This window comes from Methylobacterium sp. XJLW (assembly GCF_003254375.1).
GTDB classification, from domain to species: Bacteria; Pseudomonadota; Alphaproteobacteria; order Rhizobiales; family Beijerinckiaceae; genus Methylobacterium; species Methylobacterium fujisawaense.
Genome location: NZ_CP016429.1, coordinates 6322317 through 6378299, shown reverse-complemented (window position 1 = coordinate 6378299; position 55983 = coordinate 6322317). Strand labels below are relative to the sequence as shown.

53 protein-coding genes, 5 pseudogenes and 1 other annotated feature (2 of these 59 running past the window's edge) are annotated in these 55983 nt (G+C 67.6%); of the genes and pseudogenes, 27 read left to right on the top strand and 31 right to left on the bottom strand.

All coding sequences use genetic code 11. The features are described 5' to 3' along the window. Window positions 1-718, bottom strand: partial view of a LysR family transcriptional regulator gene (locus A3862_RS29610; RefSeq protein ID WP_043755446.1) — the 5' portion only. The gene continues 188 nt to the left of window position 1, outside the view; only the first 718 of its 906 coding nucleotides appear in the window; its start codon is at window positions 716-718; its stop codon lies off the left edge, out of view. Window positions 719-840: 122 nt separating this feature from the next. Here A3862_RS29610 and A3862_RS29605 point away from each other — a divergent pair, with 122 nt between their 5' ends. The 3 genes from A3862_RS29605 to A3862_RS29595 all read left to right on the top strand — a co-directional run bounded on the left by A3862_RS29605 (window position 841) and on the right by A3862_RS29595 (window position 2991). Next, window positions 841-1476: a glutathione S-transferase family protein gene (locus tag A3862_RS29605; protein WP_111474260.1), complete on the top strand. Its 636-nt coding sequence runs from the start codon at window positions 841-843 to the stop codon at window positions 1474-1476. Between the two features lie 96 nt (window positions 1477-1572). Beyond that, complete coding sequence (locus A3862_RS29600; RefSeq protein WP_043755450.1) at window positions 1573-2247, top strand: peroxiredoxin-like family protein; 675 nt, start codon at window positions 1573-1575, stop codon at window positions 2245-2247. A 27-nt stretch (window positions 2248-2274) separates the two neighbouring features. Next, a complete protein-coding gene (locus tag A3862_RS29595) occupies window positions 2275-2991 on the top strand; it encodes an SDR family oxidoreductase (RefSeq protein ID WP_043755452.1) in 717 nt (238 codons plus the stop codon). Window positions 2992-3004: 13 nt separating this feature from the next. Here A3862_RS29595 and A3862_RS29590 read toward each other — a convergent pair whose 3' ends face one another. Continuing rightward, window positions 3005-3937: a LysR family transcriptional regulator gene (locus A3862_RS29590; RefSeq protein ID WP_043755454.1), complete on the bottom strand. Its 933-nt coding sequence runs from the start codon at window positions 3935-3937 to the stop codon at window positions 3005-3007. A gap of 100 nt (window positions 3938-4037) precedes the next feature. Here A3862_RS29590 and A3862_RS29585 point away from each other — a divergent pair, with 100 nt between their 5' ends. The 3 genes from A3862_RS29585 to A3862_RS29580 all read left to right on the top strand — a co-directional run bounded on the left by A3862_RS29585 (window position 4038) and on the right by A3862_RS29580 (window position 5736). Continuing rightward, window positions 4038-4727 carry an SDR family NAD(P)-dependent oxidoreductase gene (locus A3862_RS29585; protein WP_043755456.1) on the top strand — a complete coding sequence of 230 codons (690 nt, stop codon included), beginning with the start codon at window positions 4038-4040 and terminating at the stop codon, window positions 4725-4727. A gap of 77 nt (window positions 4728-4804) precedes the next feature. After that, window positions 4805-4963 (top strand): hypothetical protein, encoded by a 159-nt coding sequence (locus tag A3862_RS31745; RefSeq protein ID WP_158498435.1) that lies wholly within the window; start codon window positions 4805-4807, stop codon window positions 4961-4963. A 2-nt stretch (window positions 4964-4965) separates the two neighbouring features. Continuing rightward, window positions 4966-5736 (top strand): SDR family NAD(P)-dependent oxidoreductase, encoded by a 771-nt coding sequence (locus A3862_RS29580; RefSeq protein WP_111474259.1) that lies wholly within the window; start codon window positions 4966-4968, stop codon window positions 5734-5736. 60 nt (window positions 5737-5796) lie between these two features. Here the strand turns inward: A3862_RS29580 and A3862_RS29575 are convergent, their stop codons facing one another. After that, a complete protein-coding gene (locus A3862_RS29575; RefSeq protein WP_043755460.1) occupies window positions 5797-6687 on the bottom strand; it encodes an alpha/beta fold hydrolase in 891 nt (296 codons plus the stop codon). 586 nt (window positions 6688-7273) lie between these two features. After that, entirely contained in the window at window positions 7274-8260 is a 987-nt protein-coding gene (locus tag A3862_RS29570) for an AraC family transcriptional regulator (protein ID WP_043755461.1), read from the bottom strand. A 230-nt stretch (window positions 8261-8490) separates the two neighbouring features. Here A3862_RS29570 and A3862_RS29565 point away from each other — a divergent pair, with 230 nt between their 5' ends. From A3862_RS29565 to A3862_RS29530, 8 genes are all read left to right on the top strand, one after another. After that, window positions 8491-9093, top strand: coding sequence for a cytochrome b/b6 domain-containing protein (locus tag A3862_RS29565; protein ID WP_236961602.1), 603 nt, complete (start codon window positions 8491-8493; stop codon window positions 9091-9093). Further along, window positions 9090-9863 carry a molybdopterin-dependent oxidoreductase gene (locus A3862_RS29560; RefSeq protein WP_043755463.1) on the top strand — a complete coding sequence of 258 codons (774 nt, stop codon included), beginning with the start codon at window positions 9090-9092 and terminating at the stop codon, window positions 9861-9863. The genes A3862_RS29565 and A3862_RS29560 overlap by 4 nt, the downstream gene beginning before the upstream one ends. Beyond that, a complete protein-coding gene (locus A3862_RS32265; protein ID WP_236961600.1) occupies window positions 9860-10204 on the top strand; it encodes a hypothetical protein in 345 nt (114 codons plus the stop codon). Before A3862_RS29560 ends, A3862_RS32265 begins: the two co-directional genes overlap by 4 nt. Window positions 10205-10225: 21 nt before the next feature. Next, on the top strand, window positions 10226-10390 hold the full coding sequence (locus A3862_RS32260; protein WP_236961598.1) for a hypothetical protein: 165 nt from the start codon (window positions 10226-10228) through the stop codon (window positions 10388-10390). Window positions 10391-10409: 19 nt separating this feature from the next. Next, window positions 10410-11153: a TIGR04282 family arsenosugar biosynthesis glycosyltransferase gene (locus A3862_RS29550; RefSeq protein ID WP_043755465.1), complete on the top strand. Its 744-nt coding sequence runs from the start codon at window positions 10410-10412 to the stop codon at window positions 11151-11153. A gap of 601 nt (window positions 11154-11754) precedes the next feature. After that, on the top strand, window positions 11755-11970 hold the full coding sequence (locus A3862_RS29540) for a ferredoxin (RefSeq protein WP_100794072.1): 216 nt from the start codon (window positions 11755-11757) through the stop codon (window positions 11968-11970). A 325-nt stretch (window positions 11971-12295) separates the two neighbouring features. Beyond that, window positions 12296-13156, top strand: coding sequence for an FAD-dependent oxidoreductase (locus tag A3862_RS29535; RefSeq protein ID WP_420845342.1), 861 nt, complete (start codon window positions 12296-12298; stop codon window positions 13154-13156). Next, entirely contained in the window at window positions 13149-14390 is a 1242-nt protein-coding gene (locus A3862_RS29530) for a cytochrome P450 (protein ID WP_043755467.1), read from the top strand. The genes A3862_RS29535 and A3862_RS29530 overlap by 8 nt, the downstream gene beginning before the upstream one ends. A 353-nt stretch (window positions 14391-14743) precedes the next feature. Here the strand turns inward: A3862_RS29530 and A3862_RS29525 are convergent, their stop codons facing one another. Then, window positions 14744-15487 carry an SDR family oxidoreductase gene (locus A3862_RS29525; protein WP_043755469.1) on the bottom strand — a complete coding sequence of 248 codons (744 nt, stop codon included), beginning with the start codon at window positions 15485-15487 and terminating at the stop codon, window positions 14744-14746. Window positions 15488-15581: 94 nt separating this feature from the next. Here A3862_RS29525 and A3862_RS29520 point away from each other — a divergent pair, with 94 nt between their 5' ends. Further along, the gene (locus A3862_RS29520) at window positions 15582-16511 is read left to right on the top strand and encodes an AraC family transcriptional regulator (protein WP_043755471.1); all 930 of its coding nucleotides are present in this window, start codon (window positions 15582-15584) and stop codon (window positions 16509-16511) included. 176 nt (window positions 16512-16687) lie between these two features. Here A3862_RS29520 and A3862_RS29515 read toward each other — a convergent pair whose 3' ends face one another. Beyond that, complete coding sequence (locus tag A3862_RS29515; protein WP_111474258.1) at window positions 16688-17626, bottom strand: NAD(P)H-binding protein; 939 nt, start codon at window positions 17624-17626, stop codon at window positions 16688-16690. Window positions 17627-17717: 91 nt separating this feature from the next. Between A3862_RS29515 and A3862_RS29510 the strand changes: the two genes are divergently transcribed. Further along, on the top strand, window positions 17718-18608 hold the full coding sequence (locus A3862_RS29510) for a LysR family transcriptional regulator (protein ID WP_111474257.1): 891 nt from the start codon (window positions 17718-17720) through the stop codon (window positions 18606-18608). 9 nt (window positions 18609-18617) lie between these two features. Here A3862_RS29510 and A3862_RS31740 read toward each other — a convergent pair whose 3' ends face one another. The 11 genes and pseudogenes from A3862_RS31740 to A3862_RS29460 form a co-directional block, all read right to left on the bottom strand. Then, window positions 18618-18761: a hypothetical protein gene (locus A3862_RS31740; RefSeq protein WP_164706410.1), complete on the bottom strand. Its 144-nt coding sequence runs from the start codon at window positions 18759-18761 to the stop codon at window positions 18618-18620. A gap of 167 nt (window positions 18762-18928) precedes the next feature. Then, the gene (istB, locus tag A3862_RS29505) at window positions 18929-19771 is read right to left on the bottom strand and encodes an IS21-like element ISMdi7 family helper ATPase IstB (RefSeq protein WP_003596510.1); all 843 of its coding nucleotides are present in this window, start codon (window positions 19769-19771) and stop codon (window positions 18929-18931) included. Beyond that, window positions 19768-21267: an IS21-like element ISMdi7 family transposase gene (gene istA / locus A3862_RS29500; protein ID WP_012778770.1), complete on the bottom strand. Its 1500-nt coding sequence runs from the start codon at window positions 21265-21267 to the stop codon at window positions 19768-19770. The genes istB and istA overlap by 4 nt, the downstream gene beginning before the upstream one ends. 105 nt (window positions 21268-21372) lie before the next feature. Beyond that, window positions 21373-22485: pseudogene (locus A3862_RS29495) on the bottom strand (SulP family inorganic anion transporter); the annotation flags it as partial. Window positions 22486-22599: 114 nt separating this feature from the next. Next, window positions 22600-22655: a sequence feature (sul1 is cis-regulatory element that is thought to sense ions involved in sulfur or methionine metabolism; They are found in Alphaproteobacteria), on the bottom strand. 316 nt (window positions 22656-22971) lie between these two features. Continuing rightward, window positions 22972-23394, bottom strand: coding sequence for a response regulator (locus tag A3862_RS29490; protein WP_043755483.1), 423 nt, complete (start codon window positions 23392-23394; stop codon window positions 22972-22974). Window positions 23395-23531: 137 nt separating this feature from the next. Next, window positions 23532-24206: a class I SAM-dependent methyltransferase gene (locus A3862_RS29485; RefSeq protein ID WP_043352913.1), complete on the bottom strand. Its 675-nt coding sequence runs from the start codon at window positions 24204-24206 to the stop codon at window positions 23532-23534. Window positions 24207-24270: 64 nt separating this feature from the next. Next, window positions 24271-25329 (bottom strand): glycosyltransferase, encoded by a 1059-nt coding sequence (locus A3862_RS29480; RefSeq protein WP_111474256.1) that lies wholly within the window; start codon window positions 25327-25329, stop codon window positions 24271-24273. Continuing rightward, the gene (locus A3862_RS29475; RefSeq protein WP_111474255.1) at window positions 25326-26267 is read right to left on the bottom strand and encodes a glycosyltransferase family 2 protein; all 942 of its coding nucleotides are present in this window, start codon (window positions 26265-26267) and stop codon (window positions 25326-25328) included. The genes A3862_RS29480 and A3862_RS29475 overlap by 4 nt, the downstream gene beginning before the upstream one ends. A gap of 41 nt (window positions 26268-26308) precedes the next feature. Continuing rightward, window positions 26309-27454 carry a glycosyltransferase gene (locus A3862_RS29470; RefSeq protein WP_053608604.1) on the bottom strand — a complete coding sequence of 382 codons (1146 nt, stop codon included), beginning with the start codon at window positions 27452-27454 and terminating at the stop codon, window positions 26309-26311. Window positions 27455-27476: 22 nt separating this feature from the next. Next, the gene (locus tag A3862_RS29465; protein WP_111474254.1) at window positions 27477-28361 is read right to left on the bottom strand and encodes a glycosyltransferase family 2 protein; all 885 of its coding nucleotides are present in this window, start codon (window positions 28359-28361) and stop codon (window positions 27477-27479) included. Beyond that, on the bottom strand, window positions 28351-30402 hold the full coding sequence (locus A3862_RS29460) for an HAD-IIB family hydrolase (RefSeq protein ID WP_043352927.1): 2052 nt from the start codon (window positions 30400-30402) through the stop codon (window positions 28351-28353). The genes A3862_RS29465 and A3862_RS29460 overlap by 11 nt, the downstream gene beginning before the upstream one ends. Window positions 30403-30495: 93 nt before the next feature. Here A3862_RS29460 and A3862_RS29455 point away from each other — a divergent pair, with 93 nt between their 5' ends. Both A3862_RS29455 and A3862_RS29450 read left to right on the top strand, forming a co-directional pair. Continuing rightward, on the top strand, window positions 30496-31536 hold the full coding sequence (locus tag A3862_RS29455; protein ID WP_111474253.1) for a glycosyltransferase family 4 protein: 1041 nt from the start codon (window positions 30496-30498) through the stop codon (window positions 31534-31536). Further along, the gene (locus A3862_RS29450; RefSeq protein WP_111474252.1) at window positions 31536-32720 is read left to right on the top strand and encodes a glycosyltransferase family 4 protein; all 1185 of its coding nucleotides are present in this window, start codon (window positions 31536-31538) and stop codon (window positions 32718-32720) included. Before A3862_RS29455 ends, A3862_RS29450 begins: the two co-directional genes overlap by 1 nt. A 37-nt stretch (window positions 32721-32757) precedes the next feature. Here A3862_RS29450 and A3862_RS29445 read toward each other — a convergent pair whose 3' ends face one another. Then, window positions 32758-33741 carry a hypothetical protein gene (locus A3862_RS29445; RefSeq protein ID WP_111474251.1) on the bottom strand — a complete coding sequence of 328 codons (984 nt, stop codon included), beginning with the start codon at window positions 33739-33741 and terminating at the stop codon, window positions 32758-32760. Window positions 33742-33833: 92 nt separating this feature from the next. Between A3862_RS29445 and A3862_RS29440 the strand changes: the two genes are divergently transcribed. The 3 genes and pseudogenes from A3862_RS29440 to A3862_RS29430 all read left to right on the top strand — a co-directional run. Continuing rightward, complete coding sequence (locus A3862_RS29440) at window positions 33834-34478, top strand: hypothetical protein (protein WP_043755499.1); 645 nt, start codon at window positions 33834-33836, stop codon at window positions 34476-34478. Window positions 34479-34482: 4 nt separating this feature from the next. After that, a pseudogene (locus A3862_RS29435) lies at window positions 34483-35126 on the top strand (hypothetical protein). Window positions 35127-35500: 374 nt separating this feature from the next. Then, a pseudogene (locus tag A3862_RS29430) lies at window positions 35501-36283 on the top strand (IS5 family transposase); the annotation flags it as partial. Between the two features lie 172 nt (window positions 36284-36455). Here A3862_RS29430 and A3862_RS32675 read toward each other — a convergent pair. From A3862_RS32675 to A3862_RS29390, 10 genes and pseudogenes are all read right to left on the bottom strand, one after another. After that, window positions 36456-36863: an MFS transporter gene (locus A3862_RS32675; protein ID WP_442919067.1), complete on the bottom strand. Its 408-nt coding sequence runs from the start codon at window positions 36861-36863 to the stop codon at window positions 36456-36458. Between the two features lie 140 nt (window positions 36864-37003). Further along, a pseudogene (locus A3862_RS29425) lies at window positions 37004-37744 on the bottom strand (MFS transporter); the annotation flags it as partial. A 164-nt stretch (window positions 37745-37908) separates the two neighbouring features. Further along, window positions 37909-38091, bottom strand: coding sequence for a hypothetical protein (locus A3862_RS29420; RefSeq protein WP_111474250.1), 183 nt, complete (start codon window positions 38089-38091; stop codon window positions 37909-37911). Then, window positions 38058-38618, bottom strand: a complete 561-nt coding sequence (locus A3862_RS29415; protein WP_164706409.1) for an MBL fold metallo-hydrolase — start codon at window positions 38616-38618, stop codon at window positions 38058-38060. The genes A3862_RS29420 and A3862_RS29415 overlap by 34 nt, the downstream gene beginning before the upstream one ends. A 180-nt stretch (window positions 38619-38798) precedes the next feature. Further along, window positions 38799-40142: an MFS transporter gene (locus A3862_RS29410; RefSeq protein ID WP_043755505.1), complete on the bottom strand. Its 1344-nt coding sequence runs from the start codon at window positions 40140-40142 to the stop codon at window positions 38799-38801. 49 nt (window positions 40143-40191) lie between these two features. After that, window positions 40192-40521 (bottom strand): DUF4387 domain-containing protein, encoded by a 330-nt coding sequence (locus A3862_RS29405; RefSeq protein WP_043755507.1) that lies wholly within the window; start codon window positions 40519-40521, stop codon window positions 40192-40194. Window positions 40522-40531: 10 nt separating this feature from the next. Further along, a complete protein-coding gene (locus A3862_RS31875) occupies window positions 40532-40813 on the bottom strand; it encodes a hypothetical protein (protein WP_205782312.1) in 282 nt (93 codons plus the stop codon). Then, window positions 40813-41559: an acyclic terpene utilization AtuA family protein gene (locus tag A3862_RS32670; RefSeq protein ID WP_442919066.1), complete on the bottom strand. Its 747-nt coding sequence runs from the start codon at window positions 41557-41559 to the stop codon at window positions 40813-40815. Before A3862_RS32670 ends, A3862_RS31875 begins: the two co-directional genes overlap by 1 nt. A 355-nt stretch (window positions 41560-41914) precedes the next feature. Beyond that, window positions 41915-42393 (bottom strand): annotated as a pseudogene (locus tag A3862_RS32665) (flavin reductase family protein). A gap of 406 nt (window positions 42394-42799) precedes the next feature. Beyond that, window positions 42800-43831: an NtaA/DmoA family FMN-dependent monooxygenase gene (locus tag A3862_RS29390; protein WP_236961592.1), complete on the bottom strand. Its 1032-nt coding sequence runs from the start codon at window positions 43829-43831 to the stop codon at window positions 42800-42802. A 255-nt stretch (window positions 43832-44086) separates the two neighbouring features. Between A3862_RS29390 and A3862_RS29385 the strand changes: the two genes are divergently transcribed. Then, window positions 44087-45070 carry a LacI family DNA-binding transcriptional regulator gene (locus A3862_RS29385; RefSeq protein WP_205782310.1) on the top strand — a complete coding sequence of 328 codons (984 nt, stop codon included), beginning with the start codon at window positions 44087-44089 and terminating at the stop codon, window positions 45068-45070. Between the two features lie 451 nt (window positions 45071-45521). Here the strand turns inward: A3862_RS29385 and A3862_RS29380 are convergent, their stop codons facing one another. Further along, a complete protein-coding gene (locus A3862_RS29380) occupies window positions 45522-47090 on the bottom strand; it encodes a winged helix-turn-helix domain-containing protein (RefSeq protein WP_043755513.1) in 1569 nt (522 codons plus the stop codon). Window positions 47091-47244: 154 nt separating this feature from the next. Here A3862_RS29380 and A3862_RS29375 point away from each other — a divergent pair, with 154 nt between their 5' ends. The 3 genes from A3862_RS29375 (at window position 47245) to A3862_RS29365 (ending at window position 50629) form a co-directional block, all read left to right on the top strand. Further along, window positions 47245-48285, top strand: a complete 1041-nt coding sequence (locus A3862_RS29375; RefSeq protein WP_043755515.1) for an alpha/beta fold hydrolase — start codon at window positions 47245-47247, stop codon at window positions 48283-48285. Further along, window positions 48275-48796 (top strand): cytochrome P460 family protein, encoded by a 522-nt coding sequence (locus A3862_RS29370; RefSeq protein ID WP_205782309.1) that lies wholly within the window; start codon window positions 48275-48277, stop codon window positions 48794-48796. The genes A3862_RS29375 and A3862_RS29370 overlap by 11 nt, the downstream gene beginning before the upstream one ends. Before the next feature lie 174 nt (window positions 48797-48970). Then, window positions 48971-50629 (top strand): ABC-F family ATP-binding cassette domain-containing protein, encoded by a 1659-nt coding sequence (locus A3862_RS29365; protein WP_100793897.1) that lies wholly within the window; start codon window positions 48971-48973, stop codon window positions 50627-50629. Window positions 50630-50848: 219 nt separating this feature from the next. Here the strand turns inward: A3862_RS29365 and argC are convergent, their stop codons facing one another. Next, window positions 50849-51823: an N-acetyl-gamma-glutamyl-phosphate reductase gene (gene argC / locus A3862_RS29360; protein ID WP_111474248.1), complete on the bottom strand. Its 975-nt coding sequence runs from the start codon at window positions 51821-51823 to the stop codon at window positions 50849-50851. A 584-nt stretch (window positions 51824-52407) separates the two neighbouring features. On the opposite strand from argC, the gene A3862_RS32660 reads away from it, so the two are divergent. Next, window positions 52408-52722 carry a GNAT family N-acetyltransferase gene (locus A3862_RS32660; protein ID WP_205782308.1) on the top strand — a complete coding sequence of 105 codons (315 nt, stop codon included), beginning with the start codon at window positions 52408-52410 and terminating at the stop codon, window positions 52720-52722. A 1239-nt stretch (window positions 52723-53961) separates the two neighbouring features. Beyond that, window positions 53962-54738, top strand: a complete 777-nt coding sequence (locus tag A3862_RS31260) for a hypothetical protein (RefSeq protein ID WP_124263040.1) — start codon at window positions 53962-53964, stop codon at window positions 54736-54738. A 210-nt stretch (window positions 54739-54948) separates the two neighbouring features. Here A3862_RS31260 and A3862_RS29350 read toward each other — a convergent pair whose 3' ends face one another. Next, a protein-coding gene (locus A3862_RS29350; protein ID WP_100793898.1) for a phospholipase D-like domain-containing protein crosses the window boundary here: on the bottom strand, window positions 54949-55983 show its 3' portion. It continues 372 nt past the right edge of the window; only the last 1035 of its 1407 coding nucleotides appear in the window; its start codon lies beyond the right edge, outside the window; the stop codon is at window positions 54949-54951.

Sequence of the window (55983 nt, the reverse complement as noted above, 5' to 3'; positions counted from 1 at the left end):
AGTCCGACGCGATGGTGAGCCCGATATCGGCCAGCACGGCCGCACGCAGGCCTTCGGCCGCGCTGACCCGGACGCGGCCATGCACCGCAACCGAGATCTCGGCGCCGTCCCGGGTGAAGGACCAGGCATCGGGCTGCCGGCTGTAGACCACCGCCTCGTGCCCGGCGAGGTCCGCGGGACTGCGCGGTTCGCCCGCGCGGGCCAGATAGGCGGGCGTGGCGAGCACCGAACGGCCCCCGGTGGCGAGCTTGCGTGCGACGGCGGCCGAGTCCGGCAAAGTCCCCATGCGCAGGGACAGGTCGATCCCCTCGCCGACGAGGTCGATCACCCGGTCGTCGAGGACGATCTCGATGTCGAGGTCCGGGTGCTCGGCGAGGAAGCGCGGCAGCATCGGCACCACGTGGAGCCGGGCGAAGGTGGTCGCCGCCGAGACGCGCAGCCGTCCCGAGAGACCGGCCCCCGCGCCGCGGGCGGCGCGCTCGGCCTCGTCCGCCTCCGCGATGGCCGCCCGCGCCCGCTCGTAGAAGCGCAGGCCCGCCTCCGTGGGGCTCAGGCCGTGCGTCGAGCGGACGAGCAGGCTGACCTGCAGCCGGTTCTCCAACTGCGCGATCGTCTTGGAGACGGCGGGCTGGCCGACATTCAGGAGTCGGGCGGCCCCCGAGAAGGAGCCCGATTCCACGACCTGCACGAAGGTGGCCATCGCCTGATACCGGTCCACGCCATGCCTCCCTGGAATGAGCGTTATCGCCTCGGGCCTTCTGCCCTGTCCATCGGGGGAGGGGCATCAATCCGGCCGTCACCACCGCATCGGCGCAGTGGTCCCGCCGGAGCCAAGTGAACATGTTCGAGGTCTACGCTTTTGCCACGCCCAACAGCATCAAGGTCCTCATCGCGCTGGAGGAACTCGGCCTCCCGTACCGCCTCCACGGCGTGAACGTACGTCAGGGTGAGCAGAAGGCGCCCGAATTCCTGGCGCTGAACGCGAACGCGAAGGTGCCGGTACTGATCGATCCGGCGGCGGCCGATGGCCGGCTGGTCCTGACCGAGTCCGCTGCGATCCTGGTCTACCTCGCCGAGACGAGCGGCCGCCTGATGCCGCCGCACGGCGAAGGCCGGGCGCGCATGTTCGAGCAGCTGTTCTTCCACGCCTCCGGGCTCGGCCCGGCCTTCGGGCAGGCGGGCTTCTTCCAACGCCAGGCCGCCGAGCCGCAGCCGCTCGCCATCGCCCGCTTCTCGGCGGAGGCGAACCGGACGCTCGGTGTACTCGACGGGGTCCTAGCCGAACGCCGCTACGTCGCCGGCGACGCCTTCACGGTGGCCGACATCGCCCATTTCGGCTGGCTCTGGCGACGAGAGTTCGCGGGCGTGAGCTTCGAGAACACGCCGCATGTCGCCCGCTGGTACGACGCGATGGCCGCGCGTCCCGCTGTCCAACGCGCGATCGAGCGGGTGAACGCGCTCGTGCCGCAGGCCTGACCGGTCGCACGCCACCGGACTCGCCCCGGGCCGGTCCATTCCCGCAAGCCAGCAGCGCAAGCCAGCTCGCCAGCCTGTCGCACGAGGCACAAACCCATGACCCTGCAATCCAAGCTCGACGCGTTCAAAGCCGATTTCGAGGCCGGCAAGCCCCCCTACAACGTCCCGCCCTCGGTGATCCGGACGATGCACCGGGCCACCGCGGAACTGATCGCCACCGGCGCCGCGACCCGTGCCCTCCGGGCCGGCGACCGGGCGCCGGCGTTCGCGCTCAACGACCCGGAGGGGCAGCCCGTCTCCTCCGACGCCCTGCTGGCGCGCGGGCCGCTCGTGATCAGCTTTTACCGCGGCGTGTGGTGCCCCTACTGCAACACGGAGCTCCGGGCGCTTCAGGAGGCGCTGTCACAATTCGAGAAGCTCGGGGCGAGCCTCGTTGCCCTCTCGCCGCAGACGGCGGCCAACAGCCGGAAGTCGGTCCGCCAGAATGCCCTTGAATTCCCGATCCTGTCGGACCCGCACAACGCCGTCGCGGCCGCGTTCGGCCTGCGCTTCGCGCTGCCCGATTACCTGGTCGATCTCTACACGAGCCTGAAGAACGACCTGCCGGCGTTCAACGGCGACGCGAGCTGGACCCTGCCGATGCCCGGACGCTTCGTCGTCGGGCAGGACGGCGTGATCCTCTACGCCGAGGTGAACCCCGACTACACCCGCCGCCCCGAGCCCGAGGACATGCTGCCGGCGCTCCGCCGCGCCGCCTCCATTCCCGCCTGACAAGACACGGCCGCAAGGAGATCCAGGATGTCCCGAACCTTTCTCGTGACCGGTGCCAGCAAGGGCATCGGGCTGGCGCTGGCCCACCGTCTCGCTGGCGACGGCCATCACGTCGTCGGCCTTGCGCGCGGAGGCCTCGACGATTTCCCCGGCACGCTCGTGCCGGTGGACCTCGCTGACGGTCCGGCGACCGACGCGGTTCTTGCAGACCTGACCGGACGCTTCGCCTTCGATGGCGTGGTCAACAATGTGGGCTTGGTGCGGCCACAGCGACTTGAGGCCGTTGAGATGTCCGCGCTGGACGAGGTCCTGCGCGTCAACCTCCATCCGGCGCTTCAGGCCGTGCAGGCGACCCTGCCCGGCATGCGCCGGCGCGGCTGGGGCCGGGTCGTCAACATCGCCAGCCTGACCATCCTCGGCAGCGTCGAGCGCACGGCCTACGCGGCCGCGAAGGCGGCGCTGGTCAGCTTCACCCGCTCCTGGGCGCTCGAGCTCGCAACGACCGGGATCACCGTCAACGCGGTGGCGCCGGGCCCGACCGAGACCGAGCTGTTCCGGGCCAACAACCCGCCGGGCAGCCCGGGCGAGACGCGCTACCTCGCCGGGTTGCCGATGGGCCGCTTCGGACGGCCGGAGGAGATGGCGGCAGCCATCGCGTTCCTGATGTCGGACGGGGCGGCGTTCATGACGGGGCAGACACTCTACGTCGACGGCGGTGCCTCGATCGGTCGGGCGGCGCTGTAGCCCCGGACGCGGCTCACCGTGTCGCGGCGGCATCGAGCTCGTTGTCGCCGCCGACCAGCTGCAGGCACCATTCGGTGAAGGCGCGGACCTTCGCGGCGCGATGCTGGCGCGACGGGTAGATCGCGTACAGGGGGAAGGTCTCGTCGGGCCAATCCGGGAAGATCTCGACGAGCTTGCCGCTCGCGACGAAGTTCCGGCTGCCGAGCTGCATGACCTGCGCGATCCCGGCGCCCTCGCAACAGGCGCCGATCATCGTCTCGACGTCCGACACCATCAGGCGCGCCGGCTGCCGCACCGGAACGACCTCGTCGCCGCGGCGGAACTCCCACGCGAAGGGGCGGCCCGTCAGCGGATCCTGAAAGTCGATGCAGGCGTGGTCGTGAAGGTCGCGCGGGTGCGCGAGGCGGCCGTGCGCAGCCAGGTACGCCGGCGCCGCGACTGTCAGGATCCGCGTTTCCAGGAGCTTGCGCGCGGTGAAGCCCGCCATCGGCGGATCCCCGAACCGCAGTGCCATATCGAACCCGTCGGCAACGAGGTCGCCGATCTGATCGCGCATGATCAGTTCGAGCCGCAACTCGCGATGGAGCGCGAGGAAGCGCGTCAGCTCACGCGACAGGACGAGGCGCGAGAAAAACGGATCGACATTCACCCGCAGGCGCCCGCGCACCGTCGACGCGCTGCCCGCCGCCTCCAGGGCGGCTTCCTCGATCCCGTCGAGATGCGGGCCGACCCGCTCCCAGAAGCGACGTCCCTCGTCGGTGAGCCGCAAGGTCCGGGTCGTGCGATCGAGCAACCGCACACCGACGCGGGTCTCCAGACGCTGGATGGCGCGTCCCACACCCGACTGGGTGAGCCCGAGGGCCTCGGCCGCTCGGGTCATGGTTCCGGCCTCGACCACAGCCATCAGAACCGTCACGCCGGCGAGCAGTCGGCCATCGTAAGGCATCGTTCCATGACTCCGAGTCCGGAATGATCTGACAGAACGACGCTAATTCCTGTCCCGACTCTACGCCACATAGAGCCGTGGCAATTCAGAGGAGGCTCTCATGACAGGGCAGTCCACGGCGCTCGTCGTCGGCGCTTCGCGCGGACTGGGCTTCGCCCTCGCGGAGGAGTGGCTCGGGCGCGGGTGGCGCGTGATCGCAACGGCACGCGGCCGCTCCGACCAACTTGAGACGCTCGCGAACCGCTTTCCCGACAGCCTTGAGATCCAGCCGGTCGACATCAACGATGGAAGCTCGGTCCGCGCGCTGCGCGAGCGCTTGAGCGGTCGACGCGTCGACGTCCTGTTCATCAATGCCGGCATCGCCCGCGAAATCGAGGCGAGCCCGGTCAGCGCGCATGAGACGGACTTTCTCGACATGATGCTGACTAACGCCTTCTCGCCCGTGCGCGCGGTCGAGCTCCTGCGGGATCTGGTGCCGGCCGGCGGCACCATCGGGATCATGAGTTCCGAGCTCGGCAGCATCGCGCACGCGACCGGCTTCTGGCAGCTCTACGCGTCCAGCAAAGCCGCGCTCAACATGCTCATGAAGGGCTATGCGGCGAAGCACTTCGATGACGGGCACGCCCTGCTCCTCGTCGCTCCCGGCTGGGTGCGGACCGAGATGGGCGGCGGCGATGCGGCTCTGTCCGTCGCGGAGAGCATCCCGCGCGTGGTCGACATGATCGAGGCGAACCGCGGCTTGGCCGGTCTGCGCTACGTCGACCGGTTCAACAATCCGCTTCCCTGGTGACCGACTGACTGCCAGGCGAACCGGACATGCGCCACCCACGTACCACGGCAGGCAGCGTCCACCCGAGGATATCGGCGATGGTGACCGGAACGGCTCCGGTTGCCGCGCAGAGCAGCCCGTCATCGCCTGGAGCGGTGCTGCCCGAGCAGGGATTCGCGACGCACGATCTACGGGCGGCCGCGGCGTTGCAGCGCTCTCAAACGCCGATCGTGACCGAAGCATTGCTGAAAGACTGACGATGGCCCGTATCTTCATCACCGGATCGTGGGATGGCCTTGGGCTCATGGCGGGCCAGCGCCTGGCTCGCGAGGGCCATGAAGTCGTGCTGCATGCGCGGAACACCGATCGTGGCGAGGTCGCGCGACGGGCGCTTCCGAACGCGGCCCAGATCGACATCGGCGATGTCGTCACGATCGCCGGCATGCGATCCGTGGCCGAGCAGGCCAACGCGATCGGGCACTTCGACGCCGTCATCCATAATGTCGGCATCGGCTATCGCGAAGCGCGCCGGCTGGAGACCCGGGATGGTCTGAGCCATCTCTTCGCGATCAACGTCTTGGCGCCTTACTTGCTCACCGCTTTGATGGAGAGGCCAGACCGCCTCGTTTACCTGAGCTCGGGCATGCACCCAGGCGGTATTCCGGACATGGACGATCTGCAATGGACCAGACGGCGCTGGAGCGGATCGCAGGCTTACGCGGAAACGAAGTTCCTGAATGTCCTGCTGGCTTTCGGCGTGGCACGACACTGGCCCGCGGTGCGATCGAACGCCCTCGAACCGGGCTGGGTACCCACCCGTATGGGCGGCCCCGGTGCGCCGGATGATATGGCCGCTGCGCCCGTGACCCAGGCATGGCTGGCGGTCGGGGACGACCCAGCGACCCGTGTCACGGGCCGGTACTTCTATCACCAGCGCGAAAAATCGCCGGAGCCCAGCACCCGTCGCGTCGGGCTGCAGGAGGCTCTGCTGGACCGGTGCGCGACGCTGTCCGGTGTGCCGCTGCCCTAGACAGCCACGCAGCCCCTCGGTGGAGCGCCTGAGGTCGAGGATCTTAGGCGCGCACGGCCGTCATATACCGGACAACGCTCGGCCCGGACGTCCCGTGAAGCGAAGGACGGCCTCCGCGAAGGCGCAGGCCTCCTCGATATGGGCGAAGTGGCCGCTCTGCTCGAAGATTCTCATTTGCGCCTGTGGTAGCAGATCGGCCAGCAACGCCGCGTGGCGCGGGCCGAGAATGAAGTCGTCGGTTCCGGTGACGACGAGCGCCGGAACCTGCACGGTGGCGAGACGGTCGCGAACGTCGAAGACTTGGCCATCGCCGACCAACAGGGTCGCCTGGAGCCGCCGTTGCAGGGTCGCGAGCATGTCTGGCCAGCGCCGGAAGTCCGACATATAGGCCGGAAGGAGGTCGCGCAGCGCCGCGGTATAGGCCGCGTCTGTGCGGATGGTGGGGATCGAGGCCCAGGCCCTCTCGACCGCTTTGGCTTCCGCCGTCCCCGCGTGGCGTGCCACGAAGGCGGCGATCTCAGCGCTCGCATCGGCCATGAAGGCGCCGCCTGTGTAGGCAGCGCCCGCATACACGATCAGGCCTTTGAGTCCTCCTGGCCGCTTGAGCGCTGCCTCCAGCACCACAAAGGCACCGTGCGAATGGCCGAGGAGGTAAGGTTCGGGGATACCGGCCGCGTCGATGAACGCGAGCAGCTGTTCGGAGAAGCGGTCTACGCTGTACCCCTGGGGATGGGTCGCGAGGCGTCCGGACGATCCTGTGCCGATCGGGTCCAGATACACCATGGTCAGGCTCTCTTCGAGCAGAGGCAATCGCAAGTAGCTGGCGTCTATGCCGGGGCCACCGGCATGCGCGATGCAATAGGGTCCCATGCCGGAGACGTGATAATGTTGAGCTACGCCGTTCACGGCGATGCTGTGCGTGCCAGGCGCTAGGACCGACGGCATGAACATCCTTTCGCATCTTAAATGGCGGGACATGGCACCCGCAGATCCACGTCTCTGATGTTTCGATGGTGCCAGGAGTGACTGCGCGACTCCGTTCTCGACTCGGCAGCAGGCCTCAAGCCGTACGCGGACGCGCTCTTTGCTGGTCTTCGCCGAGCAGACCATTCTTTCATCGGGGCTGGTCATCGACCCAACTAGGCCAAGCGTCTGTGCCACGTTGACGAAGAGCAGCATCGATCGGCGTGGCAGATCCTGATTTCAAGATTTCTCAGCCTTGATGGGCGCCGCTTCTCGGGTCGAGCCGTGCTTACTGAAGATCAGGATTTTTAAGAGTCCTCATCCCCGAAAGGCCGCCCTTCGTTTTACGAATGAAGGCCCCTGAGGAAATCCGGGCCGTCTTTTCGACGCGCCGCTTATATGCAGATTTAATTTCAGAAACCACCAAGTTCGAGCCACAGCACCTGATTTGAACGATAACGCACGCCGTGCGGGTTCCGCCATCGCAAGTTTTTGGCGAGACTATCCGGCGTTGATGATGGCAATACCCTCGGTGCTCGTGTCCAACGCGGACGACATCCACCCGCATGCACGCTCAGGGTCTTTCGGACTTCCGCCGTGCGCCATCGATCCCGAGGTCGGATTGTGGCTCCAGGGATCTGACCAGGCTCGTGGCTTGAGCGCGGTAGGCGCTCGGATCGCACCCGTAAGCGGTCTTGAAGGCGTGCGAGAAGTAACTGCGGCTGGCGTACCCGACGCTCTCAGAGATGACCTTCACGGGCATGGGCGAGGACGTCAGCAGCTTGGCTGCCAGTTGCAGTCGCGCCCGCTGCAGATACTCGATCGGACCCTCGCCGAATGTGGCGGAGAAGCGCTCGGCGAAACCGGAGCGGCTCATTCCACAGAGCGCAGCCAAGCTATCGACCGTATGCTGCGCCCCAGGCGCGTCGAGGACAGCCGCGATCGCCGGGACCAGTCTCGGATCGCGCAGCGCTTCGAAGATCGGCGATTCAGCGCCTTTCTCCTTCAGATGGATCCGAAGCAGGATTGTCAGGCACTGCTTCATCAGCGCACTCGTCACTTCCTGCGTACCGAGACTTGGATTGACCAGTTCCTCGATCATGAAAGCGAAGGCGTGGCGCAGCCTGTCGCTGCCGGATAAATCTTCAATCAAGGCGTTGTGCAGACGGTCGAAAAGACCGAGCGCGCCGGCATATCGCGCCGCGATAGAGCCGCAGGCCAGTAAAATGTCCCGTCTTCCATCACCCGCCGTCAACGCAATAAGGCCATCCGGAAGAACTCTGCGTGCGTCTTCGGCCGTAACCGTTCGGGTAGCTCCCACGAAACCAATTGAGTGCCGCATGCCGCGCGGTGGGATCACCATGCAATTCGGCCCGAAACGTAGAGCTTCTTGACCTTCGACCACGATCGTTCCTGAGCCCGCAAGGACGTAATGGACCAGAATCGCGTCGGCCATGCCGTTCTTCGCCAGCTGCCACCCGGTCTGGATCTCACAGAACGCGAACGCATGGACCTGCACAGACAAAGTCGAGAACAGACGCGGAAGGATATCGCAGGACATGGGCACTCCGTGCGCTCTTACTGGTGAACTAATCTCAGCGTCTTTTGTGGAAGGTCCAGGTCATCACGACAGGCAACTTGGCGGTTGGCTTTTCACATATGGCTTGTCGATCCCATAATTCATCAATTTACGACCACGTATTGGATCAAAAAACACGAAGGGCGCCCGCTATCATGAAGATGAACGCGATCAGATCCAGGCGTCGCTTGCACCCATAGCCGGTGCGGATCATGCACTGGACGAACGCCGTGGCGATGGTGGTGCTGATCGGCTCCGGCTGGGGCATCTACGACGATTCCGTCATTATTCACGGCGTGTACTTTCCCAAGGCGATCCGCCTTGGGTCCTGGGCCGCCGAGAGCCTGCTTTGGCACTTCGCCGCGATGTGGCTGCTGGTTGCCAATGGCGGCGCTTATCTCGTCTACGGCGTCGCGACCGGGCGCCTGCGCGAGCGCCTCCTGCCGATCCGCCCGAGCGACATCGTGCAGACGGTCCGCGACACGCTGCGGCTCAAGCTCGCGCACGAGGACCTGACGACCTACAACGCCGTCCAGGAGATCCTCTACATCGTCGCCATCCTGGCCGGCATCAGCCAGGTCGTCAGCGGGCTGGCCATCTGGAAGCCGGTCCAATTCTTCGGCCTCGTCGCACTGCTCGGCGGCTTCCAGGGCGCGCGCCTCGTCCACTTCGCCGGCATGGCGGTGCTGGCGGGCTTCCTTGCCATCCACGTCGTGCTCGCCCTGCTCGTGCCGCGCACGCTGAGGGCGATGCTGACTGGCGGCCCGGTCCGCCAGCCGGCCCTCCCGGCCATGGCCCGGGAGGCGGCGCGATGAGGTCGCCGTTCCGCCCCCGCACGGTGCCGGATCCCGGCATCCTCGACGACCACCGCCCCCTGGTCCGCCAGATCGAGCGGCGCGGTCTCCTGCGCGGCGGCCTGACGCTGGGCGCGCTCACCATGCTCACCGGCTGCGACGTGACCGACACGACCGCGGTCGGCCGGGCGCTGCGCGCGGTCTCCGACTTCAACGACGGCGTCCAGGCCGCCCTGTTCGATCCCCGCAAGCTCGCGCCGGAATATCCCGCCTCCCAGGTCCTGAAGCCGCCGCGCTTCAACGCCTACTACGACGTCGAGGACGTGAAGCCGATCGACGGCACGGCGTGGCGGCTCGAACTCGCCGGGCCGATCTCCGACAAGCGGCCCTGGACGCGTCGGCAGATCGCGGAATTGCCCGAGCGCGAGATCATCATCCGCCACGTCTGCGTGGAGGGCTGGGACTATATCGGGCAGTGGTCGGGCGTGCCGCTCCGCGCCTTCTTGGAGCGCGTCGGCGCCGACCTCACCGCCAAGTACGTCGCCTTCAAGACGGCCGACAACTATCCGAGCAGCATCGACATGCCCAGCGCACTGCACCCGCAGACGCTGCTCGCCACCCGCTATGCCGGCGCGGAGCTGCCGGACCCCTACGGGTACCCGCTGCGCCTGCGCACCGCGGTCAAGCTCGGCTTCAAGAATCCCAAATGGATCACGGCCATCGAGGTGACCAACACCTATCCCGGCGGCTACTGGGAGAATCGCGGCTTCAACTGGTTCGCGGGCCTGTGAGTGCCCGCGCGATCCGGTGCGCCCGGGGCGTCGTCCTGCTGACGCTGGCCCTCGCCGGGCCGGCGCAGGCGCAGACGGCCGGTCCCTCGCCGGCCCCCGACCACATGCCGAAGCCCGGCATGACCGCCCCCGAGATGGCGGGTCGCGCGGCCGGCCGGTTTCCCCAGCCTGTGCGCGTCGGCGATCTCCCCGGCCGCCTCCTGCTTCAGCCGGAGGAATCACAGCCCGTGCTCGGCCGCGTGACGGGGCTCGTCCGCCGCGACGACGGCGGCACCGATGTGATCGTGCGCCTCGACGGCGTCCTCGGGCTGACCTGGCTCGGACTCCAGCCGGTCGCCTGAACCGGGGTCGGATCCCGGCTCGTGGCCGTGCCGGTCGAAGCGGTGGCGCTGCTCGGCGAGCACGTCGCCCTCATGGGCCTGACGCCGGAACGCCTGCGCGCGCTGCCGGCCTTCGCGCCGGGCTCGGCCACCGCGGTTCAATTGGACGAGACGCTCCGCCTCGGGATCGTCCGGCCCTTCCATTGATCACGGAGGAATCTTGGAGATGGCACCAGGACCGACGTCCGGATCGTCCGCCACCTGCGCGATCGGCGTGATGGCCAAGGCGCCGCGCAGCAGCCGCTCCAAGACGCGGCTGTGCCTGCCGCTGACGCCCGACCAGGCCGCACTCCTGAGCGGTGCCTTCCTGCGCGACACGACCGCCAACATCCTGGAGGCGGCCCGCTCCGCGCCGATCGCCGCCTACGCGGCCTACGCGCCGCGCGGCGCCGAGGCGCTGGTCAGCCCCCATCTGGTCATCGGAACACAGCTCGTCCCGGCGGACGGCGACATCCCGGCCCCGGCGGCAGTCGAGGGTTTCGGCCGCTGCCTGCTGCAGGCCGTCAGAGGCATGCTCGCGGAGGGCCATGCAGCGGCTTGCGTGCTCAGCGCCGACATCCCGACGCTGCCGACGCGCCTCCTCGTCCAGGCCGCCCGGATCCTGCTGGCGCCGGGGGACAGGGCCGTGCTCGGCGCCTGCAGAGACGGCGGCTACTACATCTTAGGCCTCAAGCAGGCCCATGCCCGCCTCTTCGCCGACATCGCCTGGAGCACCGACACCGTCGCGGCCGCCACCCGCGCCCGGGCGCACGAGATCGGCCTCGCTCTCGTCGAGCTGGACCCCTGGTACGACGTCGACGACGCGGCCTCGCTGGCGCAGCTCTGCGCCGATACGTCCGGCTACGCGGCCCCGGCGACGCGCGCGGTCCTGGCGGGGCTCACGGAGACCTCGGAAGCCGTCCCGGCATGACCCGGCTTCTCGCCAGCCCCGCGCACCGGCTCGCGGCTCTCGGCCTCGGGCTGCTCGTCGTGAATGTCGGCGCGCTCGCGATCCACGTGCCGGGCGCCGACACGGTCGGCTCCGTGGCCCGCGCCGACGTCTTCGTCGGCGTGGTCGCGGTTGGTCTCGGAATCTACCTCCTCGCCGTGCGCTTGGTACTGCGGGAGCGGCTGCCGCCCGCGGCCCTGTGGACGATCCTCGGCTTCGCCGTGGCGATGCGGGCCGCGCTGCTGCCGGCGCCGCCGTTCCTGTCGAGCGACATCTACCGCTACGTCTGGGACGGGCAGGTCCAGGCCGCCGGGATCAACCCCTACCGCTACATCCCGGCCGATCCGGCTCTTGAACGGCTGCGCGATGCGGCGGTCTACCCGCTGATCAACCGCAAGTACTACGCGCCCACGATCTACCCGCTCGCGGCGCAGATGGTCTTCGCCGCCGTGGGCCAAGTCTCGCACGGCGTCACCGGCATGAAGCTCGCGATGCTGGGCTTCGAGGCCCTGGGCGTGCTCGCCATGCTCGCGATCCTGCGCGGCGCCGGCCGGTCATCCGCACAGTTTTTTGGAGGCCCTGAATGCGTGTCGTCGTCGATCTCAATCGCTGCCAGGGCTACGCCCAGTGCTGCTACGCCGCCCCTGAGCATTTCGAGCTGCGCGGTCACGAGATCCTGTTCTACGATTCCGCGCCACCGGACGCGAAGTGGTCGCAGATCGAGCGGGCGCAGCAGGCCTGCCCCGTCCGAGCCATTGAGAGCGAGCCCGCCGGCCTCTCCGAGGAGGGCGAACCGTGATCGGCGCACAGCGACCGGGCATCGTCGGCGTGGGCGCCTCCCTCGCCGGGCTGCGGGGGGCGGAGGCGCCGCGGGACGGCGGCTATGATGGGCCCCTGATCCTGGTCGGGGCCGAGCCGCATCGGCCCTACGACAGGCCTCCCCTGTCCAAGCACGTCCTTGCGGGCGAGCTTCCCGCCACGCGACCGCGCTGCCACAGCTCACCCCGTTGCAGGCGCAGTGGCGGCTCGGCCGGGCCGCCGTCGCGCTGGACCGGGAGCGCCGGATGCTGCACCTCGCCGACGGCGCGACGCTTCCCTAGGAGAAGCTTCTTATCGCCACCGGCGTGAGGGCGAGGACATGGCCCGGAGACGGTGCCGACCTCGGCCTGGCGGTGACTTTGGTCGATCCCAACCCGACGCCGCTTGCCCGCCTGCTCGGAACCACGATCGGTGCCACCCTCGCCGAACGGATGCGCGGCGCCGGGGTCGATTTCCGCCCGAAGACGATGGTCCGCGCGCTCTCGGGCGAGGCCGGGCAGGTCCGCCGCGCGCACCTCGCCGGGGGAGAGGTTCTCGAGACGGATCTCGTCATCGTCGCCCGCGGCGCCACACGCGACACCGGCTGGCTCGCTGCGGCGGGCCTCGCCGCCGATGCGGGCGGCCTGACCTGCGACGGAGCCTGCCGCGCGATCTCTATCGCGGGAGAGCCCGACCCCAACATCTACGCGGCCGGCGACGTCGCGCGCTGGCCGAACCCGCTCTACAATGATCGTCCGATGACGGTGGAGCATTGGGGCAACGCTGTCGACCAGGCCCGGCACGCGGCAGCCAACATGATGGCCGCCCCCTCCGCCCAGCAGCCCTACCGGCATCTACCGGCTTTCTGGTCGAGACAGTTCGGCCTGAACATCAAGCTCGCAGGCCACACCGCGGGGGCGGATGCACTCGCGCTCGTCCAGGGATCGCGGGCCTCGCACCGGTTCCTGGCCGTGTATGTCAGGGCCGGTCGCAGCATCGCCGCCGTCTCCTTCGACGAGGCGCGCTGGCTGCCCGCCTATGCCGAGGCCGTCGCCGCCGGGGCGCGCTTTCCTCCGTTTCCCGATGCCATCGACCAGCCACGAATCGAGCGGCTGAAGCCGGGCTTCCCCGCGGCGCGGCCCCCTGCCCATCGCGCCGCGCCGGCGCCGGAGGCTAGCCATGTCTGACGAGACGCTCTTCGCGCAGGTGCTGGCCCCGAAGAACCGGGCGGATCCCTATCCCCTCTACGCCAGGATGCGCGAGACACCTGTGTCCCGGCAGGCGGATGGCAGCTACCTCGTCAGCACCCAGGCGGCGTTGCGGAGCCTGATCTTCGATCCGCGCCTCAGCTCCGAGGATCTACCTCCGTCGCGCCGGCCCGCCACGGGCAACCCCCCGAAGGACTGGATCCTCAACCCGATCCGGCACCGCGTGGTCAATGCCCACCGCCCGCTGATCTTCCGCGATCCGCCCGACCACGACACCCTGCGCGGCATCGTGATGAAGGAGTTCACGATCGCCCGGGTGCGCGACTCCCACGCCAAGGTCGCGACGCTCGTGGATGCCTTGATCGACAAGTGCCGGGGCCGCGACACGGTCTGCCTCGTGGACGACCTGTCCTGTCCGCTGCCCGTCGCCGTCATCTGCGAGCTCCTCGGCGTGCCCGAGGCCGACGAGCGGCAATTCCATGCCTGGGCGACACGCATGGCGACGGCCCTGGAGCCCGACGCGCGCCACGACGAGGCGGGACGGCGCGAGATCGCCGCCACCTTCGACGCGATCTCGGACTACATGCGCCGGCTGATCCGCGAGAAGCGCCGCCATCCGGCCGACGACATGCTCAGCGGCCTCGCCGCCCGCGGCGGCCGGGGCAGACTAGCCATGGGCGACATCGACCTGATCTCCACGGCGATCCTGCTCCTCGTCGCGGGCGATGAGACGACCGTGAACCTCATCAGCAACGGGATGCTCACCCTGCTCCGACATCCGGACGAACTCGAGAAGCTGAAGGCCGACCCCAAGCGGGCGCCCTGCGTGATCGAGGAGATCCTGCGTCACGAGCCCCCCGTCCATTTCCGCACCCGCAAGGCGCTCGGCGCCATCGAGGTGGCGGGCGCGACGATCCCGGCCGGATCCTCGGTGGTCCTGATGCTCGCGGCCGGAAACCGCGATCCGGCGCGGTTCACGCAGCCGGACCGGTTCGATCCCGACCGGAACGACAACCAGCATTTCGGGTTCGGCGGCGGCCTCCATTACTGCGTAGGCGCGCCGCTGGCGCGTGTCGAAGCCGAGATCGCCCTGGTCACCCTGTGCCAACGCCTCGTCGCGCCGCGGCTCCTCGACGATCCACCGCCCTACCGGGCCGGCGCTTCCCTGCGCGGTCCGAAGAACCTCGGCATCGCCATCGCGGGGATCGCCTGACCCTCCGGGCGCGAAAGTGGTCTGGGAATCTGCTAGGCGCCACGCGCCATCGTCTGTCGAAGGCGCGCGTCAACTCACCCTGTCGTACAAGCTTGTCCAGTCATGCGCATCGCACCAGGGACTGAAATCTCTCATTGTGCGACTGACCTTCAAAACGGTGACTCATCGGGATATTTGACCGGGTTCGCATGATCTCGTCCGCTTCTGCGGCAAGCCTTTTCCGGAGCGGTCGTTCTGCTATCGGCCAGGTCCCGAGTCGCTGGCATGGTCTTCTGAATGACCGGGGTGGGTGGATCTCGGCTCGTCCGCTTCCGCTCGAACATGGGGCGGAAGCAGACGTTCGAGGGGTCGTTTCAGGCCGCCGCCCAGGCGACCGCGTCAGCGCCCGCCGGCAGGCGCATCGGGCAGGCCGGGTCGGTCGCCGCGCGCCAGACCGCCTCGGCCACGTCCGAGGCCCGGGTCAGCTCTTCCGTCGCCTGCTGGAAGTTCGCGAAGACCTGACCCGCCAGTTCGCCATAGGCCTCGGGCACATCCATCCCCGTTCGGGTGCGGGCGTTGGTCCCGAACGCGGTCTCCGGCGATCGGCCGGGAATGACGAGATGGGCGCGCACCCCGAATGGCACGAGTTCGTGGGCGAGGGACTCGGTGAAGGCGTTCACCGCCGCCTTGCTCGCGGTATAGACCGCCAGCAGCGGCAGCGGCCGCAGGGTCACGCTCGACGTCACGTTGACGATCACCCCCGCGCCCCGTTCCCGGAACTGCGGCAGCACGGCCTGGGTCATGGCGATGGTGCCGAGGGTGTTCGTCTCGAACACCTCACGGGCGGACCCCATCGACAGGCCTTCCAGGGCGTTCAGCAGCCCGACGCCCGCGTTGTTCACCAGGACATCGAGCGGCCCGGCCTCCGCAACCGTCCGGGCGATGCTGTCGGCGTCGGTCACGTCGAGCGGCAGGACGGTGAGGTGGTCGGACTCCGGGAGCAGGGCGGCCTGAGGCGTCCGCATCGTGGCGACGACCCGCCAGCCACGGTCGAGGAACAGGCGCGCCGTCTCCAGGCCGAAGCCGGATGAGCAGCCGGTGATGAGGATCGTGTTCATGGTGACCTCCCGTGTGACGCACTACGGGGTGATAGGAGTGCTCCGCCGGACGTGATACGGGCGCAAGTCCATATTTCATTGGCGAGCGTCCGAAATGGTCGATCCGCTCACCCAGGTGGTCGGGCTGCTTCAGCCCAGCGCCTCGTTCTCCAAGCTGGTCCTGGCCGGCGGCGCCTGGACCGTGCGCCGCGACGACCACGGCCAGCCGTTCTACGCCGCCGTGCTGGAGGGGGCGTGCCGCCTTGCGATCGACGGCGAGGCGGAGATCGTCCTCGCGGCCGGCGACTTCGTACTGATCCCCGCCGCCAGCGCCTTCGCCGCCTCCAGCCTCGGCGCGCCTTCGGCGGGGCGGGCGCCACCGCCCGTCGAGGTTGGCCCCGGCGTGTTCCGGCTCGGTCCTGCCGAGGTGCCGCCCGACCTGCGCATGCTGGTGGGGCACTGCACCTTCGCCTCCGACGATACGGAACTGCTGCTGTCGCTCCTGCCACGGTTCGTCCATGTGCGCGGCGTCGGACGACTGGCGATGCTGCTCGGCTTGGTGAACGAGGAGACGCGGGGCGACAGGCCCGGTCGCGAGGTGGTCCTGGCGCGGCTTCTGGAGGTGCTTCTGATCGAGGCGCTTCGGTCCACCACGGGTCCGACGGCGCCCTCAGGCCTCCTGCGCGGGCTTACCGACGAGCGCGTGGCCAACGCGTTACGCCGGATGCACGAGCGACCGACCGTTCCCTGGACGGTCGCGGCCCTGGCCCGAGAGGCGGGACTGTCGCGCTCGACATTCTTCGAACGGTTTCGGCGCGAGGTCGGCGTCGCGCCGATGGCGTATCTGCTGGCGTGGCGCATCGCGCTGGCGAAGGATCTGCTCGGTCGCGAGGGAGCCGGCGTAGCGGAGGTTGCCGAGCGCGTGGGCTACGGGTCTGCCAGCACCTTCAGCACCGCCTTCGCCCGTCATGTCGGCAGACCGCCAATTCACTACGCCCGCGAGCAGCGCGCCCAACAACGTAGCCCTGCGCCTCTGCCTGTCTGAGACGGGTGGTTTGCCGCCCTTCCGCTTTATATTACAGACCGGAGAAAGCGGACGTCCGGCGATTGCGCTCAAGCTCACCGAAGGTAAGGGGGCCCAGCGGAGATTGTTCGCCGCCAGATCGAACGACATTGAAATAAACTGAATAAGGTGATGGTGAGGCGGGCATCCTGAAGCTCTCAAGTTCTCAATGCGTCGACAACCGCAGTATCCAGCGAAGTGCACGGCACGTCGCCGAGGAGTTCCATCAATCGACTTCCGTCGAGGCGCATCGCGTGCGCCCAGAACGGACGGACCTCCATGACTTCTCGGGGGAACCCACCGAACGGTGCGAGCGCGCGCATCAGCGCCCAGGGGAATCGGCGCTCGGGCAGGTCGGTGCGACCCGAAGCCCGGCGGACTGCAGCAACCATCGCGCGACCATCGGCATCGTAGTGGCCGGGAAACTGGAGCCGCTCGCAGGGCAGCAGGCGATCCGCAGGCAGTTCCAGCAGGTGGATGATGGTCTCAGCGAGGTCGGGCAGGTACGCCCAGGCATGGCCAACGTCCCGCGTTGCGGGATTGACGATGCGCGTGAGCGGCGGCTTCGCCAGGGCCTGCGCGAACCAACTCTGGCCCGCCCCCGGTCCGAAGAAATCGCCCGCTCGCACGACGAGACTCCTCACCTCCGGGGCGGCCTCCGCCAAGCGCTTCTCCATCTCGACGCGGATCGCGCCCTTGCGCCCTCGCGGATGCTGCGTGGTCGTCTCGTCGATTACCGGGGCGAGGGTCGGGTCGTAGTTGTAGATCGTGCCCGGCAGGACGATCCGGGCGCCAGCCTCCTGCGCCGCCGCGAGCGTGTTGTCGAGCATCGGCAGGACTAGCCGATCCCACCCGCGATAGCCGGGCGGGTTCACCGCGTGGACGATGACGCTCGTCCTTTCCGCGGCGCGAACCACGTCCGCCCGGTTCATGGCGTCGCCAGCTTGCCAACCCGGTGCGACCGGGGCGCTCCAGGCAGCCGCCGCTCGGCTCGGATCACGTACCAAGGCAGTGACGTGCCACCCCCGCGCCAGCATCGCTCGGGTCACCGCACCGCCGACGCCGCCCGTCGCCCCCAACACCAGAGCCGTTCTCATCGTCCTGTTCCTCCGTTCGTCCCCGCGTTGATGCGTCGAACGAGAGGTCCGGTAAATTGACGAGCTTCGATGGTCCGCCTATCGAATTTCGATGAGCAATGCGGATTGCGACTGGGACGATCAACGCGCCTTCCGAGCGGTGCTCGACACCGGTAGCCTGTCGGCCGCGGCGCGAGCCCTCGGCCTCACCCAGCCCACCGTCCGGCACCGGATCGAGGCGCTGGAGCGGGCCGTCGGGCAACCGCTCTTCGTCCGCGGCGTGAACGGGCTGGCGCCGACGCCCGAGGCGCTCGGCTTGGTTGGGCACGTCCGGCGCATGGCTCACGCGTCCGAGGCGTTCCGGCGCGAGGCGAAGGGAGCGGCGTCCGAGGTGGCCGGCCCGGTCCGACTCAGCGTATCGGACTTCGTCGGCATCGAGGTCGTGCCGCCGATGCTGGCGGCTTTGCGAGAGCGCCACCCGCGCCTCGCGGTCGAACTCCTCCTCACCAACACCAACACCGACCTACCCGGCCAGGAGGCGGACGTGGCGGTTCGCATGGCGCGGCCGAGCCAGAACTCGCTCGTGGCGCGCCACGTCGGCAGCATCCCGCTCGGGTTCTTCGCGTCGCCGGCCTACCTCGACCGGAACGGCATTCCCGAGACCGTCACGGACCTTACCCGGCACGCCATGGTCGGGCCCGACCGCATGCCGGCCTACCTCGCGATCCTGGACGCCCTGGGACGCGAGGCGGGCGGGCCGCTGCACGTCGCCCTGCGCAGCGACAGCCATCCCGCACAACTCGCCGCGATCCGCGCCGGCCTCGGCATCGGCGTGGTGCAGGTGCCGGTCGGCGAGCGCGATCTCGTGCGCGTCCTACCGGACCGCGTCGTGTTCGACCTCGACACCTGGATCGTGGCGCACGAGGACGTCCGGCGCAGCGCCCGCATCGACGCCCTGTTCAACCACCTCGTGGAGTCTTTTCAAGCCTACTGCTCCCGGTAGAGGCCGCCCTCAGCCGCTGGGCGCCGACGACACCAGGAGATCCCGCAGCCATGCCTGGGCCGGGTGCCGGTCCGAGCGCCTGTGCCAGAGCAGGTGGAACTCTACTGGGGCGAGTTCGACGGGGCAGGGCCTGACCGTGAGGAGAGGTGCCATGCCCGAGCCGGTCACGACGCCTTCCATCAGCGTCGCGACGAGATCTGTAAAGGGCGGACCAATTTTAGGCCGCCGTGGCGGAGTAAAACCAGGCCACGGACTGCGGACAGCCTGAACGATGAAGGGGCCCGATCGGGCCTCTTCATCGTTTGTCGCGGATCGTGAGGTCAGGCTGGCCGGATCTCGCCCGTCGCGGGATCAGGGTCATCAAGGGTGGCCTGGTTTTGCTCCGCCCTGTCTGTGCGGCCCCGCCGGCTGCGGGAGGATCTGAGGCGGTAGCTGTCTCCGTTCAGGCTCAGGATGCTGACGTGATGGGTCAGCCGATCCAGCAGCGCACCGGTCAGCCGCTCCGAGCCCAGGACCGAGGTCCAGTCCTCGAACGGAAGGTTCGAGGTCACCACCGTCGAGCCGCGCTCGTAGCGCTGGGACAGGACCTCGAACAAAAGCTCGGCCCCCGTCGGCGACAGCGGCACGTAGCCGAGTTCATCGACAATCAGCAACTTCACCGCGGCCAGCTCCCTCTGAAGCCGGAGCAGGCGGCGCTCGTCACGCGCCTCCATGAGCTGGTTGACCAGCGAGGCCGCCGTGGTGAACGTGACCGAGAAGCCCTTCTGGCAGGCTGCCAGTCCGAGAGCCAGGGCGATGTGCGTCTTGCCGGTGCCGGAGTTGCCGAGCGCGATGACGTTCTCCCGACCGAGGACGTAGCCGCAGCGCGCCAGCTCCAGCACGAGCATCTTGTTCAGGCTCGGGATGGCGGCGAAGTCGAAGGTGTCGAGGCTCTTCACCGCCGGGAAGCGTGCCGCCCGGATCCGGCGCTCGACCATGCGCCGTTCGCGGTCGATCAGTTCCAGCTCAACCAGCCGCAGCAGATAGCGGGGGTGGTCGAGGCCGCTCCGGGCGCAGTCCCGGGCGACCTTGTCGTACTCGCGCAGGACCGTCGGCAACTTCAACTGCTTGAGGTGATGGGCGAGCAGGACGCCCGGTGTCGTCTCATCGCCGCTCACGCTCATGCCGCCACCTCCGGCACCAGCACCGTGTAGTCGGCGGCCATCGTCGCGCGCACCGCAGGCCGGGGCAGATGCGGGTAGGCCGACAAGTCGAGCCGAGGCGGCCGCCGTTCGAGACGGGCCAGCGCGATCAACTTGACCGCATCGAAGCCAATCGCCCCGAGCCGGATCGCCTCGGTGACGGCCCAGGCCACGAGGTCCTTCGGCATCGCCTCCATCAGGCGCAGCACCTGGATGAACTCGCGCTTGCCGCGGTTGCCCATGCGCGCCTCCAGAAGGTGGCGCAGGTGCTGGAACGCCTCGGGCAGATCCCAGCCCTGGAGTGCCGCGGCTTGGTCGAGGGCGTTCGGCTTGGTCTCGATCAGCGCGAGGTAGTGCAGAGGTTCGGCGACGAAAACGCCGCTGCCGTAGCTGCGCGGGTGCCGGGCGATCTCGACCCCCGCACACAGGATCACGACTTCCTCGACGAAGCCCTTCACCAGCACGTCCCGGAAGCCGTAGGTGGTCGGCACCGAGTAGTCGTTGCCGCGATAGCGCACCAGCGCGGTCGACGAGACGCGCCCGGCCCTCTTCTCGCACGGCTCCAGCGGCACCGCCGGCAGGGCTCGCAGAACCACTCGATCGGCCATGAGCCGCGTTCCGATGCTCTCGGGATGCCGCCCGGCGCACTCGTTCTGCCGAGCTCGGCAGCGGCGCTCCAGGTCAGCGTTCAGCGCCTCGAACGAGGCCGCCTCCGGAGCCGGGGTCATGAAGTGGGACCGGGCGAACTTGACCAGCCCCTCGACCTTGCCCTTGTCGTTGCCCCTGCCCGGACGGCCGAAGCGATCCCGGAACAGGCAGTGGCTCACCAACTCGGTGAAGGCGCGCGTACGCTCACGCTGTCCGTCGCCGCAGATCTTGGCCACTGCGATTTTGGTGTTGTCGTACAGGATCGACAGAGGCACGCCGCCGAAGAAGGCGAAGGCGGCGACATGCCCGTCGAGAAAAGCTTCGGTGGTCTCCCGCGGATACGCCTTCACGAAGCAGGCGTCGGAGTGCGGCAGATCCATGCAGAAGAAATGGATCTTGCGGCGCACGCCAGCGATGGTGGCGACCGCCTCGCCAAAATCGACCTGGGCATGGCCGGGCGGGTGGGCGAGCGGCACGAAAGTCTCCTGCCCCCGTGCTCGGCAGATCCGTACGTGGTCCTTCACCACGGTATAGCCACCGGCATAGCCGTGCTCGTCGCGTAGGCGCTCGAAGATCCGCTTGGCCGTATGGCGTTGCTTGAGCGGTGCAGTCCGGTCCGCCTCAAGGATCGCCGCGATCACTGGCAGAAGAGGCCCGAGCTTCGGCTTCTCGACCGGCTTCGAGCGTGTGTAGCCCGGCGGCAACGAGAACCGACACATCTTGGCGATCGTCTCTCGGCTCAACCCGAAGACCCGAGCCGCCTCACGCCGGGACTGGCCCTCGATGAACACGAACTGCCGAACGGCTGCGTAGACTTCCACGACGAACATCCTCGGCTCCTCTCGAAAGAGAAGCCTCTCCACTGGCCGGCTTTTACACCGCCCGCATCAGCACAAAGCCGACGCTCCAGTGGATGGTTTTGTCACCGTCCTACACAGCACACCCTTGGCGAGGTCGTGAGTAGCGACCACCACCGCGACAGTGCCGAGCATGACCACGCTCGACGCCTTCGGATGGGTGACCAGCGTGCGCAGGGATTTCCACTGGAAGGTGTTGATGGAGACCATGATCATCACGGCCACGAGCGACGCCATCGGGATCTGCGCCACGTAAGGCCCGAGCACCACGATGAGGAACAGCAGGAACACACCGGAGAATAGGGTCGAGAGGCGCCCGCGGCCGCCGGAGGAGACGTTGATGACCGATTGCCCAATCATGGCGCAGCCGGCCATGCCGCCGAGGAACCCGGAAGCGATGTTGGCGACGCCCTGGCCGGCGCATTCACGGTTCTTGTTCGAAGTCGTGTCGGTCATCTCGTCGACGATGGCCGCGGTCATCAAGCTCTCCAGCAAACCGACCATGGTCAAGGTCAGCGAGACCGGAAGGATGATCCACAGCGTGTCGAGGGTGAACGGCACCTGTGGCAGGGCCACCCACGGCAGCTCGCTCGGGAGCGCCCCCATGTCGCCGACCCTGTGGATGCCGAGGCCGAGGTACATCGAGACGGCGGTGAGCAGGACGATGGTCACCAGCGGTGATGGCACGGCCTTGGTCAGGTACGGCATCCCGTAGATGATGCCGAGGCCAACGGCGGTCATGACGTAGACCGTGGTGCCTTGGCCGAGGAGCTCGGGCATCTGCGCCAGGAAGATCAGGATCGCCAAGGCGTTGACGAAACCGGTGACCACCGACCGCGAGACGAACCGCATCAGGTTGCCCAGGCGCAGGGCCCCGGCGACGATCTGCAGGAGCCCGGTGAGGATGGTGGCGGCGTACAGGTAGCCCACCCCGTGGGCCTTCACGAGCTCGACCATGAGCAGCGCCATGGCGCCGGTGGCGGCCGAAATCATCGCCGGCCGGCCACCGGCGAAGGCGGTGACCACGGCGATGCAGAAGGAGGCGTAGAGGCCGACCTTGGGGTCGACGCCTGCGATGATCGAGAAGGCGATGGCTTCTGGAATGAGGGCCAGGGCGACCACCGCGCCGGCCAATAATTCACGCGTGACGGTGTTCGGAACCCATTCGCTCCAGAGATGTGCGAAGTTCATGTTGGATAGGGACTTTCATCGTCCCGGCACGCGAAGCGTCTGCAAACCCGTGCGGGAGGCGCAAGACGGCAGGTCGGCCCCCGCGGAAGTCCGTGACACAGTCGCCGTCGATTGCGTGGTCCGGCGGATCGGCGGCCGGAAGAGCCACCCGGGCTTTCACCGGGTCCTGTCCTATACCGCCCTCGTACATCAGCGGGGTGGTGCGTTGCAATATCCCAACGATGTCCGGCGCGTCGCCTACCGCAGGATCGGCTTCGACGTCCCAGCATTTGCACGTCTGCTGACCGGGCCTGCTCAGGCGGCATTGGACGACTGGGTGGGGTCGCTATCAGACTGTCCGCTCGGAGTGGTGTCCGGCCCGTCCGCTTCTGGACGGCGAATGCATCGAAGCAGACAGCGCCGCCGGGTCCGTTTGGGGTGCTGACAGTCATTTTGCGTGCATGCTTGCGTAGCTGCGAGTGCTGACCAAAGATATGATCGCGCCTCTCAGGCGCGGTTCTCGTTGCGCAGCGGCTCGGGCTTCTGCTCGTCCGGCAGAACCTCGCGCAGGTGGTGATGCACGATGTCCACGCTGAACGGCTTTCCGATGAAGCGCGCTCCGTCCGGCAGATCGTTCGGTCCGGGCTTGGCCTGCCCCGACGCAACGACGATCGAGATGTAAGGATAGGCGCGCGCAACCTTGCGAGCGAGAGCGAAGCCATCGTGTACGCCCGGCATCTGCACGTCGGTGAACAGCAGCACGATGCACGCGTGGTGTTCTTCGAGCACGAGCAACGCCTTATCACCGGATGCGGCCGCAAAGGTCGCAAACCCCGCTTCCTCCAAGATGTCGATTGCAGCCATGCGGACCATGCCGTCGTCGTCGACGACGAGAGCACAGGGCGCAGCGTTCGAGGAGGCATGGGTCATCTCCCCTCAATGCCGCGTTTCATGGAAAGGTCCGGGTGGAAAGACGCCAAGTTCAGCCGCCTGTCATGAGATGGACGCCCGAGGTCGTCAGCGTTCCGACCAGATCCTCGTCGCCGGCGCACAGGCGAAGCACTTGATTAACCCTCATTCGGCTTGGTGAACTTGCACTTGCCCTGCAGCGACCACGGCCCCCGCGCCCCGACTTCGGCGCAGAACGCATCGACCGCCCGGGTCACACCCGGGAAGCGGCCGCCCAAGCGGTCGTAATCGTCGGCGATCAGGAGGCCTCCAGGCCGCAGGACCGGCCACCAGGCGCGCAGGTCCGCCGCGACAGACGTCTCCTCGTGCCCGGCATCGAGATGAATGACGTCGGCGGTCACACCGCGCAGACGCAGGAGTTCCGCGGCATTCACCGAGTCGAGCGGCAACGGCACGATGTGGTCCGTCATGCCTTCACGCACCACATTGGCCAGGAAGGTCCGGTAGAGGCTCGGATAGCCATGCTCGGTGGCGAGTTCCGCGAACAGCGCCTCGTCCGCCCAGTGATCGACGGCTCCGAGCCACGTATCGACCGCGATCACGGTGCCGGTGACGTTGTGCTCGACCATGGATCGCGCGAGAAAAAGGGCGCTGGCTCCCTTCCATGTCCCGATTTCGACGGTGACGCGGGGTTGGAATTCGATCACCGCCTCTTCGAGATAGGGGTGGATGCTGCGCCAGCCTTGAAGGTCGCCGGCGCGTAGGTCCGCCGGGGGATCCGCGAAGGGGTCGCGGCCGTGCCACAGGGCGGCGATCAGGTCCTGACGGGTCATGGCACTCTGATTTGAGGGTGTTGGAAGGCCCAGGAGGGGCAGACATCCAGGAAGAGCAGTGGGGTCATCGAACGGCGCGGGCCTGCGCGTAGAGTGCCTCGCATCGGTCGAGCCAGCATGCGCGGGTGAACAGGCGCAGGACACGCGCGCGCGGGATCGGCCGCGGGATCACGAGCGCCGCGCCGATGGCACGGGCAAGACCCGCTTGGTCCCCTGGTGCCGCGAGGGATCCGGCTTCGCCGACGACCTCCGAAACGGCGCCCCGGGCGAAGCCGGCGACCGGCAGGCCGCAGGCCATCGCCTCAATCGCCGCCAGCCCGAACGGCTCGTCCCAGCACGGTGTGGCCAGGAACACGGAGGCGCGGCCGACCTCCGCGGCCAGGGCCGTCCCGCTGAGCTGGCCGCCGTAGCGGATCGAGCCGCCGAGCAACGGCGCGACCTGGGCCGCCCAGTAATCCGGCTCCTCGATCGGACCGAACAGGGTCAGGGGCAGGCCGGCTCGGCGCGCCGCGCCGATCGCGTGCTGCGCGCCCTTGTCGGGCGTGATCCGCGCGCACCAGACGGCGCTGCCGTCGCCGTCCGGACGATACGGCCAGGCGGCGGGATCGATGCCGTTGTGAAGCACCGAGGCCTCCGGGGGCGCCCCGTCCGGCCACCACGCGTCGAGATGCGCCCGGGAGGGCGCGGTGATCCGGTGTCCCGGGGCGGGGCTCGCCTGCACGAACCAGCGCAGGGCGTCGTAGGGCGGTACGTGCAGCGACGTGACGGTGGGCGTCGCGGCGGTGCGCCGTTTCTCCAGGGGCAGACGGCTCAGGCTGTTGTTGTGGAGCACATCGAAGCCCCCGGCAGCGATCCGGTCGCAGGCGGAAGCGTAGCCGTCGTCGAGATGAGCCTTCAGGCCCGCATCGCCCCGGTGCTCCAGGCCGGCATGGCTCCGCTCGTGATGGACCGGGATCACAGGATCCAGCGCAAAGCGCGCGTCGCTGTCGCCGGAGGCGAACAGGGCGACACTGTGGCCCCGGGCGGCGAGACCGTCCGCGAGGCTCCACGTATAGGCTTCGAGGCCCCCCGCGAAGGGCGGGGCGATCGGATGGCGGAGATGGGCAAGGAGCGCGATCCTCACGCCGTCACCGGCGCCGGCGCATTCGCGGCGGCCCCGGCATCCATCCGGGCCTCGATGGCGCGGATCACCGACGCCGAGTTGGTGTAGGGCTGGTGGCCCAGCTGACCAGTCAGCGCGAGGTCGGCGGCGTCGGGCCGGCGCAGGATGCGGATCGGCCGATCGGGCGTGTCGTCGATCAGGCCCATCACTTTGAAGGCGTAGAGCCAGTGGCCCATGGTGCGGTAGCCCCACTTGGCCTCGAACAATTCGGCGTTGCGCACCACACTCTCGAGGTGATGGACCGGCGGCATGTGGTGCGGGTGGTACTGGTGATAGGCGCGCGCGCCCTTGATCCAGGCGATCGGGATGCCGCTTCGGTCGAGGAGCTTGCCGAAGTCGGTGTCCTCGCCGCCGTAGCCGGTGTAGCGCTCGTCGAAGCCGCCGGTCGCCAGGAAGGTCGCCCGCCGGATCGCGAAGTTGAGCGACCAGAAGCAGCGGTAATCGTTGCAGATCTCGATGCCGGAGGCCGGGGGCCCGCGGCGGTCGGAATGCCGCTCCGCCACGGCATCGAGGCCGGCATAGTCCCAGGTCCCCAGCGTGGCGCGCTCGGGCAGATGCAGCACCTCGCCCATCAGCAGCCCGTCGAGTTCGGAGAGCCCCCGCGTGTAGTCGGCGACGAGGTCGGGCGCCGGGATGCAATCGACGTCGAGGAAGACCACGGCGTCGCTGTCGACCGCCGCCACGCCGCGGTTGCGCGCCGCCGCCAGCGGCAACTCGCGGCCCCGCACCGGAATCTGATGCACCGGGAAGCCGACCTCGGGCAGGTCGTAGGGCGTCTCCTGCATCACCGCGACGATGAAGGCGGCGGGGGGCTGCGTCTGGCGCTCCAGGCCGCGGAGCACGTTGCGCAGATGCGCCGGCCGGCCCTTCGCGAGGGTCACCACGGAGACGGTGGACATAAGGCGATCGGGCTCCGGTTGGGTTGGGGAGACGGCGGCGGTCACTCGGCGGCGATGCCTGGAAGCGGGACGGTTTCGGCGCCGGCCGGTCCGCAATCCCAGAGCGCGTCGGTCAGCCCTTCGAGCCAGCCGGCGGCGCGGGCAGCGGCGTCGGGGGCGTAGAGGCTCCGCAGGGGAGCCCCGTCGAGGGCGCGGGCGCGGGCGAGGAGGTCCCGCCAGCCCCGGAGATCACCCGGCCAGGCGGGCGCCTGCACGGCAGCGCCGAGCCGGACCAGGGCCTCGGCCTTGCGGGTCTGCTCGGCGAAGTAGCGCCATTCCGGCATCACGATCAGGCGACCGCCGACCCGGGCAACCTCGTGGACCGTGTTGTCGCCCGCCGAGGCGATCACGATGTCGGCGGCGGCGAGATAGTCGGTGACCGAGGACACCCAGCCGAGTTCGCGCAGATTCGAAAAGTCGGTCTCGTGGCCCTCGCGGTGGGTCGGCCCGAGGGTGAGCCACAGGGCGTCGGGTTCGGCGCGGGCCGCGACCGTGAGGGGCGCGAAGGGCGTGCCGCTGCCGCCGCCGCCGGTCACCGCCACCACGATCTCCCGTGCAGGATCGAGGCCGAGCTTGGCGCGGGCCTCCGCGCGCTCCGGCACCCGGTCGACGCTGGTGCACAGGCCGCCGCTGTAGAAGGTCTTGGCGCGCAGAGGTGCCGGGTAATCGTCTTGCTCCAAGCGCTCGTCGAAGGGGGCGAGCATTCCGACGCAGGCCTCGTAGGCGCCGACATGGCCGATATCGGACCGGTCGCCGTGCATGCGGATCTGCACCGCCGGCACGCTGGCGATGCGCGCGAGCAGCGCGATCTCCGCCGAGACATCGACCACGAACAGGCCGATTCCGCGCTCGTCGAGATGGTCGAGGATCGACCGCATCGTCCGGCGCATCGCGTCGAGACCCAGGGGAACGCAGTGCATCACCTGGGGCGTCGGCTCGGCGTAGAGGCGCGCCGTCGGCACGGCGGCGCCGATCATGTTGGGGAGCGCCACGATCTCGATGTCGCGGCCGAAGCCGTCGAACAGGCGTGGATCGGCGGTCAGCACCGAGACGGCCCGGTCACGAGCAAACTCGGCGGCCACCGCCATCGTGCGGTTGGCGTGGCCGCGGCCCTGATGATGAACGAAGAACGCGATCGGCTTCTTCATGGCGGTGGGTTCGGGCTCGCTCTCAAGAGAACAGGGCGTCGGGCCGCAGGGCCGCGGCGATCTCGGGTTCGGTCGGCGGGCGGATCAGGCGGATCGCGGGGGCGGCGACGTCCCAGTCGATCAGCCCGGCCGCGCGGAACTGGTCGAGCCAGTAGGTCATGCACCAGCGCCCGTGCCGCGCCCGGAAACGCGCCGCGTTGGCGAGGATCGACGTGAAATGCTGCAGCGGCGGCACGTGGACCGGATGGTGCTGGTGATAGGCGCGAGCCCCCGCGACCCAGAAGACCGGCAGCCCGGCGGCGGCAAGCCGGGCGGCGAGGTCCGTCTCCTCACCGCCGTAGCCCACGAAGGCCTCGTCCATGCCGCCGGCCGTGCGCCAAACCGCGGCCGGTAAGGCGAAGGACAGGCCCCAGAGCTGGCCTGCATCGGGTTCCGGCCGCAGGCCGTATTTGGGCAAGGCGGGCCGGGCCGGATGGGCTCGGCCGAGGCGGTCGAGTACCGCCGGCTTGCAATCGCCGGTGCCCGCCCCCGGCGGAAGGTAGAGGACCTCGCCGAGCAACAGCCCCTGCGTCGTAGCGCCGGCCCGCGCATAGGCGTCCGTCAAAGTCGGCGACGGGATGCAATCCACGTCGAGGAAGACGAGGAGTTCAGCGCACGCTGCCTCGGCGGCCCGGTTGCGCGCGGCGGCCAGCGGCATCGGCTCGCCCGGCACGTGGAGGTGCCGGATCGGGCAGCCGGGATCGGGCAGGTCCGGCGCACGCTCCGACTGCATCCAGGCGATCACCAGCTCTCGCGGGGCCAGCGTCTGGCGGGCGAGACCCTGCATCAGGTTACGGAGCCGGTCGGCCCGGCCGCGGACCAGGGTCAGGACGCTGGGAGCCGGCCCCCCCGCGTGCTCAGCCGGCATCGGCGAGCATCCGGCGGAAGTGCGAGACCCCTTCAATGATGCCCCGGGCGTGGGTCCGACGGGACACGTAGGAGTGCTTCAGGGCGGCATGGCTTGCGAGGTCGTCGGAATAGTTCGCCACGATGATCGCCTGCACGCGGGCGCCGAGCATCTCGATGTCGTTGCCGGAATCGCCGGCCACGAACACGGCGTGCTCCGGCAGGTCGTACAGGGCCCGGACGTGGTCCACGGCAGTGCCCTTCGAGGCGGCCTCGGGCAGGACGTCGAGATACCGTCCATGACTGTGAATCACACGCGCGGCGATACCGGCCTCTGCCAGACGCGCGCGGACGCGCCGTTCGGTCTCGGTGTCACCGAAATAGCTCAGCTTCAGGGCCCGCTGCTCCAGAGGACCCTGCGGGCTCAGCCCATCAAGCCTGTCGAGCGCTGCCTGCACGGCGGGCCGATCCCAGCCGGGCTCTATGATCCGGCGCCACGCGGCGTCTGCCGTGTATGTCACGCCGTTGGCGTCGAGGTGGTAAATTTCGGATCCCACCGAGGTGATCATTACCTGGGGCCGGGGGCTGTCCTGTTGCTCCAGCACGGCCATCGCGCTGTGGAAGGACCGGCCGGTTGCGACGCCGAAGGCGAGCCCCGCCTGCCGGCTGCGCCACCGGCGGAAGATTCCCATGGCCGCATCGCAGCCGACCAGCGTGTTATCGATGTCGCAGACGAGCAGCTGCCGGGGTGTCTGGGTGGGCGGCTCCGGGGACAGCAGCGCGCGCAGCAGGACGTGATAGCGGGCGGCGTGCCGGTCCCAGTCGTAGGCTGCAGCCGCCCGGGCGCCGCCAGCCACGCAGCGTGCGTAGAGGACCGGATCGCCCAGGATCCGCAGGCACGCCTCCGCGATCGCCCCGTGGGTGCGTGGATCGACCAAGAGCCCGTTGCCGCAGGTCTCGACGATGTCGTTGGGGCCGCCGCTGTCGGTGGCGACCAGCGGCAGGCCGGCGGCAGAGGCCTCAAGTAGCGTCAGGCCGAAGGGCTCGTTGAGGGCCGGGTTGACGAACAGGCCGCCGCGCGTCCGGGCATGGGCGTAGATCGCCGGAACGTCCTCCGGACGGTGCGTCTTCGGGTAGGCGACGCGCCCGTAGAGATCGTAGCGATCGATCAGGACGAGGAGGTCGCGCATGGTCGCGGCCATGTCGCCGTCGAGGGTATCGATGTCGTCACGGGTCCCGGCGATGATCACGAGGTTGGCGTGGGCCTGGAGCGCACGACTCTCGCCGTAGGCACGCACCAGCGCAGCGAGATTCTTGCGCGCCACCGGCCGGGCGAGCGCCAGGATTGCCGGCCTGTCCGGATCGTCGAGGAAGCGGTCGATCGCCGCGTCGACCCGGGGATGGGTCTGGGCCGCGGCGAAGCGGGCGAGGTCGCTGCCCGGAGGCAGGACGCGGACGCGTCCGGGATCGTAGGCCGCATAGCCGGCGTACTGCACCTCCGCCTCGTCCCGCGAGGAGGCGATCACGAGCTGGGCTCGCGCCACAGCCTCCTCCTCGGCGGCGATCCGGCGGGCGAGATCAGGCCGGACGGGGGCCGTGCCCAGCATCGTTGCCTTCACGCGTCCGAGGGAATGGGCCGTGAAGACGAAGGGGATGCCCAGGCGATCTTCCACCAGGGCCGCCACCGTCGCCGCGTCCGCGTAATGCGCGTGAATGAGATCCGGCGCCCGGGCCTGGGCGGCGATCCAGGTGATGAGGTTTTCGGCGAAGGACGCGACCTCGGCGTGCATCGCCTCCTTGGCGCGGTAGTCCGGGGACGCGCTCGCGAGCCGCACGAGCGTGACCTTGTCGGCGATCGGCTCTTCGGGCACGGCGTAGGCGGCCCCGAGGGAGCCGCGAAACAGACGGGTCGCCACCACGATCCGCGTGAGATCGCGGTCCTGCACCGAGGCCGAGACCAGATCGAGCAGGTAGCGGATATGGCCGCCCGTGTCGGCGGTGAGCCCGTAGACGACGCCGTCGCCGCGCAGGCAGCCCTGCAGGGCGATATGCAGGACAAACATCAGGCGTGCGCTGCGGCTCTCGCGCGCCGCAGAACGCTTAACTTATGTAAAGCGAACGCCGCGCCCCGGCTTAACATATGTAAAGAGGTTGCCGTGCTTCGCGTCGCGCAGGTCGCTCCGAACATTTTTCCCGTTCCCCCAGACCATCACGGCGGCACCGAGCGGGTTGTGCACGATCTCAGCACGGCGCTACGAAGCTTGGGTGTGGAACTAACATTATTCGCCCCATCGGACAGTGCGACAGACTTACCGCGCGTCGGCAATTACCCGAGTCTCGCGGCGCTGGAACGGCAACACGGGCGCGTCGCACCCGGGGTGCCCGCCGCCCTGGAGGCTCTGCAGCTGGAGGACCTGCGGCAGCGGCTCGACGATTTCGACATCGTCCATTGCCACGGCGAATTCGCCCACGCGGCGCTGCTGGGCGCGCGGCGCCGACGCAGCCTGACCACCATCCACTGGCGGGTCGACGAGCTCGACCGGGCCTTGTTCTTCCAGGGTTTTCCCGACCTGCCCGTCGCGGCGATCTCGGCCGCGCAGGCGACCGGCATCCCGGCCGTGAACCTGGCCGGCATCGTCCATCACGGCATTGACCGGGCGCGCTACGCCTTCCGCGCCGCGCCGGACGACCATGTCGCCTTCGTGGGTCGCATGACCGACCAGAAGCGGCCCGACGTGGCGATCCGGGTCGCCCGCGCCGCCGGTCTGCCGATCCGGCTCGGCAGCACGATCGATGTCGGCAACCCGGACTATTTCGACCGCTGCGTGCGTCCCCTGCTGAGCGTCGACGCGACCTATCTCGGGCCCGTCGACGATACCCGGAAGGGCGAGCTCCTGGGCGGCGCCCGGGCGCTCCTGTTCCCGATCGACTGGCCCGAGCCCTTCGGCCTCGTGATGATCGAGGCGATGGCCTGCGGCACTCCGGTGGTCGCCTGGAACCGCGGCTCGGTTCCCGAGATCGTCGAGGACGGGGTGACGGGCTTCATCGTCTCCAGCGAAGCCGAGGCGGTCGCGGCCCTCGCCCGGATCGGGCAGCTCGACCGCGCCGCGATCCGCCGCCGGTTCGAGGAGCGCTTCACCGCCGAACGCATGGCCCGGGATTACCTCGCCCTCTACTACCGCCTGCGCGCAGCCTGATGCGCACCGCCTTCCTGGCCTGGGACTACCCGCCATCGCCGAGCGGGCTCTCCACCGCGGCCCGAGAGATCGCCGAGAGCCTTGCGCAGGCAGGCGCGGAGGTGACGGTGTTCACCCTCGACCGGACCGGACACGAACGGATCGGCGGCGTCACCGTGTCGGGGCTCGCCCTGGCGCCTGGCAGCTCCCTCGCGCGCCTGCGCCTCTGGGGCTCCGCCGGCCATCTCGCCGCCCCGCTCGCCTTCCGGCGTGCCGTGCTCGAGGCGCATCGCCGAGGGCCCTTCGCCGTGATCGAGGCGACCAATTGGTATGCGCCGGCTGCCCTGCTCGCCGACCGGCGGGATCTGCCGCTGGTGACCCGCAGCTCCACGCCGGCCGCCTTCACCCGTGACCCGGCCGGCAGCCTGCGGAACCGCCTCGACGGCTGGACGGCTGACCGCCTGGAGCGTCGGCAGGCTCAGGCGAGCGCTGGGCTCATCGCAAACACCGCGACGCATGCGGGGGTGATCGCCCGTTGCTACGGGCTGACCGGGCGGCAGCCCGAGGCGGTGATCGGTCTCAGCCTGCCCCCCGAGGTCGCCGAGGCCGCGAGTGGCGCCCCCTATCCGGAGGCGGCGGAACCGATCCGCCTGCTCTTCGTCGGGCGGGCGGAGGCGCGGAAGGGGTTCGATGCCCTTCTCGGCGCGGTCGCGATCCTCGGTGCCGAGTGGGCGAGGGGCGCGCTGCCCGCCTTCCGGCTCGACCTCGTTGGGGTGCCGCCGGACGATCTCCCGGCCGATCTGCCCGATGTGGCGCGGCCGCACATCCGGGCCCGGGGCCGGATCGACGGCCGGGCGCTGTCGGCGGCCTACGCCGAGTCTCACGCGGTGCTGGCGCCCTCGCGCTACGAGAGTTTCGGCCTCGTCTACCAGGAAGCGCTCGCCTACGGCCGGCCGGTCGTGGCCTGCGCCGAGGATGCGAGCGCCCGCGCCTTCGTCGGCGTGCCCGGCGCCGGCCCCCTGGCCGCGGCCGCGACCGGGCCGGCCCTCGCCGACGCCCTGCGTCCGCTCCTCACCGATCCGGACCTGCGCCGCGCCTATCGCGCCCGCGCCCTGGCGGCGGCCGGGCGCTTCAGCCGGGCGAGCCTCGGGCGCGAGACCCTGGCGCTCTACGAACGGGCGATCACGGCGGCGCGGGGCGGCTGATCGTGCAGCCGCGGCAGATCCGGTCCGCTCCGACCCGTCAGTCTGCGTAGGGGCGCAGCAACGCGGCCTCTTCCTCCGGACGTCCGCGCCCGGGATCGAGCGCCTCGTAGCGCCGCGACCGTGCCCGGACATGGGCCGCGCTCAGGCGATGCTCGATGCCGCCGTGCAGGGCGATGAGGCTCCCGGGCCAGCCACGGTCGAGAACCGGGCGCTCATGGACGCGGCCGGCGTAGACCAGATGGGTGCGGTTCAACCGATACTGGACATCCGGGAACACGTCCGAGAGGACGCCGTCGACCCGGTTCGCCCGGGCGAGGCCGATCGAGACGACAGCCTCCGCCTCGGCCAGGGCCGCCAGGGCGGGCAGCAAGCGGCCGGTCGCCGGGCCGAGCGCCTCGTCGGCGTCGAGCTGCAGCATCCAGCCGTGGCGGGCGAGGCCCTGGAGAGCATTGCGCTGCGCGGCGAAATCCCCGTCCAGGGGGCGGGCGGCCACGCGCACCGCCCCCGCGGCGAAGCCCGCGACCGGGACCGGCACCGCCGCCCGCGCCGGCCCGTCGATCAAGATCGCGACGTCGTCCGTCCAGCCAGCCTGCGCCGGCAGCGAGGCCAGGACGGCGTCCCGGTCCGCCGGACGGCAGAGGAGACCGAGGGACACCGGGCGCCGGTCGGCGGCTTCGAGGGCGAACAGCTCAGCGTCGGCCGCCCGGGTACCGTGGGGGTGTCGGAGTTCCGCGCGGCCGGCCGCGTCGCGGGGACGGACGCCGAGCCGCCAACGGGTCGCGGCGCTACGCAGGGTATAGAGGTCGAGGCCGTAGGGCGCCTCCAGGTCGGGCGCGAAGACGGGACCGGCGAGGCTTCGGGCCAGATGCGCGCGGCAGGCCTCCGGGGCCGCGCCGTGCGCGAGCAGGACCCCGCAGGCGTTGCAGGCCAGCGGGAAGGCGCGGCGCGCGCCGCCCGGATAGGACAGGGTCCGGTCGCTCGGCCCGATCATGGCGGCGGCACAGACGAAACACCGGCGCATGATCCCATCTCCGACGCCCGCGATCCAGCAGAGGGGCCTGGATGCGTCGGGCCCGCGCCTTACCTCCGCGGTTCCCATAACCCCTGCCGCACGTGATCCCGGACGTCGACTCCCTCCCTGCCGGACGCGCCGGCCTACCAGCCGACGGGTCCCTCGCCATCGTGGGCAACGCGCCCGGAGCGGGTGCGTGCGCAGCCGCGATCGATGCGGCGGACAGCGTGGTCCGCTTCAACAACGCGCTCGGCTTCGGCGGCGGCACCGGCCACCGCGTCACGCATCTCGCCCTGGTCAACCGCGGCGGCCAGCCGCGGGAATGGCTGGCGGACCGGCGCTTCCTCGAGCGCCCGGTGGTCCGCGCCGCGCAGGCCTTCATCCTGCCCTTCCCGATGCTGCCGGCGGAGCACAACGTCCCCGAGCCGATCTGCTGGACCCGCGAGCTTCTGGCGCGGCTGCGTCCGTTGGGCCGCCCGGTCCTCCTCCTGCCCGAGACGCTGCACCAGCAGGCTCACGCCCTGCTCGGCCCGCGCACGGCGGGACACCCGAACCCGAGCACCGGCTTCCTCGTGACGCTCGCGCTGCTGCTCGGCCGCCCGGCGGGTGCAGGACCGGCGCAGGTCTTCGGCTTTGGTTTCGACGGCTGGCCCGGTCATCCCTGGGCGGCCGAGCGCGCATGGTTCGCCGAGGCTGAGGCGGCCGGACGCATCCGTGTGCATCCACCATCTCTGACCGAGCAATAACGTCATGACCACGCTGATCACCGTCCTGAAGGGCGGCGGGCGCTACGACGCCACCTGGGTCGCCCGCCTCGCAGGCGGCATCCGCCGTCATGCCCCGGCTTTCGAACGGATCGTCTGTCTTACGGACCTGCCAGTGGCCGTCGCGGGCGTGGAGACGATCCCGCTCCGGCACGCTTGGTCGGCCTGGTGGGCGAAGATGGAGGCGTTCCGGCCCGGTCTCAGCACGGGTCCGACCCTCCTGTGCGACCTTGATACGGTGCTGACCGGCCCAGCCGATGCCCTCGCCGAGCCCGGCCTCGCCGCGATGGAGGACTTTTTCCACGCGGGGCGCCTCTCCAGTGCGCTGCTGCGCTGGTCCGGGGACGAGCTCGCATCGCTTTACACGACCTTCGCGGCCGACCCCGACCGCTGGATGAGCCCAGGATCCTGCGGCCCCGTGCCGAACGCGGTGCATGGCGATCAGGTCGTCATCGACCACCTGCTGCGTCGGAGCGGGCGGCAACCGGATTTCATCCAGCGCCTCCATCCCGGCCTGCTCGATTTCTATGACCCCGGCGCGATTCCCATAGCCCGGTCGTGATCTTTATCGGAGCGGCGAAGCCGGATACGGCAACTGGAGCCGTGCATGCTGCGTGGACGCGTAGCTGATGGAGGATTCCCTGCGCTGTCTCGGCTACAACTTCGGGAGCGTAATCGTGATCAGGTCGGCCGCGGGTGAAGACGACCTATCTGGACAGAAGCTCCGAAGCTGCCCTTCGCCTACGGGCTACGTTCTCGCATGATCCTACGCGTGCCAGTGGGTCGCAGTCGGGCAAGGAGAATGTCCGCATTTCGGGCGGCGGCATTCCGAAGCGGAATGGCAGGTTTCGGCCAGACCACGTCACGCCGACCCACAAATGCGCGCAGGAGCAATCGTTCCGCTTGGCGCCCACTACGGCCATTAGCTGCCGGTCGGCGGCATCTCCGAAGCAGACATCGGCTAGAGGCTGTTACGAACCTGCGGCTGCGCCAGTTTTGGCAGGATGCAGTCCCGCCGTGCCTATCCGTCCGATGTCAGCGATGAAGAATGGGCGCTGGTCGCCCCCTACCTGACCTTACTTCCCGAAACGGCCGCTCAGCGCGAGCACAATCTGCGGGAGGTGTTCAACGGGCTGCGCTACGTGGTGCGATACGGCGTGGCTTGGCGTGCGATGCCCCACGATCTGCCGCCCTGGCACGCGGTGTACGATCAAGCCCAACGCTGGCTGAGGGCGGGCTGCTTCGAGACCTTGGTCCACGACCTGCGCGCCGTGCTGCGCCTGGCTTCGGGCCGGACCGAGGAACCTTCGGCCGTGGTCCTCGACAGCCGGACGCTGCGCTCGACGCCCGAGAGTGGGGCCCGCGCCGCTTGGGACGGCCATAAGCGCACCCGGGGATCGAAACTGCACGCGGCCGTCGATACGCTCGGGCAGGTGCTGGCGTTGCACGTCACGCCCGCCAATGCCGACGACCGCGCCGCCGTGGCGAGGTTGGCTGATGCCGTGCAGGAGGCGACCGGCGACAGCGTGAACCTCGCCTATGTCGATCAGGGCTACACAGGAGAGCGTGCGGCGAAGGCAGCAGCCGATCACGGCATCGCTATGGAGGTTGTGAAGCTACCCGAGGCCAAGCGCGGTTTCGTGCTGCTGCCACGCAGATGGGTCGTCGAGCGTGCCTTCGCTTGGATGGCCCGCTTCCGCCGATTGACTCGCGACTACGAGCGCCTGCCAGCCACTTTGGCCGGATTGCACCTCGTCGCCTTCAGCGTCCTGCTCCTCCGCAGGGCCGCTGACTTCGCTGCAGTCCGTAACAGCCTCTACTCCGAAGCGGACTGGCAGCTTTCGGCCAGGAACGGTCGGCTGCTTTGCGCCCATTGCAGATGCGTGGCGTCCAAAATTCATGAGCCGAAAGCAGACGTCCACTCAGCCGGGTGGACGTCTGGCCCGTGTGGAACTGCCGTCAAGCCGATTGTCGCACGCGAGAGTGGATGATGATGTCGCTCGGCTCGGTGCTGACGGCCTCCAGGGCCATGCCCTTCGTCTCGACCCCGAGCACGAAGACGACGACGCCCTGCACAAAGAGCCCGGCAGAGATCAGGCCCAAGACGGCCGTGATTCCACCCTGCATGTACAGAAAGGCGATCAGGAATGGGATGCCGATGTTGGCGAGGCGCCCGGCTGTGCTGCACAGACCCACGCCCCGCAGGCGGATCTCCGTCGGAAAGAGCTCGGGCACGTAGGCGGCGATGCTGAGCGCGCCGAGGATGAAGACGCAGGCCACGAGGCAGAATCCGAGCCCCATGACCAGCGCGGGGTGATCTGCCTGCGGGTAAGCCAAGCCGATCGCGAGGGCCACGAAGGAGAACAGGACGATTCCCCTTTTGCGCCCGAGGCTCTCGGCCAGCAGGCAGCCGATGAAGGCGCCGAGCGGTGCCCGAGCGTCATGACGGCAGTAAAGCCGAGAGACTTCGTGACGGTCATCCCCTGAGCCAGGAAGAAGGTCGGCATCCAGGTGATGAAGCCGTGGGTGATGAGGTTGTTGACGATGTTGATGACGATACCCGTCACCGTTCGGCTCAGGAGTTGGCCCTGGAACAAGGCGGAGAGCGGAACGCTCGGGGCGGCGATCGGGGTGTGGACGGCCGGCACGGGCGCAACCTGCGATCCGTAGACCTGTTCCTCGATGCGGCGGGTGATGGCCTCGGCCTCGGCGTGGCGGCCCTTCGATTCAAGCCACCGGGGCGATTCCGGCATGTTCTTCCGGAGCAGCCAGACGATCCCGGCGCCGATCCCGGCTATGGCGAACATCCAGCGCCAGCCGAGATAGGGGATGATCAGAAAGCCGCCGAAGGTCGCCGCGAACAGGGCCGAGTTGGTGAAGACCGCGAGCAGCGCCGCGAACCGGCCGCGGATCGCGGGCGGCATGAACTCGGACAGGGTGCCGTAGCCCACGACGATTTCCGCCCCGAGCCCGAGCCCCATGACGAAGCGGAAGCCCGTCAGCCACAGGATGTCGGGAGCGAAGGCCGCCGCCATCGAGGCGATCCCGAAGATCGCGAGGTTGAACTGGTAGGTGAAACGCCGTCCATAGCGGTCCCCCAGGATGCCCGCGAGCCAGGCGCCGACGGTCATGCCTGCGAACGTCGCCGAGATGAACCACGCGTTCCGGTCGACGTCCGAGAGTCCCTCGCGGACCAGGGCTCCGAGGACCCCGGCGGCGAGGTAGATGTCGAACCCGTCGAAGAACATGCCTGCTCCGACGAGGAACAGCATGCGCGTGTGAAACCTGCTTCGGGGCAAACTATCCAGGCGATGCCCGATGGACGATCTCGTCATGGTTGCGTCCTCCCTCGCCGCCGAGCCGCATCGGCCCGGGGTCGTTGTGATGTCTCCAGGTCGTCCGGGCTGAAGCTTCAGCCGTCCGCTTCGGCCTCCTCGCAGAGAAACCGGAAGGCGAAGCCATCGCCACGCGTCGCGATGCGCGCCGCGTGGGGCGCCATGAAGTGCCCTGGGAAGAGGACGCCTTCCGCTTCCGCCAACTGCGCCAGAAGCCGGCGGCGCGTCAGCGCGGCCGTGGCCGGGTCGATGCAGCCCATGCAGCTCCATTCGGGATGGAACACCTGGACGGGGTGATGAATGATGTCGCCCGTGAACGCCCCGGCCTCCGGTCCGCAGCGGAGCCAGACCGCCACGTGCCCGGCGTATGGCCGGGCGCCGGCGCGAGGTGGAGAACGCCTTCGAGGACGTGATCCTCATCGACGACGAGGGCGCGCCCCGCCTCGAGGATAGGCAGCACGCTGTCGCGGTAAGCCTGCAGATGCGGGCCGCGCGCGCCTTTCTCGTGTTCGGCCTGCCAGAACGCGTGCTCCGTCCGACCGAACACGTAGGTTGCGTTCGGAAAGGTCGGCACCCAGCGCCCGTCGATGAGCCGCGTATTCCAGCCGACATGGTCGGCATGGAGATGCGTGCACAGAACGTAGTCGATGTCATCCGGGGTGGCCCCGGCCTCCGCGAGGCGGTCTAGGAATGCGGTCGACAGGTTGCACCAGTCGGGCCGGGCGTCCCGAACCTTGCCGTTGCCGACGCAACCGTCGATCAGGATCCGCTTGCCCTCGGTCTCCACGAGCCAGGAATGCATCGAGAGCAGGATGCGCCGGCTTGCCGGATCGAAATGGTGGGGGCCATCCAGCGTTCGTGGGCCGCGATCTCCGCTTCGGTCGCAAGGGGAAGAAGCGCAGCACATCGAAGCTCGAATCGACCATCTCGACGATCGGCGTGACGGTCGCGCGCCCGACCCGGAACGTCATGCCACCGCCTCCCGCAGGACGAAGCCGTCGGGCTCTCCCGTCCCGGACGCGACGGCGCCGAGTTCGTGACCTGCAGCCTCGCGCAGCGGCCGAATGCACAGCACCGACACCACGGACGCGGCGGCGATGTAGCCGGCGAGCGGCCACCAGCTCCCCGACCAGGCCCAGAGCGCCGCCGCGAGGACCGGCGTCGGACCGCTCCAGATTACCGTGGCAAACTGGTAGGCGACGGACACGCCGCTATAGCGGATCGGAGCCTCGTACTGCTCGGCGAACAGGCTCGGCTGGACCGCCTGCGTGGTCGCTTGCCCGAAGACGAGGCCGCCGACGAGCGCCAAAGTAATGAGAGTCGCGCTGCCGGTCCCGATCAGCAGGAAGAACGGCACGATGAACAGCCCGGTGAAGACCATCCCGCCGGCGAAGACGCGCTTGCGGCCGATGCGATCGGACAGCGCACCGAAGAACGGCTGCGCCACGAGGCAGGCCGTGGCGGCGATCATGAGGGCGTTCAGCACCACGGGCCGGGGCACCCCGATGGCGGTCGTCATGTAGGCGAGGGCCCAGACGGCGAAGACGTGAAAGGAGGTGTTTTCAGCGGCCTGGGAGCCGATCACCAGGGCCGTCAGGCGCTTGCGATGCCCGATGATCGCGCCGATCGGCAGGGCTTCCCGCCGCCCTGACTGCTTGAGCCGCTGGAAGCTCGGCGACTCGGCCAGACGGCGGCGAATGACGATGCCGACGACGAGGAGCAGGCCACTCAGCAGGAACGGCACGCGCCAGCCCCAGTCGGCGAATTGCTCCGGGCTCGTCGATGCGGTCACAACCGCCATGACGCCGGAGGACAGCAGAAGGGCCGCAGGAATCCCCATTTGCGGCCAGCTTCCGTAGAATCCGCGCCGCTCCGGCCGCGCGTGCTCCACAACCATGAGCGTGGCGCCACCCCACTCCCCGCCGACGGCGAAGCCCTGGAAGAAGCGAAGGGCGGTGAGCAGGACCGGCGCCCAGAGCCCGACCGTCTCGTAGGTCGGCAGCAAGCCGATCAGGAAGGTCACCGCGCCCATCATGCCGAGGCTCAGCACCAGCATGGCTTTGCGGCCGATCCGGTCGCCGTAATGCCCGAAGACGATGCCGCCGATCGGCCGCGCCACGAACCCCACCGCGAAGGTCGCGAACGAGGCAATCATGCCGGTCGTAGCGTCCGCGGCTGGAAAGAAGAGCTTGTTGAAGATGAGAGCGGCGGCCGTCCCGAAGATGAAGAAGTCGTACCATTCGAGGGTCGAACCGATGAAGCTGGCCAACGCGACCTTGCGCGTGTCCATGCTCTGCCTTTGCATGGCCATGTCCCTCCCTGTCTGTCCTTGCTCTTGTCGGCAGTGACGATCGGATGGTTCAGGCGGGCGATGGCCGGTCGATCGGAATCTCGACGTCGAGCAATGGCGCGTGCTGCTGGGCGCCGTAGACATCCGTGTCGCCGATGTCGCCGGCCGGCACGAGGCGCGGGAGGGTCGCCTTGAAGGCGGCAGCCGTGTCGTAGGGCGTGAACAGCACGTCCTCTTCCGCGACGCCATAGAGCTTGGCGAACAGGGCTGCGTTGAGCACGCCGGTCGCCTTCACCTGTCTGTAGACGTCATGGTCCTCGAACAAGACGTCGATCGTCACGAGGAACGGGCCGGCGTTCTTGCTCTTGCAGATCTGTGCGATGTCACGGATGCGCGGCATGATTACCCTCTTACCGTCTCGTATTCGATCGGGAACATCTCGTACGGGTCCTTCGGCGCGACCACGTGGAAGATGCTGAAGCGGTACATCGCCCGAGTTCGATGTCCGACGGGCTGAACGGGAAGGCCATGTTGCCCTCCTTGCAGAGGCGGCCCGCGAAGTCGGCATGCAGCATCGAGGTGCGGGCCATCGCGACGACGGCGTTGGCGATGTCCTGGGTCCGGCCGACGATCTCGACGACGAAACCGAGTTCGTGCGAGGTGATCGCCTTCTGGGGTTCCCAGGCAGCCATCACACCGTCCTTGCCGTAGGTCCGCACCACCATCGTGTAGTCCGAGGCGGGACGCCGAACGAGGCGGCCTTCGTCGCCACCGTCCTGCGGTGGGTTTCGAGGTAGCTGTCGATCTGACCGATCAGCACCGGGTCCCGCGTGCCGCAGATCGTGATCGCCCGGTAGCCGACGCGCTCCACGCCTTCGAGCTTCACCGTGTAGGTCGAGGCGGGTGTCCAGGTCATGCCGCCGACCCTGACGGCACGGTCGCTGATCGCCTCGAAAGTGCAGGCGCTGGTATCGAGGAGCCCGCCCGGCTCGGTGTGATGGATCGGGCTCGCGTTCTCGTGCAGGGCGAAATTCGCCACGGCGAGCGGCGTCGAGCGGCGGATCGGGTTCGGCGGCTCGCAGACGATGTGATCGTCGCGGACCCGGAGGAAGATGTTGTCCGGCTCCTTCGGAATGGTCGGCTCCGCGCCGCATTCCAGCATCTTGCCGGCGTACCAGGCGGGCGCGGGCGGGATGCCGGCGCGCATGGCCGGGGCGGCCCACTGAGCCGGATCGCTGGAGCGGCCCGCGAGGATGACCTGGGCCCCCTCGTCGAGGGCGCGGGCGAAGGGCTCAGGCCCCATCATGCCGACGATGCGCTCGGCGCGGTCGACGGTCGCCTGATCCAGGGGCTTCATCTTGCCGAGCGGCCGGGTCTTCTCCTCGGCGATGCGGTCGCACAGCCAATCCTTGGGCTGCTCGGAATGGATGAGGGCCATCTTGAACGAGAGGCCCTCCTCGCGGGCGATCTCCCGCACGAGGGCGGCCGTATCCTGCAGGTGGGGCTCGCCGCCCGCGCCGCCCGACGTGCCGATGATGCAGGGGATGCGCGCCGCGACCGCGGCCATCAGCATCAGGCGCAGGTCGCGCTTCACGGAGAGCCGCGAGGTGAAGGATTTGCCGGAGCCGAGATAGTACGGTCCGGGATCGGTGCTGCCGCCATCGCAGCCGATGACGTGCGGCTCCCACGTCATGCCGATCTTCAGCGATTCCTCGGCGAAACCGTAGCCGAGGATCCCGCTGGTGGAGAGCATCCGAAATTCGTTCACGAGCTGCTCCTGCCGTGGGGCGTCGTCACCGGGACGAAGCGTTGGCGGCGGTCTCGGCGAAGGTGCCGAACCGGCCGTCGAGGTAGAGAAGGGGGTTGCGCCGCGGGTTGGTCGCCGCCGACAGGACGCGGCCGATGAACACCGAGTGGGTGCCGTAGCGATGCTCCGCCTCCAGCGCACATCGAAGCTCGCCAGGGCATCCTCGATGATCGGCGACCCGTCCGGCGCCTGCGTGCAGGTCAATTGGTCGAAGCGGTCCTCGCCCTTGAGCCCGGTCCGGCCCGCGAAGAGGCCCGCGACCGCCAAGTCCGCCTCGGCCAGGATGTTGACCGCGAACCGCGCCGTCCGGCAGATCACAGGATGGGCGCTGGCCGTTCCGTTCACGCAGACGAGCAACGTCGGCGGCGCATCGGTGAGGGAGCAGACCGCCGTCGCCGTCAGGCCGGTCCGCTCGCCAGGTTCGCCGCAGGTGATGATCGCGACGGCGCCCGGAACCTCCCGCATGCAGCGGCGGAACTCGTCCGGGTCGACATGTGCCGCGTCGTCGACCCGCTTCGGCTTGAGCCATGCACTCATGACGAACTCCCAACCTTGCGCCAGTCCCCGGCCTGGGGACGCGGAAGACCGAGATTCTCCCGCAGCGTCGTGCCGGCGTAATCCTTGTGGTAGAGCCACGCCGCTGCAGTTCCGGCACGACGTAGCGGGTGAAGTTTCGAAGGCACCGGGCGCGTGGGGTCGCCGCGAGCACGAAGCCGTCGCAGGCTCCGCCCTGGAACCATTCCTCATCTGGTCGGCGATGGATTTGGCCGTGCCGCAGAAGATCGGGAACTCGCCGATCGTGCCGCGTCCGGAGAAGTGGACGAAGTCCCGGACGGTGGGATTCTGCTTCCCGCTGAGGGCGACGACCCGGTCACGGAAGCCGCTCCAGGACAGGCGCGTCAGCTCCTCGTCGGTGAATTCCGGAATCCGGGTCCTTCGAGTCGAAATCGAAGTTGAGCGCCTCGGAGAGCAGCACGACGGCATCGACGGGCTTGGCGAGGGCGCGGATGTATTCGCGGCGCTCCTCGGCGGCGGCCTGGCTGTCGCTGACGACGACGTAGCAGGCCGGGCACACGCTCACGCTGTTCGGATCCCGCCCCGCCGCTGCGATCGCGCTCTTGAGCTCCCGGTACTGCTTCCGGCCGGCTTCGAGGTTCGGATAGACGACGAAGATCAGCTCGCCCCAGCGGCTCGCGAAAGACCGGCCGCGGCCGCTCTGACCGGCCTGGATCAGCACCGGGTGGCCCTGAGGCGAGCGGGGCACCGGCAGCGGGCCCTTGGCCGCGAAGTACTGTCCCTTGTGGTTCAGGGCATGAACCTTGGCGGGATCGGCAAACTGTCCGGTCTGCTTGGCGAGGACGATCGCCCCGTCCTCCCAGCTGTCCCAGAGGCCCATGACGACCTCCATGAACTCGTCCGCCCGGTCGTAGCGAAGGTCGTGAGGCAGGTGCTCCGTGCGCCCGAAATTCGCGGCCTCGGAGTTGTTGAGCGACGTCACGACGTTCCAGGCAGCCCGCCCCTTGCTCATGAGATCCAGGGTGCCGAACAGGCGCGCGACGTGGAACGGCTCGTAATAGGTCGTGGAATACGTGACGCCGACACCGAGGCGGCTGGTCACGGCCGCCATCATGGTGAGGATGCAGAACGGGTCCATCTTCACGGCCCGAACGCCGTTGGCGACCGCGTCGCGGTAGTCGTCGGCATAGATATCCGGCATAGCAAGCCGGTCGTCAAAGAAGGTGAGGTGGAACTTGCCCTCCTCCATGACGCGGGCCAGGCGCTGGAAGTACTCCGGGGTCGTAAAATCCGTGGCACCGCCCGGGTGCCGCCAGGACCCTGGGGCAATGGAGCAGTTCTGCGCCTGCATGAACCCCACCATCTTGATCTGGCGCGTGTCGCTCACCCTGCGACCTCCCTGTTCGTTGCGATATCGCCGCCCCACCGGACTGAGGACCGGTGCGGCTCGACTTTGCGCAAACGTTTGCTCAACTGACCGTCAGAATTATTTCGATCGACGGGGCCCGTCAACGCAACGGGGCACGTGTCGGGCGCCAAAAGCCGGATATTTCGTTGTTGCGGTGCGCAACTATGCGCAAATTTTTGCGCATAAACTGGCAACTAACATGAGGCAGGGATGAGCGAGCGGAGAGCGACGATCGTGACCGTCGCGGAGGCGGCAGGGGTCGCCCCCTCGACCATTTCCCGCGCGTTGAGGGGCGATAAGCGGATCTCGCCAGAGACCCGCGCGCGCATCGCGCGGGTGGCGTCGGAACTCGGCTATACGCCCTACGCCTCGGCGAGGGCCCTGGCCTCGGGACAGAGTGGGTTGATCGGGGTCGTCGTCGGCCCGATCACGAATCCCTTCTATACTCAGCTGCTCTACGAGGCGGTGCGCCAGATCGGCGAGCGCGGAATGCGCCTGCTCGTCATCCACGCGGGCCCCGGCCCCCTGGAGAACAGTATGGCGGACGCCCTGCTCCAGTATCAGGTCGATGGGTGCCTCATCAGTTCGGTGGACCTGCCGTCCCACGTCGGAGCGGTCTGCGCGGCGAACGCCGTGCCGGTCGTCATGGTCAACCGCGTCGCGCAGGCGGATACCTGTGCGGTGGTGTGCGACAACGAATTCGGCTCCGTGCAACTCGGTGAGTTGCTCCTCCGCCGGGGGCGGCGCCGAACAGCTCTGGTCCGCACCTCGACCCCTTCCTCGACCGCCCGCGAGCGCGACGCCGGGTTCACGACCTTCATGCAGGCCGCCGGCCATCCGCCGGTGCTCCGCCTCGACGGCCAATCCTGTTACGAGGGCGGTTTCGCGGCGGGCCAGCAAATCGCGGCTTTGACGACGGCAGAGCGCCCCGACTCGGTTTACGCCGTAAGCGACATCATGGCCTACGGCGTCCTCGATGCCCTACGCTTGGCCGGCATCGCCGTCGGCCGGGACATCGCGGTCGTCGGCTTCGACGGCCTGCCACAATCGGCCCGGCCGATCTACAATCTGACGACGGTCGAACAGCCCATCGGGCCGATGATCAGCCGAGCGCTCGACCTGTTGCAAGCGCGGATGCGAGACAGGACGTTGCCGGATGAGACGATCTCCCTCCGAGGGCGGCTGATCGAACGTGGTTCGAGTCGATCCATTCCATGATCGCCGTGTGCCGCAAAGCAGATGATCCAATCGAGACGAATTTTTTAGGACAGATTTTCTGCAAGTTCGCCTTCATCAGGAATCACAAGCGGCTTTCGCTCAGCTTTAGCTCTGAACTATCATGAGCTCTGCGTCCGCGCGAAGCCATCACGCCGGGAAGCCCAAAAGACCAGGTAGGGTCGAGAGGAAGCTGTCCGCTCTTCGGGGGCTTTTTCGAAGCAAACCGACGGCTTTCGGCCAGACTACGTCACGCCCCATCGCGATCACGCGCAGAACTGGCCGTTCGGCTTGGCGCCTATGCCGGACACACAGGAACGAAGGTCAATCTCTCTGATGCGGACATGTCCTCACGAGGCTTCCAAGAGGGCAGATGGAAGGGAGCAGGACGTCATTGTGACGGAATCACCCGCGCCCGCAAGAAGCCGTTCGTCGGCGATCGCTCGCGTATTGTTCACTCCGGCAAGCCGGCGATCTGCAATGACTCGGCATAAGTCCTTGCCATGCTGGCGAGTGGAACTGGGATACGGGCGAAGAACGCGCTTACTGTCAGGTCCGGCTCGACACGAAGCAGTGTGCTGACAGCGATGCGCGCCTGCTCGGTCTGACCGAGCTTTACGAGAGCAACCGCTAGGACACGTAAGGCCACCGCAAAGCGGCCGTTCTGGGCCAGCGCCTGCTCAGCCGTGCGGGCAGCTTCCGCATAATCCTCGTCGATGACCGAGGCGAGGGCAAGAACGCCGGACATGAGCCAACCGCGCGGGTCTCGCGGGTTGAGCTTTTGCGCGCGCAGTGCCATCGCACGGCCCTCGTCCCGGTTGCCGCACATAGTCTCGATCCAGCCTGCCAGGGTCAGGGCCATCGCCGAGTTGGGGTTGATGAGCAGCGAGCGGCGAAAGAGAATGCGTGCGCGCTCGCGGTCGACTCCAGCCATGTTCCAGATGGCGAACGCCGCCATCCAGAGCACTTGAGCGTCTTCGGGCGCGATCTCGACGGCGCGCCACCCCGCGCTGACGGCGGCCCTGCGGTCGGTGTCCGTTTGATGCATCCACCCTTGGAAGTGGCATTGCGCGCGCGTGTAGGCGGCCGCGGCCAGGGCTTGCGCGTAGTCTGGGTCCACGACCAGGGCTTGGTCGAAATGATCCAGCGCCGCTAACAGGCTCTCCGCGGTGAACGCGGCCAAATGGGCGTAGGCCCGCAAGGTAAGGTCGTAGGCGTCGAGCTGCACCGGGCGTTCCCGCTGCAGGCGGCCGAGCTCGGCGCGCTGGAGGGTAGGCTCGATGACCGCGGCGACGCACTCCGCCACTCGGTCCTGCAGGTCGAACACGTCCTCCGGATCCCCGTCGAAGCGATCAGACCAGATGTAGGCTCCGGAGGCAGCGTCGATGAGCTGGCCGGTGATGCGCAGCCGCGTAGCGCTCCGGCGCACGCTGCCCGCGAGCACGTAGCCGACGCCGAGTTCCTGCCCGACTTGGCGAATATCGATGCTGGCACCTCGGTAGGTGAAGGAAGAATTGCTTGCGATCACGAACAGGCCGCTGCTTCGGGAGAGGGCAACGATGATCTCCTCGGCCATGCCTTGGCCGAAATAGTCCTGCGCTGGGTCGCCGCTGAGATTCGAGAAGGGCAGGACGGCGATTGCCGGCAACCGCGCAAAACGGAGCGCGCCGTGCGCCACGCCAATGGCTTCCTCTGTCCGGGCGCTGCCGTCAGCGACCTCCTGGACAGGAGCGACGAAGCGCAGGCCCTTCCTGGGCAGGGTTCGGATCAGCTGCTGCGCCGCGCCGGTGTCGCCGATCGCGGCGCGGGCGGCGTTGATGCGACTGCCGAGCGTCGCCTCGGAAACGATACGGCCGTGCCAGACTGCCTCGAGCAGGTCGTCGCGGGTGACTACCCGGTCGCGCGCCTCGATCAAGAACTTGAGAACGTCGAAGACCTGAGGCTCGACGGCGACAAGGGTCCCGTCCGTGCTCAGTTCGCGCCGGGTAGCATCAAGGGTGAAGGGTCCGAACCGGTAGATCACGAGGCGTCCGCGGCAGCGCGCGATGGCTTAGCACGCATGGTCTCCCGCATAAATCATGATGCTCTCAAGAGCGCGCCAATGCCCTCTCAAAGCGCGCCACCGCGGCTTAGGGCAGTCCGTGAAGCATCGAAGACGCCAAGTCAGGGAGCTGCTCATGCCGAGGGACATCCATCCCGATACCCACACTTGGAGCCGCCGCCGACTCCTCGGGACCGCTGTAGCGACCGTCGCCGTCGCGGAAGTGGGGCTCGTTAATGTTGCACGCGGGGAGACTGCGTCCATCGCGAAGGCCGGTCCCATGCCCGGCACGCTGAAGCAGATCGATGCCGGCGTGCTCAACGTCGGGTATGTCGAGGCCGGGCCGGCCGATGGCCCGGCGGTCATCTTGCTGCACGGCTGGCCCTACGACATCCACGCATTCGCGGAGGTCGTCCCGATCCTCACTGCAGCCGGATACCGGGTCATCATCCCCCATCTCCGCGGCTACGGCTCAACCCGCTTCTTAGCCCACGACGCGGTCCGTAACGGTGAGCAGGCCGCGCTGGCTGTCGATGTCATCGTCTTGATGGACGCCCTCGGTATCGCCCGGGCCGTTCTCGGCGGCTTTGACTGGGGAGCGCGGACGGCCGGCATCGTCGCGGCGCTCTGGCCGGAGCGGTGCAAGGCGCTGGTCTCGGTGAGCGGCTATCTGATCGGCAATCAGGAGGCCGGCAAGAAGCCGTTGCCGCCGAAGGCCGAGCTGTCTTGGTGGTATCAATTCTACTTCGCCACCAGCCGGGGACGGGCCGGCTACGAGGCATATCGGAAGGATTTCGCCCGACTAATCTGGCAGACCGCCTCACCGAGGTGGCGTTTCGATGACGCGACTTTCGAGCGGAGCGCTCAGGCCCTCGACAATCCGGACCACGTCAGCATCGTCATCCACAACTACCGGTGGCGGATCGGCCTTGCCGAAGGGGAACGGCAATACGAGGCTCTGGAGAACCGGCTGGCGCAAGCGCCGGACATTCGCGTGCCGACCATCACTCTGGAGGGGGACGCAAATGGCGCCCCGCATCCGCAGCCCGAGACTTACGCCAGGAAGTTTGCCGGCCGCTACGAGCACCGCCTGATCACCGGCGGCATTGGTCACAATCTCCCGCAGGAAGCGCCGCAGGCTTTTGCGCGTGCGGTGGTCGACGTCGATGGCTTCTGATTTCCGCATGCACCGGCGGCTGCTGGCCGCGGCAGCCCGTCTCACCGCCGGGTTCGCCCTTGTGTCAGCCGGCACTGCTCAGGACGTCGGAAAGCCGGCCTCACCAATCTATGGTGTCACGATCCCAGACGGCTATCGCAGGTGGCTTCTCATCGCCCCGGCCTCGGAGGGTGAACCACTCAACGAGCTGCGCGTCGTCCTGGGAAACGCGGTGGCGGCGGAAGCCTACACGCGCGGCACGCTGCCGTTCCCTGACGGGACGGTTTTGGTGAAGCTGGCTTGGAAGCATGTGGCCTCGCCCGAGTTCGAGGCGGCCACCGTGCCGGGGATGGCGACGACTGTGCAGGTGATGATGAAGGACTCGAAGCGCTACCCGGCCTCGGGTGGTTGGGGCTTCGGGCGTTTCGTCGACGGTAAGCCGGCCGACGAAGCGGAGCACCGAACCTGCTTCGCGTGTCACGAAGCGCGTGTGAAAGACCGCGACTACGTCTTCACACGCTACGCGCGTTGAGAGAATCCGGTGCAGAGAAACCACACAGTTCCCGGCGATGACTGTGATTTCGCCGAGCGCCTTGCGCCTCAAGGATTGTGAGTCTATTTGACAGCCGCTTATCAGAGTGCCGTCTCGCCATGTGATCCTCGCCCGAACCTGCTTTTTATCCAAGCCTGTTTCGGGAATAGATCCATGTCCGCGTTCATCACGCTTTCGCGCCTTTCCTGGTCGACGCCAGACGGCCGCCCGCTCTTTTCAGACATCAATCTCGCCTTCGGTCCCGAGCGGACCGGCCTGGTTGGACGTAACGGCGTTGGCAAGTCGACACTGCTCCGCTTGATCGCGGGCGATCTCCGACCGAGTGCCGGGTCGGTCTCGCGGCACGGCCGCTTGGGCGTCATGCGCCAGCTTGTCCACGTGGACGCATCTGAATGTGTCGCCGACCTATTTGGCGTCCGGCGCGATCTTGCGGTGCTGCGTCGAGCCGAGCGCGGCGAGGCCGACGCAGAGGATCTGGCCGATGCCGATTGGACGCTGGAAGCACGGCTTGAGGCGGCGCTCGCTCGCTTCGGCTTGGCGATTGCACTCGACACGCCTCTCGCGAGCCTGTCAGGCGGGCAACGCACCTGTGCTGCGCTCGCCGCCTTGGTATTTTCTCGACCAGACTTCCTGCTGCTCGATGAGCCTACGAACAACCTCGATCGAAAGGGTTGGGACGCAGTTGCCGCTCTGCTGGCCGATTGGCGCGGTGGAGCGCTCGTCGTCAGCCATGATCGGGCTCTTCTCGAGAGTATGGACACGATTGTGGAGGTCACGGCGCTTGCCACTAGCCGATACGGTGGCGGCTGGAGTGCATACCGTGCGCAGAAGGATCTGAAGCTCGCGGCCGCTGAGCACGACCTCGCCGATGCCGAGAAGCAAGTGGCCGCCGCCGCTCGTGCAGCACAGGTTGCTGCCGAGCGCAAGGCTCGTAAGGACAGCGTTGGTGCTCGCGCCGCCACCAAGGGCGACGCGCCGCGCATCCTGCTCGGCGCGCAGAAAAACCGCAGCGAGGCGACCGGTGGCGTCCAAGCCCGTCTGGCAGAGAATCGACTGGCCGAAGCCAACGCCAGTGCCGCCGTTGCGCGCGAACAACTTGAGGCCCTGCAGCAACTTCGGGTGACGCTCGCGCCGACGGGCCTGCCGGCCAACCGGCGAGTTCTCGTGCTGAAAAAGGTTACCGCGGGATATGCCCCAGACGCGCCCGTACTCCGTGATACGTCTCTAGCGATCGTCGGTCCAGAGCGCGTGGCAATTGTTGGACCGAATGGGTCCGGCAAGTCGACGCTTTTGCGCCTTCTTACAGGTTTGTTGAAACCTTGGTCCGGTGAAGTCGCGCTCTATGTTAAGTCCGTGATGCTGGATCAACGGGTCAGTCTGCTTGATCCAGGCGAGACAATCCTAGAGAATTTCAAGCGGCTCAATCCAACCGAAGGTGAGAATGCCTGCCGGGCAGCGCTGGCCCGGTTCCAGTTCCGGGCGAATGCCTCTCTGCAGTTCGTGCACAGTTTGAGCGGTGGGCAGATGCTCCGTGCCGGCCTCGCCTGTGTTCTGGGCGGTCGGGCTCCGCCGCCCCTGCTCATCCTAGACGAGCCAACGAATCATCTCGATATTGACTCGATCGAGGCTGTCGAGGCGGGGCTTACCGCATATGACGGTGCCCTACTCGTCGTCAGTCACGACGAACGATTTCTAGACGCGATCCAGATAGAGCGACGCCTCAGGCTGACTAGGTCGCTTGACTTGCGTCCAACCGACGGCAGCTTTCGGCAAGCGCCTGCGGCTGACCACACGGCTGGGTTGGGTCGGTAGGAGGCCGTCCGCTGTTCCGGCGGGCCTTCTCCGAACCGGTCATTCCGCTTACGGCCACTTCCGGCCTTGCTGGCTGGCGCGACTGAACGGCTAGGTTGGGTGGGAAACGGCCCGTCCGCTTCCGGGCAGCACACGGGCCGAAGCCGACATGCCGTCCTAACCCTTCCTCACATCACAGGCTTGCCGAGTGGATCGATAAACCGCTCAGGCTTGCCTTCATCATGGCCAAACCGGTGTGCCGTCGAGCCCCGTGGTCTCTGCCAGACCACAGATGAGGTTCGCGTTCTGCACCGCCTGACCGGCCGCGCCCTTGCCGAGGTTGTCGACGACCCCCATCGCGATCACGAGGTCGCGCTCGGGGTCGGCCGCGTAGCTGACGAACGCAAAGTTAGAACCCGTCGCCCACTTGGTCTGCGGCGGCTTGTCGGTCACGCGAACGAACGGCCGCCCAGCGTAGAAACGCCGTGCCGCGTCCAGGCACGCGTCCGTGGTGGTGCGACCGCGACAGTAGATGGTGGCGAGGACGCCGCGGGTCATCGGTACCAAGTGCGGGGTGAACACGAGACCGGCCGCGCTGCCGCCGCTCAGCCGTTCGATTGCCTTGGCCATCTCGGGCATGTGGACGTGCCGGAGTAGACCGTAGGGCACGAGGTTCTCGTTGCTCTCGGCATAGCCGAACTTGCTGTCGCCGCCGCGACCGGCTCCAGAGATGCCGGTCTTGGCATCGATCACGATGTTGCCGGGTTCGATCAACCCCTCGGCCAGCAGCGGTGCGAGCGCGGTCAGCGTAGCGGCGGGAAAGCAGCCGGGGTTGGCGATACGGCGCTGATCCCTGATTTGGTCCGGCCAGACGTCGGCGAGGCCGTACGCCCAACCCCCGACGAAGCGATGATCGCCACCGATATCGACGACCTTCACGTCCTCCGGCACGCGCGCCAGCGCCTCGGCCGAGGCACCCGTGGGAAGCGAGGCGAACAGCACGTCGAGCTTCGGCAGCGTCGCGGGATCCCATCTCGCAATCACGAGATCAGCGAGCTTGTCCGGCACACCGGAAAACCGGTCCATCAGACGGCTGCCGGCGCTGGCCTCGCCAGCGGCGTAGACGAGTTCGAACGACGGGTGGCTCGCGATCAAGCGCATGGCCTCGCCGCCGCCGAAGCCACTGATCCCGACGATGCCGACGCGGATACTCATGGTGGTGTCCTTCAAAGGGTTGGGAGCAGGGGTCTGGGCCAAAAGAAAACCCCCGGAGCCGGGGGGGCAGCGGGGGTTCGGGAACGTGTGCCGGGATCGTTCCGGCGGGAGAGGCCTACGGGGAGGCCGTCATTCCGCAGAAGGAAACCGGTCAGCACGCAGCCGAGAAGCCGCCGCAAAAGTGCAGCAGCGTCGGCGTCGGTTGCAGAAGGTCCAGTTCCCGATCATGCCCTGACACCCTGTCGTCCACCGCATCCAACGTCAAGCAGAATGCCTGCCAAGCACCTTGTGGACGTCGTTTGACTGCTTCTGATAAATCCTGGCGTCGCTCCGGTCGCCCGGTGTGGGTCGGGAGCGGGCTGTAGCCTGGGGCGGTTCAGACCAATGGGTGGGCCGTGGGTTTCCATATCCGCATTGCAGACGCCGATGATCTCGAACGACTGAGGTTCATCTCAGCGCATGCGCGAGAACGCTACAGGGCAGTTCCCGGGCTCTCTCAGATCGCAGACGCACTGCCACTATCCCCAAGCCGGTTCGAAGCTTGTCGCGTAGCGGCTGCCATTGACGATGCGAGGAAAGAGATCGTGGGCTTCGCCGCGATGCGAACGCTCGATGGCCCGCTCTATCTCGACAACATCTCGGTTGAAGCTGGCTCGTCGGGACGGGGAATCGGGAAGGCGCTGCTCAATGAGGTCCGCTCGCATGCTGCGAGCCTGAACGCACGGGCAGTGACGCTGACGACGTTCAGGGAGCCGGTCTGGAATGGACCGTGGTTCCGGCGCTACGGCTTCCAAACGATGCCGTTGGACCGCATTGGGCAGGGGCTATGGGGGGTCATAGATCACCAGGCCCGGACCTTTGATCCAGCCACCCGGGAGACGCTGTGGCAGCTGCTATAATGCCGCCTCATGCACCTAGCTGAAGCCGTCGGACGGCCGATAGGTGACCGCTTGCGTGAAGACGCCGCGGCTATCTGAACGGCTGGGTTGGGTCGAAGGCGGAACGGCCGTTCCAGCGCCGTTTCGATATCGTCCTCTTCTTCGTGGGTCGTACCCCAGGAGGGAACGACGACGATAGGACACCGGAATAAGCCATGTCTGCGACTATCGCTCACCAAATCGAACGCGAGGACGGTAGAGTCCGCTTGACGGTCCATCGTCGTGAGGTTGGCTTCTTCTTCTATACCGAAGACAGCTTCGAAGCCTGGGACGACACGCCTGCGGTTTGGCGAGAAGGATATCCTCCTTCCGGTCTCTTCGCGACGATGGAGGAGGCTATGGCTGAGGCCAGAGCTATTATACCCTGGTTGCGAGCCGCCTCCACCAAAGGGCACGCACCACCCCAGCCCAAGTTGTCGGACGATGACTGACGGCCGCTTCTAGGAAACGCGAACTGCGCCCCCGGCGGCTGCGTTGGGTCGATTGCGGATCAACCACTTGGCTTGGATTGCCGCTGGTCCGCTCTTAAGCGTGGCTTGCGGAAAAGGACGCCACCGTTGCGCCCGCTCTCAACTCTCCTATGGCATTGAACCCTTGCTACAGACAGATTCCGATCATCAGGCAGCCTACAGTGATACTGAAGCCCACTAGTAAGACCGCGGTGACGGGTACATAGGCTATTGCAATCATCGCCCCTGTAGATAAGCGCTTGGTTGGCAGAAAGAAGCACCCCACCATTCCTAAAAACACTGGTGTCCACAAAGTAAGCTGATCTTATCCCATAACGCCATGTCGAATTGAAAAATATAAACCGAGTGTGATCCAAAATGGTGCAAGTAGTAAATTGATTGCCCAAAATATCGTGGCAATCTTGCGTCTCTGTCCGACGCCGATCCAGTCCACAACATGGTCTTTCAAGTGAACAAGCATGAACTAAGTTTACCACTCTTCTTTGGCGAAGCTGCCGTGGGGATAGCTTATCAACTCCAACTGGAATTTCCAGACGGCTGACGAATGGCTGCTTACGAGGTGCGGTGGCGAGTGTCGAAATGACTGGGTTAAGTCGCTTCTGGAAGGCCCGCTAGGGGTAGCCTTCGAACAGTCCGCGATGATGGCCGACCCAAGGCAAAACGGACGAAGGCGCGTCGTTTAGGCTTCGTAGACACCGCTCTTAAAGGAGGAAATGCCATCATACCGGGCATGCCGCTGAACCGCGCTGCCACTGCAATTATTATGATGTCGCTTATAGTCTGCTGCGCAACAGGCGCGGTAGCCTCAGAAGCGAACAACGGCTCGTCTCGGGACGTTGTGTTTATCTACCTCGTGCCCAGTGATCGCTCGGCGTCAGATACGTACCCTGCAAAAATTACATTTGCAGCTAAACACTTCCAGTCGTGGCTTGGGCAAAAACTGGGCGGCAATACATTTCGACTGCGCTATCCCGTTGTCCGGGTCATTCATTCTGACAAGCCCGCAAAATGGTTCAGCTCGGTCGAGCGATACAATGGTTACAGTGCTTTCTACCGCAACACGTTAGATGAACTCACGCGACTGGGGGCTGCCAAATTGAACGATCCACAGGCGCGCTTCATGGTCTACGTGGATGCCGACCACGCCTGCGGACAGTCCGGCGCTGGTTGCAATGGCGTCGCTGTGGTTTCAGCAAACGATCTCCGTGGCCTGAGCGGAGAAAAGATTGTGCCAGCCTGTGATCGGGCAAACGGCGCGGAGATTGCGGGGCGCTGTCGATGGATCGGAGGAATGGGTCATGAACTGCTGCATACGCTCGGTTTGGTCCATCCCGATCATTCGCCAGCATGCCAGACATCTCAATGCCGTTCCGAAGCCTTGATGATGCAGGGATACATTACGTATCCGCGGGCCATCCTTCTTGAGGAGGAAGTTTCGCTCTTGAACCGATCCCTCTTTGTGAGCGCCCGCCATACAGACAGTCCTATCGACTGCTCGCTTCCCTGATATGCCTCGGCATGTCCGCTCCTGACCGACGCCCGTCGCACAATAGATGACCGGGTTGGGTCGCAAGCCGAATGGCTGCTTGGGGTGGAATTCAGCCGCCTGCTTCCGGGCCTGAACCTTCTGAAGTAGACACGGCCATCTCGCTCACCCCGAGCCATCGCAGGCTCATACGACGTCGCTCCCATCCTCCGACGCCTCACGAGCAGGCGTTTACCGACCGTAGTCCGCCGCGTTCAACGCGATGGCGATCCCAGGCGACCCCACGCCAAGCGCTGCCCCGCGACGGTTAGCATGGGCCACCTCACCGTAGAGCCGCATTGCGGCGCAATCATCTAGGGCGGACGTGTCCTGCCCTAGATGCTCCGCGAGCAGCTCGCAGCGCAGCGCTCGCACCACCGTCCCGTCCCATATGGAGGCGTTCAGTTCCACGTGCCCCCCAAGTGAGTTTGCGTGCAGGTTGCACGAGCCGATCGTTGCCCAGGCATCGTCAACCAGCATGATCTTGGCGTGGACGTAGACGGCGTGTGATCCCTTGCCATCTGCTACTCGGAGGCCCGCGAGCACGAAGTTCTCATGCTGATCGAGCGACTCAATGGCCTCAAACAGTCCCGCGCGAGTAGGGTCGCGACGAGCCGCACGGACCCACCCCTCCGGTTCCGAGGGAACGAGCAACACGACTTGCACCCCACGCTGTAGCGCCGCCCCCAACCTCCAAGCGAGCGCGGGCACCGGCAGCGCTTGGTTCTCGATGTAGATGGTCGATCGCGCGGCATCGATCGCCCGCTCGTATTGCTCCAGGATCGATCGTTCCCCCGCTTGGATCGCGTAGGGCTGCCCGCCCGGCGTGGCGGTACCGTCACCATAGCGGCCCGGTGGCACCATGCGCTGTATCTGCACGACGCTCATGCCTCTAGGCGCTGAGAAGCGGACCGGGAAGGGGAGCGACAAGACGCCGGCCGCCCCCCAAGTGCCGTCTGAGCAGTTTCTCTCGCTTGCCTCATTCCAGCGCTGGACGAAGTTGTGGTGCACGTCTGTCGCGGAGGGGCCGGTGACCTCGACATAAATGTCGTGCTGTCCGCCGTCCCGATGGCCGGGTGAGCCAAGCGCTTTTGCGGTCAGGTTCACACCGCCGACGAACACGGTCTCGGTAGGATGACCGGCATCGAGCAGCCAAGACTTTTGGTGCTGGCAGTACGCTGTCCCCGCTCGATCCCAACGAATGGCGAATCGAGCCCCCCGGGCACG

Coding starts and splice junctions, on each gene's coding strand:
- A3862_RS29605 (WP_111474260.1), top strand. CDS start 841: ATGTTCGAGGTCTACGCTTTTGCCACGCCCAACAGCATCAAGGTCCTC.
- A3862_RS29600 (WP_043755450.1), top strand. CDS start 1,573: ATGACCCTGCAATCCAAGCTCGACGCGTTCAAAGCCGATTTCGAGGCC.
- A3862_RS29595 (WP_043755452.1), top strand. CDS start 2,275: ATGTCCCGAACCTTTCTCGTGACCGGTGCCAGCAAGGGCATCGGGCTG.
- A3862_RS29590 (WP_043755454.1), bottom strand. CDS start 3,937: ATGCCTTACGATGGCCGACTGCTCGCCGGCGTGACGGTTCTGATGGCT.
- A3862_RS29585 (WP_043755456.1), top strand. CDS start 4,038: ATGACAGGGCAGTCCACGGCGCTCGTCGTCGGCGCTTCGCGCGGACTG.
- A3862_RS31745 (WP_158498435.1), top strand. CDS start 4,805: ATGGTGACCGGAACGGCTCCGGTTGCCGCGCAGAGCAGCCCGTCATCG.
- A3862_RS29580 (WP_111474259.1), top strand. CDS start 4,966: ATGGCCCGTATCTTCATCACCGGATCGTGGGATGGCCTTGGGCTCATG.
- A3862_RS29575 (WP_043755460.1), bottom strand. CDS start 6,687: ATGTTCATGCCGTCGGTCCTAGCGCCTGGCACGCACAGCATCGCCGTG.
- A3862_RS29570 (WP_043755461.1), bottom strand. CDS start 8,260: ATGTCCTGCGATATCCTTCCGCGTCTGTTCTCGACTTTGTCTGTGCAG.
- A3862_RS29565 (WP_236961602.1), top strand. CDS start 8,491: ATGCACTGGACGAACGCCGTGGCGATGGTGGTGCTGATCGGCTCCGGC.
- A3862_RS29560 (WP_043755463.1), top strand. CDS start 9,090: ATGAGGTCGCCGTTCCGCCCCCGCACGGTGCCGGATCCCGGCATCCTC.
- A3862_RS29550 (WP_043755465.1), top strand. CDS start 10,410: ATGGCACCAGGACCGACGTCCGGATCGTCCGCCACCTGCGCGATCGGC.
- A3862_RS29540 (WP_100794072.1), top strand. CDS start 11,755: ATGCGTGTCGTCGTCGATCTCAATCGCTGCCAGGGCTACGCCCAGTGC.
- A3862_RS29530 (WP_043755467.1), top strand. CDS start 13,149: ATGTCTGACGAGACGCTCTTCGCGCAGGTGCTGGCCCCGAAGAACCGG.
- A3862_RS29525 (WP_043755469.1), bottom strand. CDS start 15,487: ATGAACACGATCCTCATCACCGGCTGCTCATCCGGCTTCGGCCTGGAG.
- A3862_RS29520 (WP_043755471.1), top strand. CDS start 15,582: ATGGTCGATCCGCTCACCCAGGTGGTCGGGCTGCTTCAGCCCAGCGCC.
- A3862_RS29515 (WP_111474258.1), bottom strand. CDS start 17,626: ATGAGAACGGCTCTGGTGTTGGGGGCGACGGGCGGCGTCGGCGGTGCG.
- A3862_RS29510 (WP_111474257.1), top strand. CDS start 17,718: ATGAGCAATGCGGATTGCGACTGGGACGATCAACGCGCCTTCCGAGCG.
- A3862_RS31740 (WP_164706410.1), bottom strand. CDS start 18,761: ATGGCACCTCTCCTCACGGTCAGGCCCTGCCCCGTCGAACTCGCCCCA.
- istB (WP_003596510.1), bottom strand. CDS start 19,771: ATGAGCGTGAGCGGCGATGAGACGACACCGGGCGTCCTGCTCGCCCAT.
- istA (WP_012778770.1), bottom strand. CDS start 21,267: ATGTTCGTCGTGGAAGTCTACGCAGCCGTTCGGCAGTTCGTGTTCATC.
- A3862_RS29490 (WP_043755483.1), bottom strand. CDS start 23,394: ATGACCCATGCCTCCTCGAACGCTGCGCCCTGTGCTCTCGTCGTCGAC.
- A3862_RS29485 (WP_043352913.1), bottom strand. CDS start 24,206: ATGACCCGTCAGGACCTGATCGCCGCCCTGTGGCACGGCCGCGACCCC.
- A3862_RS29475 (WP_111474255.1), bottom strand. CDS start 26,267: ATGTCCACCGTCTCCGTGGTGACCCTCGCGAAGGGCCGGCCGGCGCAT.
- A3862_RS29470 (WP_053608604.1), bottom strand. CDS start 27,454: ATGAAGAAGCCGATCGCGTTCTTCGTTCATCATCAGGGCCGCGGCCAC.
- A3862_RS29465 (WP_111474254.1), bottom strand. CDS start 28,361: ATGCCGGCTGAGCACGCGGGGGGGCCGGCTCCCAGCGTCCTGACCCTG.
- A3862_RS29460 (WP_043352927.1), bottom strand. CDS start 30,402: ATGTTTGTCCTGCATATCGCCCTGCAGGGCTGCCTGCGCGGCGACGGC.
- A3862_RS29450 (WP_111474252.1), top strand. CDS start 31,536: ATGCGCACCGCCTTCCTGGCCTGGGACTACCCGCCATCGCCGAGCGGG.
- A3862_RS29445 (WP_111474251.1), bottom strand. CDS start 33,741: ATGCGCCGGTGTTTCGTCTGTGCCGCCGCCATGATCGGGCCGAGCGAC.
- A3862_RS29420 (WP_111474250.1), bottom strand. CDS start 38,091: ATGGGCTGCATCGACCCGGCCACGGCCGCGCTGACGCGCCGCCGGCTT.
- A3862_RS29410 (WP_043755505.1), bottom strand. CDS start 40,142: ATGGCCATGCAAAGGCAGAGCATGGACACGCGCAAGGTCGCGTTGGCC.
- A3862_RS29405 (WP_043755507.1), bottom strand. CDS start 40,521: ATGCCGCGCATCCGTGACATCGCACAGATCTGCAAGAGCAAGAACGCC.
- A3862_RS31875 (WP_205782312.1), bottom strand. CDS start 40,813: ATGGCTGCCTGGGAACCCCAGAAGGCGATCACCTCGCACGAACTCGGT.
- A3862_RS32670 (WP_442919066.1), bottom strand. CDS start 41,559: ATGGCCCTCATCCATTCCGAGCAGCCCAAGGATTGGCTGTGCGACCGC.
- A3862_RS29375 (WP_043755515.1), top strand. CDS start 47,245: ATGCCGAGGGACATCCATCCCGATACCCACACTTGGAGCCGCCGCCGA.
- A3862_RS29370 (WP_205782309.1), top strand. CDS start 48,275: ATGGCTTCTGATTTCCGCATGCACCGGCGGCTGCTGGCCGCGGCAGCC.
- A3862_RS29365 (WP_100793897.1), top strand. CDS start 48,971: ATGTCCGCGTTCATCACGCTTTCGCGCCTTTCCTGGTCGACGCCAGAC.
- argC (WP_111474248.1), bottom strand. CDS start 51,823: ATGAGTATCCGCGTCGGCATCGTCGGGATCAGTGGCTTCGGCGGCGGC.
- A3862_RS31260 (WP_124263040.1), top strand. CDS start 53,962: ATGCCGCTGAACCGCGCTGCCACTGCAATTATTATGATGTCGCTTATA.